The sequence below is a fragment of the Frankia sp. Mgl5 genome (assembly GCF_023242985.1).
In the GTDB taxonomy this organism is placed as follows: Bacteria; Actinomycetota; Actinomycetes; order Frankiales; family Frankiaceae; genus Parafrankia; species Parafrankia soli.
Genome location: NZ_JALKFY010000637.1, coordinates 1 through 48,398, shown reverse-complemented (window position 1 = coordinate 48,398; position 48,398 = coordinate 1). Strand labels below are relative to the sequence as shown.

Below are 48,398 nucleotides of genomic sequence, written 5' to 3'. Positions count from 1 at the left end.
CGCGCGGCTGATCCGCGGCGGCTGGCCGACGGTGCGCGATAGCGCGACGAGGGCGAGGTTCGCGCCCCCGGCGACGTCGGCGAGGTGCTCGGTGAGGGCCTGGTGCTCGGCGTCGGTGAGCGGCGGCCTGGCGGGGCCGGGCGGCGGGTTGGGCGGGTCGGTGCGGGTCATGATCCCCCTGTCGGGCGGGCCCGCCGAGCCCTGTACGCCGCCGCTGGATGCGATTGTGGGTGGCATGTCTGAGGTCACGAGTCTCCCCCTGCTAGGCGACCCTGGAGATGTCCTAGGGTCCTTCGCCGGGATGACCCTCTACGTCATCCTCTTCGCGGTGATATTTGCGGAGAGCGGGATCCTGGTCGGCTTCTGGCTTCCAGGGGACACCATCCTGTTCGCCGCCGGTCTGGTCGCCGCGGATCCGGCCGCGGACGTGTCAATCGTCGTGGTCGCGGTCGGTGTCGCGGTGGTGGCCAGCGCCGGCGCTGTGGTGGGCTATGCCACCGGCAGCCACCTGGGCCGGCCCTACCTGGAACGCCGACACGCGCGGGCACTCGGCCGAACCGAGGAGTTCTACCGTCGGTTCGGCGCGGTGACCCTGATCGCGGCCAGGTTCGTCCCCTGGGCGCGGACGTTCGCTCCGGTGCTGGCGGGCGCGGTGGCGATGCCGCGGCACCGGTTCGGCGTGGCAGTGGTCATCGGTGCCGTCGTCTGGGGGACGGGCCTGACCCTGCTGGGCTACGAGGCCGCCTCGATCCCGGGCCTGCGGGACGCGGCGCTGTGGATCGCGCTGGTGGTCATCGTCGTGTCCGTCCTGGCGGGGGCGGTCGGTGAGCTGTTCCGCCGGCGGGTAGCGCGGCCGCGGGGCCTGGGCGGCTCCAGCGGGACCAGCCCGCACTGAGCGGGTCCCGGGAGATCCCGGCGACGGGACCACCTCGGACTGACCCCTTATATGCCTGGTCGGTGGGTTCGTCCTGGCCCGGCCGGACCCCTACGGCTACAGATCGCTAGTCTCTTCGGGTGAGCGAGCGGCCGGCAAGCCGATCACACAGAGGGTCCGAATGTACTCAGAGCGTCCTGAACGTGACCGGGCTGCGCCGTCCGGTCCGGGCTTGCGTGTACGGCCGGGCTCGCATGCGCTACCGAGCTCGCGTGCGCGGCCGGCCCGGCGTGCGCGGAGTTCGCGCGCCGCGGACCCGGCCGGCCCCGCGGGCCCGGTCCAGGACGTGGTCCGTGGTCGGCGGCACCGAAGACGTCCCACGCCCAGGCGGGCGGGCGGGCTGCGCGCCGCCGCGGGGCTGGTGGCGCTGACGCTGGTCACGCTCGGGCTCGTGGCAGCCTCGGGCGAGGTCCCCTCGATGTCGAGCGCGGCGGGCCATGGCCTCTCCGGGGCCAACAGGGTTGTCGCGGGCGGGACCGGTGCGGGCACCGCGGATCACACCGCGGGCACGGATGCCGTCGGCGCACCGCCTGGCAGCGCGTCGCGGAGCGGGCGGGGCGCCCTGGCCGGGTACGGCGGGTCGCCCGCCGATCCGGTGTGGCCGGCCGACCGGGGGCCGGTGAGCGGTGTGCTGGTGCTGCGGGCCGATCCCGCACTGCTCGCGATCATGGCCGCCGACGGGCAACCGGGCTCGGCACCGGGCGAGCCCTGGGTCCTCTACCTGCTCTCGGGCCCCGTGAACGTGACCCGGTGGGCGATGGGCGAGCCGTTCGAGGCAAGCATCGACACCCGGCAGCTGCCGAACGGCGACTACACCCTGTCCGAGGTGATCTTCCGCGCGACGCACGCCCCGCTGGTCCGCACCGGCCGGGTGCCCGTCGCGAACCTCCTCCCGCCCGGGGCGGACCAGACGGCTCCGGGCGGAGCCGCGCCGCGGTCAGCGGCCGCCGCCGATCCGGGCGACGGCACGCCCCGGGGTACGCCGGCCGGCCCTGCCGGGTCGGCCTCCGCGGGAGTGTCCGGCTCCCCGACGGGCGCCGGTTCGCCGTCGGGCGCCGAGCCGGCGGCGGGCGCGAGCACCGCGGCGGGCACGGTGGCCGGGCCGGCACCGGCCCCCGTCGCCTCCGGCGCCCGGCTCGCCGGGACCCCGACCGGCGCGGGCGGCGGTGCCGGGTCGGCGGCGACGGCCGCGCTGATCGAGGAGGTCGTCACACGGACCAATGCCCAGCGCTCGGCCGCGGGCTGCCCGGCCCTCACGGTCGACGCCCGCCTGGCGGCTTCGGCCCAGGAGCACAGCGCGGACATGGCGGCCCGGAACTACTTCGACCACACCGGCCGGGACGGGCGGTCGCCCTTCGACCGGATCGCGGCGGCGGGCTACGTCTTCTCGATCGCGGCGGAGAACATCGCGGCCGGCCAGCGGACCCCGGCCGACGTCGTCGCGGACTGGATGGCGAGCCCCGGCCACCGGGCGAACATCCTGAACTGTTCGCTCAGCCAGATCGGTGTCGGGTTCGCCACCGGAGGTGACTACGGCACCTACTGGGTCCAGGATTTCGGCTCGCCGTAGCGGCACCAATCGGGCGACCCATCCCGCCGGTGGTCTTTTGCTGACCCTTTTCTGTGGCCTTCGGGTGGCGTCTCGAAACCGCTCCGGAGGGTCCCGGACGGCGGCCCGGACGGCGGCCCGCGCCGGCCCAGAACCAGGCGCCCTCATCGGGCCCGGTACTATCGCTCGCCATCATGCTCAGGCCGGCCGACTCCGCCGGCAGAGCGGACACCAAAAGATCACGTATCGTCTGGTCCGGAACGGGCCGGGTCGGGTAACCAGCCGCCGGTGTGCGTGGGTCGGCGCCGGCCGGCTGGCCGCGAAGCGGGTGAGGGAGGGCGAGCGTGGTGCGGTCGGTGGTCACCGGCGCGGCCGGATTCCTCGGCGGCGCCGTGGCGCATGAGCTCCGCCGGCGCGGTGACGAGGTCATCGGGCTCGACGTGCGGCGCGCGCCGGGCGTCACCCTGGCCGACGTCACGACGTCCGGGAGCTGGGAGAAGGCGCTCGAGGGCGCTGACCTGCTCGTGCACGCCGCCGCCGTGGGCATGGGCGGAGTCGGGGAGCTGGCGCCGGTGCGGGCCGGCCGGGCAACCCCGCCCAGCGGCGTCACCACCGCGCAGATGCGCAGGGTGCTGCTCGGCGGGACCGCGACGGTGCTCGACGCGGCCCAGCGCGCTGGTGTCCGCCGCGTGGTCCACCTGTCCTGCGTGAGCGCGCTCGGCGACGACGCACCGCACGCGGCCGACGAGTCCGCGCCGGTCGGCCTCACCGGCGAGCCGCGCGCCGACGCGATCGCCGCCGCCGAACAGACCGTCAGCGCGGCCGCCGCCCACGGGGCCCCCGTCACCGTGCTGCGGATCGCCGACGCCTACGGCCCGCGCGCCGGCCGCTGGACGCTGTGGCCCGTGCTGCTGATGCGGGCCGGCCGGTTCGTCCTCGTCGACGGCGGGCGCGGCATGCTGAGCCCCGTCCACGTCGACGACGTGGTGAGCGCGGTGATGGCCGTCGCGGCCGCCCCGGGCGAGGTGGTGACCGGCCAGGTGCTGCACGTGACCGGTCCGGGCCCGGCGACGGTGGCCGAATTCTTCGGGCGGTACGCCGCGATGGCGCAGGTGCGGGCGCCCCGGTCCGTGCCTGCGCGGCTGTGCGAGGTCGTCGACGCCGTCGACCGGCTGCCGAGCCGGCAGTCGGCGTCCGCGGGGGGCCGTCCGGGCCTGCTGCGCGGGATCGGCGCGGCCCTCATGGCCAACGTGGACCCGCGTGTCCGGGTCGACCTCGGCCCGCTGACGATCCAGGACGTCACCAGGCGCGGCACGGTCTCCGGGGACCGGATCGCCGCGCTCGTCGGCTGGCGGGGCGAGGTCGACCTCGACGAGGGCATGCGGCGGACGGGTTCCTGGCTGCGCGACCGGGGCCTGCTGGGGGTCCCGGAGCCGGCCCGCCGTGGGTGAGGGTCCAACCCTCACCACCGCGCGGCTGCGCGCACTCCCCCTCACCGTCTGGAACGCCGGGTTCGTCGCCGAGGAGCTCGCGCAGGCGATGGTCGCCGCCAACCACGGCGCGCCTGTCCGGCTGGCGGCCGGCGAGCTGTTCGGCGGCGCGGTCGACTCCGCGCCGGCCGATTCCACGCCGGCCGACTCGGTCGCCACGGACCCGACGGGTGTCCGCCGGGAGCTGCGGCGCAGGATCGGTGCCGGCCGGGGAATCCTGACCTGGGTGCTGCGTGCGGACGACGGCACGGCGCTCGGTCTGCTCGCCGCCGACATGCATGCCGCCCGGGCCGCGGTCGGCGTCCGGGTGAGCGCCGCCCACCGGCGCGACGGGTACGCCGCGGAGGCTGTCCGGGCCGTCGCAAGCTGGCTGGAGTACCGGGGGGTTCTGGTCGGGACGAGGGTCCGCGTCGGGGACACCGCCGCGAAGCGGCTCGCCCAGTCGACGGCGTTCGTGCCCACCGGCGTGCTGCTCACCGAACGCCGTCGGCTGTGGATCCGCCCGCCGCCCGGCTGACGCCGTCGGCTGCCCCGCCCCGGATGTCACGGATGGTCGGCCAGTCACCTGAATGCCGCGGATGACCTGGCAGTGGGGGACATCCGGAATGGCCGGGCCTCGGCGGGCAGCCCGGGATGGCCTGGCAGTGGTCTGACGATCGCCGCGTGACCCGGCATACATCGTTACTTAGAGTTAACATCGTCGGCGTGTCGAGTGGCCTGGGTGTCCGCGGGCGCCGCGGCGCGAGCCGGTGGCGCGGCCCCGGGCATTGACGCTCCAGGCGCCCGCTGTCCAGCGGCCGATCGCCCGAACGTGCCATCGGCCCTGGTCACCCTCTTTCCCTCACCCCCCGGGGGTGGTATTTCTGAGAGCCCCCGGAGGCTGGGGTGTCGGCTATCCGACACAGGTTTTTCATGGTTCCGTGAGACGGCGGGGCCGGGCCGGACACGCCGACACCGCGGCCCCCTGTTCAGATCGTGACGTCCTGGGGCACCATAGGAACCGATGTCGCAACCGGTAGCCGGCCCGCCCGGCCCCGGCGGGGGCATCTGCGACGGGCCGCGGGCGGCGCGTCGCAATGGGGAGGGAGCCCGCACGTCCGGCGTCACCTGCGCCCTGGGAGGTCTGCACGATGAGCGTGGATGCCCGTCGGGAAGTTCCTACCGGAACACGGTCGAGCGAGGTCACGTACGACCATCTGATCATTCCGCCGCACTGGCGGCGGCCGGCGGGGCCCGGGCCGGGGGAGCCGAACCCGCTGTTCCCCGCGGGCGAGCAGGCGACGGCACCGCCGCCCGGGCCCGCCGTGACCGGCGCGTCTCCGATCAATCCGATGACCGGCCCGATGACCGGTCCGCTGCTGGTCGGCACGACTGCCCGCGCCTTCGCCAAGCTGGACGACATGGTCCGGCTCGGTGACGACGACCGCGCGGTGATCGACGACCGACGGGCGGAGGCGGAGCGGGCACTGCGGTCGATCTTCCCGCCGCGCTGCGCGCTGCCCCTGGTGGGCGTGGCCACGATCGGGTCCGCCGGGCGCGACACGATGATCCGTCCGCTCGACGAGGTGGACATCTTCGTGGTCTTCAGCGCGGCGAACAGCGCGTGGAAGCGCTTCCGGTGGGATTCTCGCGACCTGCTCGTCTGCGTCCGCAACGCCATCGGTGGCGACCGGGTGCAGACGATCGGCACCCGCGGCCAGGCGCTGCGCATCGTCTACGACGCCGCGCCGGACGTCCACCTCGTGCCGGCCTTCGACCACCCCCGCGCCGGCTACGTCATCCCGGACAGGGTGGGCGGCTGGCTGCCGACCCGGCCGGAGCGGCACGCGAGCTGGACGATGGACCTCGGCCCGCGGGTCATCTCGGCGGTCCGGCTGCTCAAGGCGTGGAACCGGGTGTGCGGCAGCCACCTGCGCTCGTTCCACATCGAGGCGCTCGCGGGGCAGGTGCTCGCGGGCCGCGGTCTCAACACGCGCCAGGGCCTCGCCGAGGTGTTCCGGCACATGGACGAGGTCGGCCTCGTGGTCGGCGATCCGTCCGACATCCGCGGTGACCTGTCCAGCTACCTTCGCCAGGACGACCTCGAGGATCTTGGCGCCTTCGTCCGCCAGGCACGCACCTACTCGGCCAAGGCGGTCGCGGCCGAGCGCGCCGGGGACCACGAGGAGGCCGTCAGCCTGTGGGGCACCGTCTTCGGCCCGGAGTTCCCGACCTTCGGGTGACGTCGGCCCGCCGGGCCCGCTGATCACCGGCGGCGCCTGGCCGGTGGCCGGCCGGTGGCTCAGTGCACCGCGTCGGGGTCGCGTGCCCCGGACAGGGGGCGCAGCGGCGTCCAGGCCGGCGAGCCGGTCACGATCGGCACGGCGGCGACCCGGCTGAGCCGGGAGCGTTCGGCCTGCGCGGCCGCGATCGCGTGTGCCTGGCGGACGTCCAGCAGCCGGGCGTGGATCCGCACGGGGCCGCCCGCGCAGTCGAGGTGGACGTCCGCGAGGCGCAGCAGGCGATGGGCCGGGTGCTGCACGACCCGGATGCTCTGCACCTTGCCGTGCGGAATGATGTCGGTGCGCTGCCACAGCACTCCGCCGCGGACGACGAACACCCGGTCGTCCGCGCCGCAGCGCATCCGGCGCCACCGGACCGGCGCGATCAGCCGGGCCCGGCCCGGCGGGCGCGGCAGCGCCATGCCGTCGACGTCCACGGCCGGCAGCAGCCGTTCGATCACGTTCACGGCCTGCCCGCGGGGGGCGACGGGCAGCAGCATGCTCCGGGCGTCGCCGGCGACGTTGATCTGGAGCTCCACCCAGCCGAGCCAGCGCCACAGCGGCGAGCCGCGCAGGCTCACCGCCTGGACCCGGCCGTGCGGCACGGTGTGATGGGCGCGGTCGAGCAGGCCGCCGCGGATGCGCAGGCCGTCCGGCGATTCCGACACCGTGAACCGGAAGCTGGTCGCGAAGCGGTCGAAGGTCGTCCGCCACACTCCGACCAGCGCGGGCGCGACCGCGATGAACCCGGCGAAGGTGCCGGTGAGCAGGGCCGGGGTGACCAGGATGAAGGCCGCGCCGAGTGCCAGCCACGGTGCGGGGGAGAGCGTGATCGCGGCTGCCAGGCGCAGCGGCGGAACGTACGCGAGCGGGCGTTCGGGTGCCTCTCCGGCTCCGGGCGCCACGCCGGCTGCGCGGGCGAGCAGCTCCGCCCGCAGCAGCCTCGCGCGTTCGAGCGAGAGGTAGCTGAGCCTCGTGCCGGATTCCTCCGCGTCCCCGTCGTGCGTGCCGGCGAGGTCCAGCCGCAGCACGGCGAGCCCGGTCGCCCGGGCGATCAGCGGCTGGGCGACGTCCACCGACTGGATGCGGTCGAGCCGCACATGCCGGATACGCTTGATCAGCAGGCCGGTCTCCAGCCGCAGATCCTCGGCTTCCACGCGGTAACGGGTGAACCGCCAGGCGCAGTAGCCGTATGCCGAGGCCGCGGGCAGCAGCGCGGAGAGGGTGAGCGTGACACTGCGAACCGTCAGTTCCTCGGCGAAGTTCTTCAGAATACTGACGGCGACCGCCGCCACCAGCAGCCAACCGCGCAGCAGTGGCGTGAGCGGATGAAGATGGTGGTAGCCGTCGTCCGGCTCCGCACCGGCGGGCGGCGGCTGGAGCGGCGGAGCCGCGTCCTCGACAGACGGCTCCGGCTCGGCTCTCGTCATAACGCGGCCCTGGTCGCTGGCCCTGCCGTGCCCGCGAGCCCTGCCCCGCTCACCGGACGTTCCTGGTCACAGGACGGCCGCCTGGGCCTCGCCGCGCTCGGTCAGCGAATCCCGCAGCCGGGCCGCCTCGACCGGTGACAGTCCGGGGATCACGGCGTCCGTGGTGGCCGCGGCGGTGTGCAGCCGCACCTGCGCGATGCCGAACCGCTGCGCCAGCGGCCCGGCGGTGACGTCCACCAGTTGCATGCGGCCGTAGGGGACGACGACCAGCCTCCGGACGAAGGTGCCGTGGCTGATCAGGAGGTCGTCCTCGCGCTCGGCGTAGCGCCAGGCGCTCCAGGCCCGGCCGATCGAGCGCCAGCCCCACACGGTGGCCGCGGTCGGCACGGCCCCCACCGCCAGCCCGGGCAGCCCCAGGAACGCCCCGCCGATCAGGCTGACCAGCACGATCACCGGGATGGCGCCGATCAGCAGCAGCAGCCGGCGCAGGCGGCGCAGCTGCGGTGACAGGCCCCGCCAGCCACCGGGGTCGATCCGCCAGGAATGGGAGCTCCACCCCGGGCCAGGGGTATCGGCCGGAGCTGTGTGCATCTCGCAACCATAAGGTCTTGCGCGTGGCACACTGAGCCGTTTCGCGGCGCGACGGCCACGTCGGAACCACCACCGGGCCGTTGTCCGGGCCCGGTGGCCCCACCCCCTGGGGTGCCCGCGGCTTGTTTACCGGTTCGTGGCCCGCCGGCTCGCGGTGACCCCCACCTCGTCGTCCGTGGCCGGTGTGTCCTGCGCGGTCCGCCCGTTCTCACCCGTCGGGTCGCCGCCTGTCGCGGCCTCGTCGGCCCCGGCCACGCCAGCCCCGGTCATGCCAGCCGCGGGCTCCATCGCGCTCAGGGGAACACCGAGCGCTCCGAAGTCAGCGAGCGTCTCGTGGCCGGTGAGCTGGCCGGTGACTGGGCCGGGGGGCCGGGCGCGTTCCGGGTGGCTGGGCCACCACACGACGGGGCCGACGTCCAGCGCGAGCGCCGGCACGAGCACCGAGCGGACCACAAGCGTGTCGAGCAGAACGCCGAAGGCGACCAGGAAACCGACCTCGGCGAGCTGGACCAGCGGGAAGATGAGCAGCACGGCGAACGTGGCGGCGAGCACGACCCCGGCCGAGGTGATGACCCCGCCCGTCACCGCGAGGCCACGGCGGACACCGGCGGCGTGCCCGGTGCGCTCGGTCTCCTCCTTCACCCGGGTCATCAGGAAGATGTTGTAGTCGACGCCGAGCGCCACCAGAAAGATGAAACCGATCAGCGGCAGCGCCGGATCGATGCCGGGGAAGTCGAAGACGTAGCGGTAGACCAGCGCGCTCGCGCCGAGGGCGGCGAAGAACGACAGCACGACCGTGCCCATGAGCAGCAGCGGCGCGACGACGGAACGCAGCAGCAGCCCGAGGATGAGCAGCACCACGACGAGCACGACCGGAATGATCAGCTCGCGGTCCCGCACGGCCGCGTCCCGGACGTCCAGGTTGACGGCGGTGTTGCCGCCGACGAGGGCGTCGGCGCCGGGCAGCGCGTGCACGGTCGTGCGCAGCTTCTCCACCGTCCGGAACGACTCGGGACTGTCCGGCGGCGCGTCGAGCACGACCAGGAACTGGACGAGCTCGGACGTCCGCCCGCTCTCCGCCGCCGCGGCCACGCCGGGAGTCGCGCGGACCGCCTCGGCCACGGCATCGGCGCGCGCGCTGTTCGCCACCACGAACGTGGGCGCGGTGACGCCCGGCGGGAAGCTCCGCTCGGCCAGACGCTGGCCCTGGACCGACTCGACGTTGTCGCGGAAGGCCTGGTCCTGGCGCAGGACGCCGGGCAGGACGAGCATGCCGATGACGAGCGCGCCCAGCACGGCCACGGTGGTGACCCAGACCGTCCGCGGGCGGCGCCCGATCACGGCGCCGGCGCGCGCCCACGCGCCGGCCTCCACCGACCGCTCCGCCTGGCCCAGACGTGGCACGAACGGCCAGAACAGCCGTCGCCCGCCGACCACCATCGCCGCCGGCAGCAGCGTGAGCATGGTGACCAGCGCGACCGCGATCCCGATCGCGCAGACCGGGCCCAGCCCGCGGTGCGAGTTCAGCTCGCCCAGCAGCAGGCACAGCATGCCGATGATCACTGTGCCCGCCGACGCCAGGATCGCCGGGCCGGCCCGGCGCAGCGCGACCAGCATCGCGGTGGCCGGCTCGGCGTGCCGGGTCAGCTCCTCGCGGTAGCGGGAGATGAGCAGCAGCGCGTAGTCGGTGCCGGCGCCGAAGACGAGCACCCGCAGCATGCCGGCGCTCTGGCCGTTCACCGTGAGCCCGGCGTGCTCGGCGAGAAGGTAGATCAGTCCGGCCGCGGTCTGGTCGGCGATGCCGACGGACAGCAGCGGCACGACCCACAGGAACGGACTTCGGTAGACCGCGAGCAGGATCACGGCCACGATCGACGCGGTCACGAGCAGCAGCGCGCCCTCGATCTTCACGAACACGTCGTAGGTGTCGGAGACCAGGCCCGCGGGCCCGGTGACCGCGGAATCCAGGCCTGGTTCCACGGCGGCGGCCTGCTTGGCGATCGTCCGCATGCGCGCCACGTCGGCGGTGAAACGGTCGGCGTCCGTGGTCTGCGGCATCGGGACGGTGATGATCACCGCGCGATGATCCGGAGCGGGGATCACTCCCGGGATCGTCGTCGCCGCGAAACCGGCGAGATCGGTGCGCAACGTCGTCGCGACGTCCAGGTCGGCCTTGGTCAGGCCGCCGTCACGGGCCAGGACGACCACCGCCGGCACGGCGTCACCGCCGGGGAGCTGCCGCTGGGCCTCCAGCAGACGGGTCGACTCGGCGCCCTCGGGGAGAAAGGCGGCCGCGTCGTTGGTCTCGGCGTCGGTGAGCATCAACGCGAGCGGGCTGACGGCGACGCCGATCAGCAGCCACACCAGGACGACCGCCCAGCGGAACCGCCGCGTGCGGAGCGTGGCACTGGGACGCGGCAGGCCCATCAGGCGTGTCCTCCTCCCGTGTCCCGCCGGTATCCCTCCTGATGCTGCCAGCTCGGAGCTTCGGACGCCCACCCAGCTACGACGTACATCGCCTGTCGCTCGCGGCCGAGACGCTCCGCGTCTGATCGGTCGCGTGTCCGATCGGTCGCGCACCGCCTTTGACGGGGTGCGAACGGTTGATGCGGTGCGAATGGTGGAAACGCCCGGCCATGTCAAGGGGGGTACCAAGCTCCCCGACTGGCCGCCGGCTGTCCCTACGACGACAGAAATCATGGTGTCCGCAGTCGTATTTATGCGGCATCGTTGATGGGGCCGCCAATGCGCCGGGCAACCGCAATGACGCGGAATTCACGGTCCGACTAATCGACTCGGGCCGCCATTCTTGGGGGTTCAACGATGGGCGTGCGGAATTCGGGATCGTGGCCTCGTGCCAGAGCAGCGGGAGCGGCGCGGCGGGCTCGTGCCCGCGGCGACCTCCGCGCCGCCCGGCCCGTCCCAGGCATCGGTCGTCTCCCGGACCCCGGCCGAGCCCACGCTGCGAGCCGAGGACTACGTGCTCACCGAGGGCGCGATCACGGCCGGGTTCACCGACTCGCCCGCGGACCCGCAGTCGAACTCCGACGACCTGGCCATGGTCCAGGTGGCGCAGTGCCTCGGCATACCCGCCGAGCAGTTCAGCGACGAGCACCTGGACACCGCCGACGGCCCGGACTTCACCAGCGACGTCGACGAGCTCGTGACGATGCCGTCCTCAGCGCAGATCGTGACTGAGGAAAAGGTCGCCGCCGACCTGGAGATCCTGAACAATCCGCGGTTCGCCGAATGCTTCGGCCAGACAATGCAGGCGGAGTTCGACGCCGACACCGGCAGCGGGGCCACGGTCGAGATCGTCGCCGCCGAGTCTCCGGCCCCGCCCGCGGGGGCGAGCGGGCTACTGCGCATTTCCATGGGTGTGACGGCCGGCGGCGAGACCGTGGGCCTGGTTCTGGACAACGTCTTCTTCTTCGAGGGGCAGGTCGAGGTTTTGGTCAACTACGTGAACGTCGACAACACCCCGCCGCAGGTCCATCTGCAGCGTATCGCCGACCAGATTTCCGGAAAGCTCCAGATCCAGCAATCCCGTGGCTGGCCCAGGTGGTCAGCCGGCGGCCCAGGCGGTCGCGATCTCGGCCGCGACCGCCACATTGCTCCGTACTACGGCGACATTCACTTCCAGGCTCGCGCCGGCGGTCTCGGTGTGGAAGGTCTCCAGCAGGAACGGCGTGACGGCCTTCCCGCGCAGCCCACCCGCCTCGGCGCGGCGCAGCGCCTCGGCGAGCACCCGGTCATGGACGCCGGGGTCGAGCGCCTGCTCGCGCGGCACCGGGTTCGCGACCACGATCGCGGACGTCAGCCCGAGGCGGTCGCGGGCCGCCATGGTGCCGGCCACCTGCCGGGCGTCGTCCACCCGCCAGTCCAGACGGTGGCCGGAGCCCGGGAGGTAGAAACCCGGGAACTCCGAGGTGCGCCAGCCCAGCAGCGTGATCCCGAGGGTCTCCATCCGCTCGAGGGTCGCGCCGACGTCCAGGATCGACTTGACGCCGGCGCTGACGACGGTGATCGGGGTGCCGCCCAGCGTCGGCAGGTCGGCGGACTCGTCGAAGGACTCGCCCGCCCCGCGGTGCACGCCGCCGAGCCCACCCGTCGCGAACACCCGGATGCCCGCACGGGCGGCCAGCATCGACGTGGACGCGACCGTGGTTGCGCAGGTGCGCCTCAGTGCGGCGGCGGCGGGCAGGTCGCGCACGGACGCCTTGGCCACTGCCGGGTCGTCGGCGACGCGGCTGAGCGTGGCGTCGTCCAGGCCGATGGTGGGCACTCCGTCGATCACTGCGACCGTCGCGGGGGTGACGCCGCGCTCGCGCAGCATCTCCTCCAGTTCCACGGCGACCGCGCGGTTGCGCGGGCGCGGCAGGCCATGGGCGATCAGCGTCGACTCCAGGGCGACCACCGGCCGGCCGGCAGTCAGCGCCGCCGAGACCTCGGCGGAGACGGCCAGGCCCGGACCGGGTGAAATCATCCGCCAACTCTAGGCCGTGGTGCCGCGCACCACCGACCGCTCGGTGCCTGATGGTCACCGCTCGTGGTTCGCGGGGGTCGTCGCCGGTGGACGTCAACGCTGCACGATACGAAACTCTGTATACGGATAGCCATTCGTCGGCGGTCGGGGCGGGGTTTCTTGTCGTTGGATGGACAGTATTAACGGGTTATCCGTGGCGATGACCCGACGTACCATTCTTGTTGTGAGAGCGATGAAATCAACGGAAATACCGCGTGCGGGAGCCCCCGGCCGGCGGCCGTGGATTCCCGGGATGTTGATGGCTCTGCGGGCCGGCGTCGGCCTGCTGGCGCTGCTCGTCGTCGCGACCGCCTGTACCGGCGGGAGCTCCACCCGGGCCCGCGAGGCGGACCGGCGCAGCGACTCGACCGAGGCCAACGTCGGCGTCGAGGACGTCAACCGGGGCGGGACCAACGGCGCGAACGGCGCGGGCGGCCGGCGGACGCCGTCACCAGCGCCGTCGCCGCTGACGGCGGCGGACTTCGTGCTCACCGCCGGCCCGGAGACCACGGGATTCAGCCAGGACCCGCCGCAGCCGGCGAGTGGCCCCAACTCGGTCGGCAGCGCACCGTCGTCGATGTTCGACGGCGCGGTGGCGACGTGCGCCGAGGCGACCGACGCGCAGATCGGCGCCTCGTCGACCGGTGACGCCGACGGCCCCGTCTTCACCCACGACACCAGCGGGGCGGATCTCCGCTCCTTCGCGTCGGTCTACGCGGACACCGCCACCGTCGCGGGGCATCGGGAGATCGTCCGGCTCGACCGCTTCGCCGGGTGCTACGGGCGGGCCCTCGTCGACGAGCTCGACTCCGACGAGCTCGGGGCCACCCTGATCGGCACGGAGACGGTACCGCCGCCGCCCGGGGCGACCGACCGGATCACGGTCACCATCGACACCGTCACCGCGCAGCAGCAGAGCTTCCGCACCTACGTCGACCTGATCATGATCCTCACCGGTCGGGCGGAGGGGACGATCACTCTGGTCACGCCGTTCCAGCCGGCGGATCCGGCCCTGCTCGCCACGCTGACCGGCCAGGTGGAACGCAAGATCGCCGCCCAGTGACGGCCCGGCACCGGCCGGGGCCGACCGGCCCCGGCCAGCCCCGGCCGCGCGTGCTCAGATGGCCTGCGCACGGGCCGCGGAGTGGACGCTCAGCGCCGAGCGCTGCCCGTCCACGTCGACCACGACCCCGTCGCCGTCCCTGATCTGGCCGGCCAGCAGCTCGCGGGCGAGCTGGTCGCCGATCGAGGTCTGCACCAGGCGGCGCAGCGGCCGCGCCCCGTACACCGGGTCGTAGCCGGAGTCCGCGAGCCAGACCTTGGCGGCGTCGGTCACCTCGAGGGAGATCCGGCGGTCGGCCAGCCGCCTGCGCAGCCGGTCGATCTGGATGTCGACGATCTTCGTCAGATCGTCCCGGCCGAGCTGCTCGAAGACCAGCACGTCGTCGAGCCGGTTCAGGAACTCCGGCTTGAAGGCGTCGCGCACGGCGACCATCACCGAATCGTGGCGGACCTGCGGGGGCAGAGTCGGGTCGGCGATGTAGACCGACCCCAGGTTCGAGGTCAGGATCAGGATGGTGTTCCGGAAGTCGACCGTGCGGCCCTGGCCGTCGGTCAGCCGGCCGTCGTCGAGCACGGCGAGCAGCACGTCGAAGACGTCCGGGTGCGCCTTCTCGACCTCGTCGAGCAGGATCACGCTGTACGGGCGGCGCCGGATCGCCTCGGTGAGCTGGCCGCCGGACTCGAAGCCGACGTAGCCGGGAGGCGCGCCGATCAGCCGCGCCACCGAGTGCTTCTCGGCGTACTCGCTCATGTCGATGCGCACGACCGCCCGCTCGTCGTCGAACAGGAAGTCGGCGAGCGCCTTGGCCAGCTCCGTCTTGCCCACACCCGTCGGCCCGAGGAAGAGGAACGACCCGGTCGGCCGGTCCGGGTCGGCGATGCCGGCCCGCGCGCGGCGGACGGCGTCCGCCACGGTGCGCACGGCCTCGTCCTGCCCGATCACGCGACGGTGCAGCTCCGTCTCCATGCGCAGGAGCTTGCTCGTCTCGCCCTCGAGCATGCGACCGGCGGGGATGCCCGTCCACGACGCGACGACCTCGGCGACGTCGTCGGGACCGACCTCCTCGCTGAGCATCGCCCCGCCGGGCGAGTCCGATCCGGCGAGCGCGCCGGTCGCCTCGGCGAGCCGCTTCTCCAGCGTCGGGATCGTTCCGTACCGCAGCTCACCGGCCTTGGCGAGGTCGAGGTCGCGCTCGGCCATCTCGGCGGCGCGGCGGGCGTTCTCCAGCTCCTCCTTGATCTTCTGGACCTCGGAGATGGAGTTCTTCTCCCGCTGCCACCGCGCGGTCAGCGCGGAGAGCTCCTCGCGCTTCTCCGCCAGCTCGCGCTGCAGCCGGTCGCGCCGTTCCCGGGACGCGTCGTCGTTCTCCTTCGACAGCGCCATGTCCTCGATCTCGAGACGGCGCACGGCCCGCTCGAGCTCGTCGACGGCGACCGGCCGGCTGTCGATCTCCATCCGTAGCCGGGACGCCGCCTCATCCATCAGGTCGATCGCCTTGTCGGGGAGGAACCGGGCGGTGACGTACCGGTCGGACAGGGTGGCCGCGGCCACCAGCGCCGAGTCGGTGATCCGCACCCCGTGGTGAACCTCGTAACGCTCCTTGAGCCCGCGCAGGATGCCGATCGTGTCCTCCACGGACGGCTCCCCGACCATGACGGGCTGGAAGCGGCGCTCCAGCGCCGGGTCCTTCTCGATGCGGGTGCGGTACTCGTCCAGCGTGGTCGCGCCGATCATGCGCAGCTCACCGCGGGCGAGCATCGGCTTGAGCATGTTGCCGGCGTCCATCGCGCCCTCGGCCGCGCCGGCGCCGACGACGGTGTGCAGTTCGTCGATGAAGGTGATGATCTGGCCCTCGGCCTCGCGGATCTCGGTGAGCACCGAGGTCAGCCGCTCCTCGAACTCACCGCGCAGCTTGGAGCCGGCGACCATCGAGCCGAGGTCGAGCGAGACGATCCGCCGGCCGCGCAGCGACTCCGGGACGTCGCCCGCGGCCACCCGCAGCGCGAGCCCCTCGACGATCGCCGTCTTGCCGACGCCGGGGTCGCCGATCAGGACGGGGTTGTTCTTCGTGCGCCGGGAGAGCACCTGCACGACCCGGCGGATCTCGGTGTCGCGGCCGATCACCGGGTCGAGCTTGCCGTCGCGGGCACGGGCGGTGAGGTCGATGGAGTACTTCTCGAGCGCCCGGTAGGCACCCTCGGGATCCCTGCTGGTGACGCGGCGGGCGCCGCCGCGGACGCGGTCGAACGCGCCGCGCAGGGCGTCCGGGGTCGCGCCCGCCTCGGCGAGCAGGCGCGAGGCCTCCCCGCCCTCCTCCGCGAGCGCCACGACCAGGTGCTCGACCGAGGTGTACTCGTCGCCGAGCCGGGCGGCCTGGCGCTCGGCGTTGTTCAGGACGGCGACGAGCTGCCGGGACAGCTGCGGCGGCGCCACGTTGGCCCCGGCGGCGCGGGGGAGCCGGCCCACCGCGGCCTCCGCCCGGGAGCGGATGTCCGCCGCCGGGGCGCCGACGGCCTCCAGCAGGGCGGCACCGACACCGTCGGGCGCCTCGAGCAGGGCGGTCAGCAGGTGCAGCGGGTCGACGAGCGGCGATCCGTCGCCGGTGGCACGGCTGATCGCGGAGGACAGAGCCCCCTGCGAGCGGGCGGTGAGACGGTCAGCGTTCATGGCGATCCCTGTGTCTCGAGGCGATCCGATGTCGTGCGGTCTTCAGTCACTGGTCCCACGCGATCTCGCGGTTCGGTGATCGCGACATCGCGTGGAACCGCGTCCACCGGCTACAACGCTCAGCATACCTGAGTCATTCCCACTCAACTTGCTGGACATGCGTCGGTATGGCCGGCTTTCAGATGCCGGGGTGTCGTTGTTGTGGAGACGCGGACGGGTCCGAGGCCCGCGCCCGGATGAGCTGCCCGGCGACCGCGGCGCCGGTCCGGGTACCGACGCCGCGTCGCTGCCCGGCCCGGTACCGGCGCCCGGTACCGGCACTCGTGTCCGACTTGTCGTCGGCATCGGACCGGGCTTCGGACCTGGTCTTCGGACTCTGTGTCTGGTGGGGTCGGGGTCAGCGGCGATGGCCCGGTCGCCAGACGACGACCGCGCCTCGCTCGATGGGGACGAGGTCGCGCCGGTGGCTGGCATGGGCCTCGGCCACCCGGCGGTCCGCGTCGGCCCGGGCCTCGGCGAGCTCCTCCGCCAGCTGACGGACCTGCGCCTGCAACGCGACCACCTGGGCACCAAGGTGCAGAATCTGCCGGATGCCCTCGAGGTTGACGCCCTCCTCCTGGGAGAGGCGCTGGACCTCGCGCAGCAGGGCGACGTCACGGGCGGAGTAGCGCCGGCCGCGGCCCGCCGTACGGCCGGGGGTCACCAGCCCGAGCCGGTCGTACGACCGCAGTGTCTGGGGATGCATCCCGGCGAGCTGCGCCGCGATGGAGATCACGTACACCGGGGCGTCGTCGTCGTGCGCCGGGCCGGCCGCGGGGCCGGGCGGCTGGTAATAGGTGGCACCGGGGTCGTGCACCGTGCCACTCCCGTTCATGGGGCTGTTTCTGCCGGGAGACGGCGGCCCCATGCCGGCGGGGCCCCCGCCCACCGCCGGCCCGGCAGCCCTCGTTCCGGGGCCTGCCCCCGCGCCGCGCGGGGAGCGCGGCGGATCGGACGTACGGTTCGGACGCGCGTTCATGCCCGTCCCTCCATCTGGGCTATCAGGGATTCACGAGGGTCCTCGGGATGCGCCCGCGCGAACTCCTGGAGCGCGGTGCGCGCCTTCGGTGAGAGCTCGGACGGCTTGGGAACGGTCACCTCGAGCGTCACGATGAGGTCACCGTTCTCCCCGCCGGGGCGCGGGACGCCCCGGTTGCGGGCACGCAGCCGCCGTCCGCTCGAGGTGCCGGCCGGAACCTTGACCGTCAGCGGGGTGCCGTCGATCGTCGGTACCTTCACCGAGGCGCCCAGGGCCGCCTCGGTGATCGTCACCGGCAGGTTGATCGTCAGGTTGTGGCCCTCCCGCCCGAACACGGGATGGCTCTGCACGTGCACGGTGACCTCGAGGTCACCGGCAGCGCCGCCGCGCTCGCCGGGCGAGCCGCGCCCGCGTACCCGCAGGCGCTGACCGTCGCTGACCCCGGCCGGGATGCGGATGCGCTGCTCGCGCTCGCGGCGGCCGGTGCCGTGGCAGTCGGGGCAGGGGTGGTCGATCAGGCTGCCCTTGCCCAGGCAGTCGCGGCACGGCTCGGACAGCGCGAACCCGCCCTGAGACCGGGAGATCACGCCGAGGCCCCGGCAGACCGGGCACGTCCGGGGGGACGTCCCGGGGCGGGCCCCGATGCCGGCGCAGGTGGCGCAGGTGGCGGCCCCGGGCAGCCGCACCGTCGCCTCGAGGCCGGTCAGCGACTTCTCGAACGAGATGGTCACCTCCGCCGCGATGTCCGTGCCGCGGCGCGGGGCGCGCCCGGTCGGTGACCGCTGGAAGAGATTGTCGAAGATCCCGCCGAGCCCGCCGCCGCCGTTGCCGTTGAGCAGGTCGTCGAGGTTCAGGTTCCCGGCACCCGGGCTGTAACCGCCCGGCGTCCCGAACCCGCCCATGCCGCCGCCGCGCCCACCCGCACCCGGGTAGGAGCCGGAGGCGAACAGCGCCCGGGCCTCGTCGTACTCTCGCCGACGGTTCTCGTCGGAGAGGACGTCGTAGGCCTCGGACACCTCCTTGAAGCGTGCCTCCGCCTTCACGTCCCCGGGGTTCTTGTCCGGGTGCAGCTCCCGGGCGAGCTTGCGGTACGCCTTCTTGATGTCGGCCGCGGACGCGTCCTTGGGGACACCGAGAGCGGCGTAGTAGTCCTTCTCAACCATGTCGCGAACACTCACGGCGCCCCTCCTTCCGTCATGAAAGAGCCCGGCGCGCGGGCATCGGGAGCATCCGGGCGCCGAGGGCCAGCCGGCCGCCGGTCAGGTCGGAACGAGCCGTCCCGCCCGGCGCTGAGCACCGGGCGGGAGGCACGCGAACGGTCCATCGGCATGGTTCAGTAGGCCATCTCTTCAGTCGGCGCTGACGGTCGGTCCCCCGCGGTCCGGACCCGGAACACTGCCGGTGTCGTCCGGCAGGGGAGCGTTCTCCCTTCCGGGAGACGCGCCGGCGGCCGGCTGACCCTCGGCGGCGTCATGCCCGCCACCGAGGCCGACCTCGGTCACCCGGTCCGAGATGCCCTCGCCCGGCCCGTCGTCGTACGGCTGGTCACCGCCGTCGTCGGACGGTTCCGCGACCGCGACCTGCGCGGCCCGGAGCACGAAGTCCCCCCGGCGGTAACCCGCCCGGAAGATCTCCACGCAGGTCGTCTCGGCGACGTCCGACCGGTACGAGTGCATCAGGGCGTGGTGCAGGTGCGGGTCGAACACCTCGCCCGGCGCGCCGAACCGCTCCAGGCCCGTCGACTCCAGCGCGGTCTCCAGCGACTCGGCGATGGCCTTGAACGGCCCCTCGAGATCACCGTGGTCGCGGGCGCGGCCGATGTCGTCGAGCACCCCGAGCAGCCCGCCGAGCAGCTTGGAGACGGCCTGGTCACCGGCGGCGTCGCGCTCGCGCGCGGCGCGCCGGCGGTAGTTGTCGAACTCGGCCTTGAGTCGCTGCAGGTCGGCGGTCCGCTCGCCCAGCTGGCCGCGCAGCGACGCGACCAGCTCGGAGTCGGCGTCGGCCGGGCCCGCCCCGGCCGAGCCCAGGGGCTCGGTGCCGGGGGCGGCCGCACCGGCGGCGGTCCCACGGACCTGGCCGGTCTCCGGGTCGATGCGCCGCCTGTCCTTGACGATGGGCTCCTCCGGGCCGCCGTCCCCGCCGGCCCGGCTGTCGTCCAGCCGGTGCTCGCCGTGGGCAGAGGTCACTTCTTGTCCTCCTCGTCGACGATCTCGGCGTCCACCACGTCGTCGTCGGCCTGGCCCGCCCCGGCTCCGGGAGCGCCCGGGGCACCCTGCGCGCCCGCGGCCTGGGCGTACATCGACTCGCCCATGGCCTGGCTGGCCTTGGTCAGCTCGTCCGCCGCCTCGCGGATCGCGGCGATGTCCGTGCCGCCGACCGCGCCGCGCAGCGTGCTGAGCTTCTCCTCGACGTCGGACTTCACGCCGGCCTCGATCTTGTCGCCGTTCTCGGCCAGGAACCGCTCCGTCGAGTACACGAGGGACTCGGCGCGGTTGCGGGTCTCGGCCTCCTCCCGGCGCTGGCGGTCCTCCTCGGCGTACTGCTCGGCGTCCTGCACCATGCGGTTGATGTCGTCCTTCGGCAGCGCCGAGCCGCCGGTGATCGTCATCGACTGCTCCTTGCCGGTGCCCAGGTCCTTCGCGGACACGTGCACGATGCCGTTGGCGTCGATGTCGAAGGTGACCTCGATCTGCGGCATGCCGCGGGGGGCCGGGGGCAGGCCGGTCAGCTCGAACATGCCGAGCTTCTTGTTGTAGGCCGCCATCTCGCGCTCGCCCTGGAAGACCTGGATCTGCACGGAGGGCTGGCTGTCCTCGGCGGTGGTGAAGATCTCCGAGCGCTTCGTCGGGATCGTCGTGTTCCGCTCGATCAGCTTGGTCATGATGCCGCCCTTGGTCTCGATACCCAGGGACAGCGGGGTGACGTCGAGCAGCAGGACGTCCTTGACCTCACCCTTGAGGACACCGGCCTGCAGGGACGCGCCGACCGCGACGACCTCGTCCGGGTTGACGCCCTTGTTCGGCTCCTTGCCGCCGGTCAGCTCGCGGACGAGGTCCACGACGGCGGGCATCCGGGTCGAACCGCCGACGAGCACGACGTGGTCGACGTCGCTGATCTTGATGCCGGCGTCCTTGACGGCCTGCTGGAACGGGCCCTTGCAGCGGTCGATCAGGTCCTGCGTCATCCGCTGGAGCTCCGCCCGGGACAGCGAGACGTCCAGGTGCAACGGGCCCTCGGCCGACGCGGTGATGTACGGCAGGTTGATCGAGGTCTGGGTGGACTGCGACAGCTCGATCTTGGCCTTCTCCGCGGCCTCGCGCAGGCGCTGCAGCGCCATCTTGTCCTTGCCGAGGTCGACACCGTGCTGGCCGTTGAAGGTCTTGATCAGGTGGTCGGTGATGCGCTGGTCCCAGTCGTCACCACCGAGCTGGGTGTCGCCGGAGGTGGACTTGACCTCGACCACGCCGTCACCGATCTCGAGCAGGGACACGTCGAACGTGCCGCCACCGAGGTCGAAGACCAGGATGGTCTGCTCCTTCTCACCCTTGTCCAGCCCGTAGGCCAGCGCCGCAGCGGTGGGCTCGTTGACGATGCGCAGGACGTTCAGACCGGCGATGGTGCCGGCCTCCGTGGTCGCCTGCCGCTGGGCGTCGTCGAAGTAGGCCGGGACGGTGATGACGGCGTCGGACACCGACTCACCCAGGTATGCCTCGGCATCCCGCTTGAGCTTCTGCAGGATGCGGGCGCTGATCTCCTGGGGGGTGAACTCCTTGGAGTCCACCGTCATCTTCCAGTCGGTGCCCATGTGACGCTTGACCGACCGAATGGTCCGCTCGACGTTCGTCACGGCCTGCCGCTTGGCGACCTCGCCGACGAGCACCTCGCCGTTCTTCGCGAAGGCCACGACTGACGGAGTCGTCCGGGAACCCTCGGCATTGGCGATCACCGTGGGCTCTCCACCCTCGAGCACGCTCACGACGGAGTTCGTGGTGCCGAGGTCGATACCGACCGCTCGTGCCATGTCTGTATGCCTCTCGATCATGCTGGCCCGCCTGGTGGAGACCGGCGGGACGCCCTAGTTGGTGTGAGCCCCGGACTGCGTCCTGCGCCGAAGCGTCGGTCGTGTGCGCGGCTGCGTTGGTGCGGATGTTGGTGGTGCGGATGTTGGTGGTGCGACTGCGGCGGTGTGGCTGTGGCGCTGCTGTCTCTCGCTGCTACCCGGCTCCGGTCGCGCGCGCCCGCGCCCGGATCCGACTTGAGTACGGTCGACTCAGGATGGACGCTCTTAGGATAACCAGACGAACCTGAGTCCTGTCCACTCAATATTGCTCCGTCGGACGGACTTGCAGGGTCGGACACCGCAAGTATCACCTTATGTGGTCGAGACGTCACTCCTGATGCAGGACGGGTGCCGCCGCGACTTCCGCGCGGTCGCGGGGCATCCGGCGTCACGGGTATGCCGGGGCCTTGGAGTCTCGGGGCTTCGGGCATCCTGCGGCCTCGGGCTCCGGGGCTCCGGGCTCCGGGGCGCGCGGCCTGAGGGCGGGCGCCGATCGCCGCGAGGAGGCGCCGGGACAGCCCCGGAGCGCCCGGCGGAGCAAGATCCAGAAAAGTGCGGCGGTTCAGCGACAGCCTGGACTCACCCGGCCGCCATGCGTCGCCTGACAAGATCCAGAAGCCCGGGGTGGGCGCCGGCGGCCGCGGTGAGGCGCCGAGACGGCCCTCGAGGCCGACTCGGAGCAAGATCGATATAAGTGTGGCGGCTCAGTGATAGCCAGGACTCACCCAACCACCACGCTTTGCTCGGGAGGGGCGGTGGGGTGATCTTTGAGGATGGGGTCCCGGGCGTGAGCCGGGGGCGCTGATCAGGGCTGTGCGGGCGGTTGGGGGCGCGGGGCTGTCAGGTTCTTCGAGTCGCTGTGCTGCCCGAGGCGCGCCGGCAGGACGGGCCTACGATCCGGATCCGGATCCGGAGGGCGGGTGGGCGCGGTCGTCGCCGGGGGCGGGGGGCTGGTCGCCCTTTGCCGTCGTCGGGCCGTCGCCCCCGCGGGGCCGGCTCGACGTGCTGATGGACTCGCTGCCCCGTGGCTGGCGGACGGCGGCCAGGATGCGACCGCGCCGGCCCTCGCCGGGGCGGGCTCGCGGGGGTCCCTCCAGGGACTTGGCTGTGCCTGTTCCGTCCATGTCCAGCAGGCCGATCGCGTCGGTCGCCGTGTCCGTCCCGGAAGCGGGCGGTGGGCCGTCGGTCGGGCCGTCGGGCTGGTCGGCGGCCCGGGCGAGGGGCATGCCGGCGCGGTCGATGAGATCGGCCTGGCGGCCGAGGTCGGCTTCGATCTGGGCGAGGCGCTCGAGCATCTCGGAGGCGTCGCCGCCGCGCTCGCGGATCGTGCGCAGGGCGTCCATGAGGGTGAGCCACTGGTCGCGGTCGACGACGACGTGCTCGGCGAGCCGGTTGGAGGAGTACGGCGGGAAGAGCCGCTGGGCGGCGGCGACGACCTGCCCGACCTGCCCGGGGTTGAGCCGCCCGGGCTTGCTCCGGACGTACTTGACGATGTCCTTGACGCTGATGATCGTGACGCCGTCCAGCGCGCCGTCGCTCCACAGGACGCTCGCCTCGACCATCACGAGGACCGGGTAGACCGGGATCTTCGTGGTGGGCAGGGCGGCGCGGACCTGGTTGCGCACCTCGCCGCCGAGCCAGGACGTCTTGTCGATCGCGGGCTTGAGCGACTCGCCATCCACCATGGCGCCGCCCTTGGTGTAGCGGACGATGCCCTTGTTGGTGTCGCTGCCGAGGATCATGACGCCGCCGGGACCGATCAGCAGGTGCCCGATTGTGGCCTGCGAGTAGGGGACGGCCCGGTCGTGCATGATCACGTAGCCGTGTCGGCGGAGCCGGGAGATCGCGCGGGCGGTCTTGCGCTCGGCCTCGGCCGCCTCGCGCAGCGTCTCGACGTCCGGCGAGACACCGAAGGCGGCCACGGCGATGCCACCGGGCCAGATGATGAGCAGGACCACGAAGACGGCCACGCCGAGACCGGGTAGCCCGAGCCCGAACCCGATGACCAGGCCGAGGCCCATGCCGACCACCGCGGCGCGGATGGCCGCGCGCGGCACCTCGCGCGCCAGGCGGTCGCGTCGGACCATCGCCTGGTTCTCGCGCGCGCGCAGGTATTCCGTGTGCTGGGAGAACCCGGGCCGCCCGGCCCGGGGCGTCGCCGGCCTGGTGCTCGTCGCCATCGTGCCCACCATGGATCGCAGGGGTCGTCAACGTGGTTGGAGACCGTTCTCCGGAGCGCGCCGGGCGTCGTCGCGACAGCGCTGTAGCCGGCCGACTGAAACCTCTGGCCCGACCCGGTCACGGCGTGATCCCGTGACCGCCCGGACCGAGGCACCCACCCATGGTGCGGGGAGGCTCATGGTCATCACAAGAGTTGACATCAGCGCTCTGGATGATCCACGAACAACAGGCCGCCGGCCGGCGGAGTGCCACAACACGTGCCACCCGGTGATTGGACCATGTGGTCCCACCTGGGGCTCGTGGGGTGGCCAGATGAGAACGGACGGTGCGGAGAGTCGTGGTTCGGGCGGTTGTCTGCCACTCAAAGTAGCAGGCTTCCCGGCGCGCCGGGCAAGATCAGCCCAATAGGTCCCCGATCCCGCCCCACTCGGACCACGTCGTGGCAGTGTCGGAGGTGTTCGGGGCCAGGGGCGGGGGATCTAAAGGTGATGGCCACCGGGAGCCACCCCGGATGGTGTCGTTGTGGGACTTTCGGAGGGGGAGTGATGCGTGTCCGGTGATCGTGACGTGTCTCTGGTCACTCCGCTCGTCGCGGGTCGTACGGTCACGGGAAGGCTTGCGCTTCGGAGTGGGCCCGATGGCCGTCGCGCGGGTCACGGTGGCAGCGGAACGCTCCACGTTGATGGCCAAGGGTAGGGCGGCCGTCGCGCTCAGGAAGTTACCGGCGGGTACGGGTAGGCTCGCCGCGTCGCCGGGCAGCACCGGTTGTCGTCGGTCAACACCGGTCAGCACTGACCGGATAGCACAGATGGAGGACCTGTGAGAATCGCGATCGGTCTAGCGATCACGCTGATCGCTCTCGCGGTGGCCGGCCGCCGCGTCTTCTGGCTGACCAGGCTGATCAGGTCCGGTCAACCGGCGGAGGGCCGGCTCGACGACCTGCCGACCCGGATCTGGACCGAGATCAGCGAGGTCGGCGGCCAGCGCAAGCTGCTCAAGTGGTCGGTGCCCGGCCTGGCGCACGCCTTCACCTTCTGGGGCTTCACCATCCTCGGTCTGACGATCGTCGAGGCGTACGGGGCCCTGTTCGACCACGACTTCCACATCCCGCTGTTCGGGCACTGGGCGGCCATCGGGTTCCTCGAGGACTTCTTCGCGGTCGCCGTGCTCGCGGGCCTGATCACCTTCACGGTCATCAGGCTGCGCAACGCCCCGGCCCGGCTTGACCGCAAGTCCCGGTTCTACGGCTCCCACATCGGCCCGGCCTGGGTCATCCTCGGGATGATCACGCTGGTCATCGTGACCCTGCTGATCACCCGTGGGGCCCAGTTCAACGCGGGTACCCACCCGCAGGGCGACACCAAGTGGGCGTTCGCGTCCTGGCTGGTCAGCCTGCCGCTGGATGCCTTCTCGGAGCACACCAACGAACACATCGAGACGGTGTTCCTGCTCCTCAACATCGCGATCATCATGGGCTTCCTGGTGCTGGTGGTCTACTCCAAGCACCTGCACATCGGCCTGGCGCCGATCAACGTCATCCTCAAGCGGGAGCCGGTCGCGCTCGGCCCGCTGGGCACCACGCCCGACATCGAGAAGCTGATGGAGGAGGACGAGCCGATCGTCGGGGTCGGCAAGGTCGAGGACTTCTCCTGGAAGGCCATGCTCGACTTCTCCACCTGCACCGAGTGCGGGCGGTGCCAGAGTCAGTGCCCGGCCTGGAACACCGGCAAGCCGCTGTCGCCCAAGCTCCTGATCATGGACCTCCGGGACCACCTCTTCGCGAAGGCTCCCTACCTGCTCGCGCCCAAGGGCGCCGAGGACGGCGAGAGCGCCGAGGAGACCACGAAGGCGGCCACCAGCGCGTCCGAGGACGGCTCCGGCAAGCACAAGGTGCACCACCACGTGCCCGAGTCCGGCTTCGGCCGTGTCCCCGAGCCCGGTCAGCCCCAGGTGGACCGCCCGCTCGTCGGCACCGCGGAGGAGGGCGGGGTCATCGACCCCGACGTCCTGTGGTCGTGCACCAACTGCGGGGCCTGCGTCGAGCAGTGCCCGGTGGACATCGAGCACGTCGACCACATCGTCGACATGCGCCGCTACCAGGTCATGATCGAGTCGGCGTTCCCGTCCGAGGCCGGCGTGATGCTGCGCAACCTGGAGAACAACGGCAACCCGTGGGGTGTCTCGCCGCGCTCGCGCACCGAGTGGACCGACGGCCTGCCGTTCGAGGTGCGCATCCTCGACGAGGGCGAGCGGATCCCGGACGAGGTCGAGTACCTCTACTGGGTCGGCTGCGCCGGCGCCATCGAGGACCGGGCCAAGAAAGTCGCGCGCTCCTTCGCCGAGCTGCTGCACACCGCCGGGGTCGAGTTCGCCATCCTCGGCAGCCAGGAGTCCTGCACCGGTGACCCGGCGCGCCGCCTCGGCAACGAGTACCTCTACCAGGAGATGGCGAAGGCCAACATCGAGCTGTTGAACGAGACGGGCGTCAAGAAGATCGTCGCGACCTGCCCGCACTGCTTCAACAGCCTCGCCCGGGAGTACTCCTCGCTCGGCGGGACGTTCGAGGTCGTCCACCACACGCAGCTGCTCGGCAAGCTCGTCGAGGAGCGCAAGCTCGTCCCGATCACCCCGATCGACTCCTCGGTGACCTACCACGACCCGTGCTTCCTCGGCCGGCACAACAAGGTCTACACCCCGCCCCGGGAGATCCTCGAGGCCATTCCGGGCATCCGCGGCCAGGAGATGCACCGCTGCAAGGAGCGCGGCTTCTGCTGCGGCGCCGGCGGCGCGCGGATGTGGATGGAGGAGAAGATCGGCAAGCGGGTCAACGTCGACCGCATGGAGGAGGCCCTCGGCCTCGATCCCGACGTGGTCTCGACCGCCTGCCCGTTCTGCATCGTGATGCTCTCCGACGCCGTCACCGAGAAGAAGCTCGCCGGCGAGGCGAAGGAGAGCGTCGAGGTGCTCGACGTCTCGCAGCTGCTGGCCCGCTCGCTGGTCGCGCCGACGGCCACGCCGACGGCGGAGCCGCTGAGTACCTGAAGTGGCCGAGGTACCTCAGGTGCCGGACGCATCTGAGACGCCGGAAGCATCTGAGCCAGGTGGCGGCTGAGGCCGCCTGAGCAACTGAACGTCGGCCGCCCCCGGCTTCTCGGGGGTGGCCGACGCCGTTTCTGGATGCCCCGGACGTTCCGGAGGGCCCAGGCTGTGCTGGTGGCCCTGGCTGGGCTGAACCCGCCGAGCGTCATGTGCTGGGGCGCGGTTGATCAGAAGATCGCGCGCAGGAGCGCGAAACAGTCCATGCCGGCATGTGCGGCGGTGCCGATCATGACTGAGACGGCGATGATGATCGTGATGGGCGGGGTCGCGGGCATGCGGGTGATGCCGGGCGCGTCCTCAAGGAGAGCGGCGATCCGTTCGGTAACCGTGCCGTGGCGGAATCCGCAGGCGGTGGCTGGTGGCGGAGACGGCTCGGCCGGTCCCCCGCGACGGGACCGCAAGGTCGTCAGAGCCGCCTTGCTCAGAGCCCGGGCGAGTACGCGGCGCCGCTCGGTCGCGCGTGCGGCGTGCTCGTCGGCCCACCGTTCACAGGCCGCCTCGAGCAGGGCCGGGAAGCGCCTCAGGGGCGGGCTGACCGCCGCGCAGCAGGCCACGGTTATGCGGAGCCAGTGATGCCCGCCGGCCAGATGCGCTCGTTCATGGGCAAGTACAGCGTCCTGTTCGGCGGGGTCGAGGCAGTCGAGCATGCCGGTCGTGATGACGATCCGGCCACCGGTGATGCCACCGACCGCGCAGGCGTCCGGCATCCACCCCGGAACAACCATCACCTGGCCGGGAGGCGCCTGACGCACCAGACGTTCCGCCCGGGCCAGGTCCCGGCCCGTACGCACGGCGGCGACCAGCAGCATCCCGGTCGCGGCGGTGACGAGGACCGCAGCCGCCGCGCCTACCGCGGGAGGTGGGGATTCGGCCAGAACATGGGAGGCGGGAGCCCCCCTGACTCTGCCGGCCACCTCGGGAAGACGGGCCAGGAAGCTGCTCGCGACCAACGTGAGGCACCAGAGCCAGCAGCCCGCCGCGACGACCGCGACCGCGGTCAGCACCGCGGGTTTCACCCGGTAGGACAGCCGGCGTGTGACCGTCGGCGAGCTGACCGCCACGACGACGTTGGCGATGAGGGGAAGCCACACCATGTATCTCATGGGCATCGCTGTCGCGGCGGGCCCACCGCCGCCGGCCCTGGCCACACCTGACGATCGAGGAGACCCACCGTCCGCCGCTGTCGCGGAGCAGGAGGGCAGCGCCACCTGGCCGGCGCCCGGTGTCCCGACCCGCCGCGGATCACGATCCGCTGTCCTCGGATGACTCTGTGGCGGCCAACAGGGCAAGCAGTGTCGCCTCCTCGTCGGCCGACAGACCGGCGACGAAGTGGCTCAGGACCTCCACTCGGCCGCGGCCGTCCCCCAGCAGCCCCCGCATCCGGTCCGCGACCTGCTTGGCCGCCGCCGCGGTTGGCGTGTAGCTGTGAGCCCGGCCGGCCGCGGCCCGTTCGACCAGGCCCTTGCCGTGCAGGCGCACCAGAGTGGTCGCGACACTCGTATAAGCGAGGTCATAACCCGCGCCGGCCAGTGCTTCCTGGGTCTGGCTGGGGGTGAGTGGGCCTGTCGCCGCCCACAACACGCCGAGTACCGCGGTCTCCAGCCCACCGGCTTCCCGGCGTCCCGTCCCGCCTCTACGCATAGGGCGAGCCTACCAGTGGTTACTACCCCTGTAGTATTACTACTGCTGTAGCAGCATGGTGGAGCCCTGCTCCAGACGCCGCGCCCAGTGGAGCCGGCGCGCGACCACGATCGGAGTAGTGGTGGGACCAACGGAGATCAACGGCCTGCCCGCGCACGCATTGCTCGTGCATGTGGTCATCGTTTTGGTACCGGTAGCGGCGGTACTGGTGGGACTGTCGTCGGCGTGGCCGGCGGCCCGCCGCCGGCTCGGTGCCGTGACCCCCCTGGTCGCCCTGGCCGCACTGGTCAGTGTTCCCCTCACCACCCACGCCGGGGAGTGGCTCGAGGAACGGGTACCCGCTGATCCCCTGGTCCAGCGACACGCCGAACTCGGCGACAGCCTGCTGCCCTGGGTGGGGGGACTGTTCGTCCTGGCCGCGGTGTCCTGGGCGCTGTCGCGGCGTTCGGCCTCCTCCGACTCCTCCGAGCCGACATCAAGCCCGTCACCGGACCCCGCGCACGTCGCCTCATCCCCCGCCCAGCGGGGCATCGTCGTGCTCGTCGCCGCGCTCAGCATCGTCGCCGCCGTGGGCTCGGTCGTGCAGACCTACCGGATCGGTGACAGCGGAGCCAAAGCTGTGTGGCATGACAGCTTCAGCCAGACCGCCGACGGCGACGGCGACGGCGACTGAAACCGGCTGTCCATTCCAGAAAGGGTCGGGGTCAGGCGGTGGGCGAGCCGTCCGGAATCTCCGGAACCGCCGCCCGGGTGAAGTCGCGGTGGGCGCGGGACGGCGTGGGCCCGCGCTGCCCCTGGTACCGGGACCCGTAGATCGCCGAGCCGTAGGGATGCTCGGCCGGCGTCGACAGCCGGAACAGGCAGAGCTGGCCGATCTTCATCCCGGGCCACAGCTTGATCGGCAAGGTCGCGACGTTCGACAGTTCCAGCGTCACGTGGCCGGAGAAGCCCGGGTCGATGAACCCGGCGGTCGAATGGGTGAGCAGCCCGAGCCGGCCCAGGCTCGACTTGCCCTCGAGCCGGCCGGCGAGATCCTCCGGCAGCGTCACGATCTCCAGCGTCGACCCCAGCACGAACTCGCCCGGGTGCAGGACGAACGGCTCGTCGCCCTCGGGCGCCACGAGCTCGGTGAGATCCTCCTGCTCCACGGCCGGGTCGATGTGGCTGTAACGATGGTTCTGGAACACCCGGAACGCGCGGTCGAGCCGCAGGTCCACGCTGGACGGCTGGATCAGCCCCTCGTCGTAGGGGTCGAGCCGGACGCGACCGGCGGTGATCTCGGCCCGGATATCCCGGTCGGACAGCAGCACGTTCGAGAACGCTACCGCAGCCGCCTGGATGTCCCGCCGGCACGAGCCCGGTGGATCATCGTGGCCGTCTGATGGCGGGATGTGCGGACTGCGGCGATTTCGCCGCTGTCGCGGTGTGGGAGCCGCGGTGTCTCGGGTAGGAGCATCCCGGACGCGTGCGAGGTTGCCGTCACGGGACATCGCCTTCGGTGACACTCTGACTGCGGAGGGAACTGCCGCGGGGAGAGGGAACCGGTCCGCGCGAGGGAGCTGGCGACGCAGCCGGACGACGATCCAGGATGGGGACCGATGCTGGGGCTACCGGATCACATCGAGGCATGCCTGTTCGACCTGGACGGGGTACTGACCCGTACCGCCGCCGTCCACGCCGCGGCGTGGAAGGAGATGTTCGACGACTTCCTCGAGAACTGGGCGAGGCGGTCCGGTGACCCGTTCGTCCCCTTCGACATCGCCACCGACTACGCCGACCACGTGGACGGCCGCCCGCGCGCCGACGGCGTGCGCGCGTTCCTGGACTCCCGGGGCATCCACCTCCCGCCCGGCGTGCCCGACGACCCGCCGTCCGGGATGACGATCCAGGCCCTCGCCACCAGGAAGAACATCCTGCTCCTGGAGAAGCTGAAGGAGATGGGCGTGGAGGTGTTCCCGGGCTCCGTGCGCTACCTCGAGGAGCTCGAGCGCGCCGGCGTGCCGCGGGCGGTCGTGTCGTCCAGCGCGAACTGCGCCGAGGTGGTGCGGGCCGCGGGGATCGAGCACCTGCTGCTGGCACGGGTCGACGGCCTCGTCGCCGAGGAGCGTGGCCTCGCCGGCAAGCCGGCCCCCGACACCTTCCTCGCCGGTGCCGAGGCACTCGGGGTCGCCCCTGGTGCCACCGCGGTCTTCGAGGACGCCACCGCCGGCGTGCAGGCGGGCCGGGCCGGCGGCTTCGGCTACGTGGTGGGCGTCGACCGGGTCGGCCACGCCGAGGCGCTGCGCGGCAACGGCGCCGACACGGTCGTCGAGGACCTCGCCGACCTGCTCGATGGACGTCCGACCGGCCCGGCGTCGGCCGGTCCCGCTCCCGCCGGGGGCGCCGCGTGATCGGCAGGCCCTCCTATCCCATCGAGTCGTGGTCGCTGACCGAGCACGGGCTCGACATCGACGACCTGGCTCGCTCCGAGTCGCTGTTCTCGCTGTCCAACGGGCACGTGGGCATGCGCGGGAACCTCGACGAGGGCGATCCGCACGGGCTGCCCGGTACCTACCTGAACTCCGTCCACGAACTGCGTCCGCTTCCGTACGCCGAGGCGGGATACGGGTACCCCGAGTCCGGGCAGACGGTCATCAACGTCACGAACGGCAAGATCGTCCGCCTGCTGGTCGACGACGAGCCGTTCGACGTCCGCTACGGGGACCTTCTCGCGCACACCCGCACGATCGACTTCCGCGAGGGGGTGCTGCGCCGGGAGGCCGACTGGGTCTCCCCGGCCGGGCAGCGGGTCAGGATCCGCACCCAGCGTCTCATCTCCTTCTCCCAGCGCTCCGCCGCCGCGATCCACTACGAGATCGAACCGGTGGGCGACACCGCGCGGGTCGTCATCCAGTCCGAGCTGGTCGCCAACGAGCAGCTTCCGGGGCGCAGGGGCGACCCGCGTGCCGCCGCCGTCCTGGAGTCGCCGCTCATCTCCGAACGGCACCGCGCCCGCGAGACCATGGTCGAGCTCGTCCACCGCACCCGGCACAGCGACATCCGGGTCGCCGCGGCGATGGACCACATCTTCGACGGCCCGCGTTCGCTCGGTGTCACCTCGGAGAGCGAGCCCAACACCGGCTGGGTCACCGCGACGGCCGTCCTCAAACCGGGCGAGACCCTGCGGATGGTCAAGTTCCTCGCCTACGGCTGGTCCGAGCAGCGCTCCCTGCCGGCGCTGCGCGACCAGGCCACCGCCGCCCTCGTCGCCGCCCGCCAGACCGGCTGGGACGGCCTCGTCGCCGAGCAACGCCAGTACCTGGAGGACTTCTGGCACCGGTCCGACGTCGAGGTCGACGGGGACGCCGAGGTACAGCAGGCCGTCCGGTTCGCGCTCTTCCACGTCCTGCAGGCCGGCGCGCGGGCCGAGCGCCGGGCCATCCCCGCGAAGGGGCTCACCGGCCCCGGGTACGACGGTCACGCCTTCTGGGACACAGAGAGCTACGTCCTGCCCGTCCTCACCTACACCGTGCCGGCCGCCGCCGCCGACGCGCTGCGCTGGCGGCACTCGATCCTTCCGCTGGCCCGCGAGCGCGCCCAACTACTCAACCTCGACGGCGCGGCCTACCCCTGGCGCACCATCCACGGCGAGGAATGCTCCGGCTACTGGCCCGCCGGGACGGCGGCCTACCACGTCAACGCCGACATCGCCGACGCCGTCCTGCGCTACCTGTGGGCCACCGAGGATGAGCAGTTCGAGCTCGAGGTGGGTCTGGAGATCCTCATCGAGACGGCGCGGCTGTGGCGTTCCCTCGGCCACCACGACCTCTCCGGCCGTTTCCGCATAGACGGTGTGACCGGCCCGGACGAGTACTCCGCGCTCGCCGACAACAACGTCTACACCAACCTGATGGCCCAGCGGAACCTCATCGGGGCGGCCGACGCCGTCCAGCGCCATCCCGAACGCGCCCGGGCCTTCGGGGTCGACGCGGAGACCGCCGCGAGCTGGCGCGACGCCGCCGAGGACATGTTCATCCCGTTCGACGAACGCCTCGGTGTCCACCCCCAGTCCGAGGGCTTCACCGAGCACCAGGTGTGGGACTTCGAACTGACCAGGCCGGAGCAGTATCCGCTGCTGCTCCACTTCACCTACTTCGACCTCTACCGCAAGCAGGTCGTGAAACAGGCCGACCTGGTACTGGCGATGCAGCGCCGCGGCGACGCGTTCACCGCCGAGCAGAAGGCGCGCAACTTCGCCTACTACGAGGCGCTCACAGTCCGCGACTCCTCGCTGTCCGCCTGCTGCCAGGCCGTCATGGCAGCCGAATGCGGTCACATGTCCCTCGCGCACGACTACCTGCGCGAAGCCGCCTTCATGGACCTGAAGGACATCGAGCACAACACCGGCGACGGCCTGCACATGGCCTCGCTGGCCGGCAGCTGGATCGCGCTCGTCGAGGGCTTCGGCGGGCTGCGTGACACCGGTGAGCTGCTCTCCTTCAGCCCCCGCCTGCCCGAGGGCCTCAGCCGGCTCGCCTTCGGCCTGCGCGTGCGCTCCCGCCAGCTCCACGTCGAGGTGGTCGACTCGTCCGCCACCTACACGGTGCTCGAGGGCGAGGCGATCACGATTCTGCACCACGGCGAGAAGGTCCGCGTCTCACCCGACCAACCCTGCAAACTGGACGTCCCACCGGTGCCGGCGCAGGAACGCCCGAGGCAGCCCGCCGGCCGGGAGCCGCTGCGGTTCCTGCACCACGGCAACAGCGCCGAGGCCACCCGGGCGGCCGACCTCCACCCCATCGACGGGTGACGGGCCGTGGCCCGACCAGGGTGACAGGCCGGGGTTCGGGGGCGGACCAGCCTGAGCGCGAAGTCCGGGGGTGGCGGTGGAACACGTGCCGCCCGAGTCCAGTAGGATGCGGTAGCACCATGCGGGCGTAGTTCAGAGGCAGAACACGAGCTTCCCAAGCTTGCAACGCGGGTTCGATTCCCGTCGCCCGCTCGAGCCGGTTCGCTGTGGTTGCCGCCCCTGGGGGCGGCTTCCCCGGGGGGCCGTTATTTTTTTCGGGGGCGACCCCCGAAGCCCCCGAGCGGCGGGCCTGGTGGGCTGGTGGGGGTGGTTCTCCCTTCTTGGGGTGGGTCCTGCCTCGGTGCGCTGCAGTCGTCCGATCCTCGCGGCACGTTCAACAGGATCGTTCGTGTCGAGCTACCTTCGGCTGAGCCGTTCAGGCACGTTCACTCACCGGGAAGCCCCTGGTCGACGGCGGCGTCGAGGTCAGCGAAGAACCTGCCGGCGTCGAGCGGCGCCTTGTGCGCGAACATCGCGAGGACCCGTGTCGCCCAGCTCGTAGCCGGGCAGCGCCGCCACCACCACCCGTGCTCGGTCGAGCATCATGATCGGGCGTCCGGTCCCCGGCGGTCACTATCGGAGACCATCGCGAAACCGCCCATTTCCCTCGGCGCGGTGGGTGATCCTACGGCTGCGCTCGTGTCACCCGGACGGCAGGGCCTCGCCGTCCCAACGCTCCGACCGACCGACCGGCACCGATGGCGCCGAGGCGCTCGCTGACATACTTCCGGGGCACCCCCGGCTCCTGCCCGCGGGGGAGCGGCGGTCCGCGGTGGCAGTTTGCCCGGTTCCAGCCGGGGGAGCCTGCCGGCGCAGGCACACGTCCCACCATCGAGGAAAGGCTGATCGCATGGGCGTTTCGATTGAAACCCTCTCGCAGGGAGACGGCAAGACTTTCCCCAAGAAGGGGGACCGGGTGACGATTCACTATGTCGGCACCCTGCGTAACGGCAAGCAGTTCGACTCGTCCCGTGACCGGGGCGCGCCGTTCGTCACCGAGATCGGTGTCGGCCGGGTCATCCGGGGATGGGACGAGGGGGTTCCCCAGCTTTCCCTCGGCGAGAAGGCGGTGCTCACCATCACGCCCGACTACGGGTACGGCCCCGGCGGTTTCCCGCCCGTCATCCCGCCGAACTCCGACCTCCTCTTCGAGGTGGAGCTTCTCGCCATCAACTGACCTGGTGACAGAGCTGGGAGCGCGCGGACCGGCGGCAGCCCGCTCGGGCCGCCGCCGGCCGCGTTCCACCTGGCGGCCGAGAGTCGCGTCAGGGAGATGGACAGGTCACGGTGATGGGCAGGTGGCGCCGGCCCATCCCATGACCATGCAGTAGGTGCCGCGGCTGACCTTCCACTTGCCATCGACGATCAGGGCGTTACCGTTCTGCTCCCCGAAGTCGATTCCGCCCTGGTAGGCGATGCGGAAACGAAGCGCCGCGTGCCGCGGGTCGGTGAAGACGATGTCGCTCGTGGTCACAGCGGCGGTGTGTGTCGCCTCGGGGAAGTTCTGTATCGCCTGCGCGAGGGTGTCAGCCAGGTCCGGGCCGTCCTCCACCGCGGCGAGGCTGTGCGCCGGGTCCTGGCCGCCGGTGAACGCCTGCGCGTAGGCTGCCTTGACGGCGGCCTCCGCCCGGGCCCGGACGAACGGCTGGGGTCCGTTTTCCCCGGCCAGGGCCGCCTGCGCGGGGATCATGGCCGAGACCGCGGCGACCAGGAGCGTCAGTGCGGCCAGGTGCCGCCTCCGGCGCGTGCGGGTGGTTCCGTTGCCGGCCGGGCGTCGGCCCGGTCGATCGGACATCGTCATCGAGTCCTCCTCTGCGGCGTGGTTGCCGCATTCGGATAGATGCCGGCATGTCCGATCGGGTTGACGCGAAACGGGCGGAATCTCCTGGGGGCAGGGACGATCGCCTGGATGTGCACCGCGAACAGCGATTCGCCTGCCGGCGGACAGTGCGCGGTGCTGTGCGGAGTGGCGAGTGGTGTCAGCGGTTGACGTACGTGCCGTCGCAGCTGTAGATCCGCGTCCTGCCGTCGTCGTTGTCGTCGACGTAGCTGAGCTTGAGGCTTCCGTCGTAGATCCAGCCGTCGGTGGTGGAGCCGTCCAGGCGGGCCCACCACCACAGGTTGTTGTGGCCGTTGACGACGCTGCAGTGCAGCCAGACCTTCTTGCCCTTGGCCAGGCTCGCGACCGCGCCGCACGCCGCGTACGGCCCGCTGCGCAGCGAGGTGGCCTCGGTCAGCACGCCGTACCCGTCGCCGTTGTAGCCGTGGCTCGGGCTGCCGGGGCATCCGCTCACGGCCGTGCTGGGCGGCGCCGGTTTCGGGGTGGGGGCCGGTGCCTGGGGCGCGGTCGCTCCCGGTGTGGTCGCGGCCGGCGGTGGGGTGAGGGGAGTCGCGGGGCCGCCCGCGCCCGTGGGCGGTGAACCGGGCGCGCCGGCTCCCAGCCCACCCGGTGGGGTGCCGGGAACGGGCAGGCCCGGCCCGGGCGCCACCGGACCGGGGAGGCCCGCCTTCGGATCGAAGGGCGGCCTGGCGGGGTTCGCCGTGGGCCCGTTCACGGCCGAGGCGACCATGGGCGCGGAGGGCGACGGCTCGTCGGAGCGGGTGAGCAGCACGGCGGCGAGCGCGCAGACCACGACGAACGCGACCGCGCCGATCGCGCCGACCAGCCAGGGACGGCGGCCGCGGCCGGACCGGCGCGGTGCCCCACCCGCCGCGACGCCGCCGGCTCCGGCGGGGGCGGCGGTAGGCGGTTCGGTGAAGGCCGGGGACGGAGCTGGAGCCGGGGACGGAGCCGGGGGTGGGGTGGGCAGCGGGGCGAGGTGGTAGCGGGTCACCTCGGCGGCGACGGTGGGGGGCAGCCACCCCGCGCCGGTGGTCAGCTGTTCGTCCGAGGTCAGCTGGCCGATCGGGGTGATCAGTCGGCAGAGCTCGATCAGTTCGGTGGGGGTCGGCCGGCGCGCGGGGTCCTTCTCCAGGCAGCGGGCCAGAACGTCGCGCACCTGCGGCGGGCAGTCGTCCCAGTCGGGCTGCTGGTGCTCGATGCGGTGGAAGACGGCGGCGTCGACGCCGAACGGCGGCCGGCCGGTCATGGCGTAGTAGGCGGTGGCCCCGAGGGCGAAAATGTCACCGGATCGGTCGAGCTGCGCCCCGCGAACCTGTTCGGGAGCCATGAAGGCGGGTGTTCCGAGGCGCGCTCCGGTCTGTGTCATCGCGGCCGTCGCGGCGTCGAGGGCGCGCGCGACACCGAAGTCGATGACGCGCGGGCCGTCCGCCGCGAGGATGACGTTTCCTGGTTTCAGGTCGCGGTGGATCACCCCGACCCGGTGAATGGACTGCAGGGCCTCCGCGACACCCGCGATCAGCATCAGGACGGTCGTGGCGGGCAGCGCACCCGTCCGTGCTACGGCTATCGCGAGCGACGGGGCGGGGACGTAGGCCGTGGCGATCCACGGGCGCACCGCGTCGGGATCGGCGTCGATGACCGGAACCGTGTAGGGGCCCTGCACCCGCTGTGCGATCGCGACCTCTTTCGCGAACCGGGCGCGGAAGTCGGGGTCGGCGGCGAACTCCGGACGGACCACCTTGACCGCGAGCGGTCGTCCGCCGGGGGTGTGCGAGAGGTACACGGCGCCCATGCCGCCCTCGCCGATCCGGGCCCGCAGCGGGTAGCCGCTGATCTCGTCCGGGTCGTGCGCGGTGAGCGGGGTGAAGACGGCGTCCCAGGCACGGGTGAACGTTCCGCCCGCCGCCGACGTCCCGCGTGTCGGCGTCTCGGGTGGGAGGGACGCGGGTTGCGGTGCGTGGCCACCGGATGGCGGCGGGTGCGGGTCGCTTCCCGCCGTCCTCGGTGGCGTGCTGCGCATCGTGCCCTCCGGATGCCGGCCCGCTTCGGTTCCGGCATACCGGCTGAGACCGCCGGAACCGGATGAAGATCGTCAAAACCAGTCGAGACCGCGGAAACCGGTTGAGATCATCAGAAAATGCCGATCTTCATCATATTGGCCGGTCAGCGGGCGGCCGGCGGAGGGTGGAGCCCCGGGACGCGCTACCGGGGCGCGTGCGGCTCCTGACCGGCCGCCGGCGCCGGGGCCTCCGCCGGACGTTCCAGGCGCGGCCAGATGTCCGGTTGTGACCCGTCGACGTCGGTGAAGCCGTACTCGGCCGCGAGCTGGCCGGAGGTCACCGAGCGCTGGTTCCAGCGGGCCCGTCCCGGATCGGCGGCCAGCGCGGCGACGGCCACGCGCCCGCGAAGGGCGCTCCTGTCGGGAGCCCAGGGCGTGCGGACCGCCGCGGCCGGCGTGCGGGCCGCCGCGGGTGGTGTCGCCTGCGCGGACATGGGCCCGAATATGCCAGCGGGCGGGTCAGTGGCGGAACCGGACCGGATCGACGGCGAGCCGGTTCGTGGCCGCCCAGTCCCGGCCCCACTCCCACATCGCCTGCAGCACCGGGCCGAGGGACCGGCCCTGCGCCGTCAGCGCGTACTCGACGTGCGGCGGTGCCGTGCTGACGGGTATCCGGTCGACGATTTGGATCGCCTCGAGCTCCCGCAGCCGCTGCGCCAGCATCTTCTCGGTGATGTCGGGGATGAGCCGGCGCAGCTGTGCGAACCGTAGCCGGTCGTGTTCCTTCAGATGAGCGAGGACGACCGGCGTCCACTTCCCGCCGATGACGTCGACCGTGACCTCGACGTGGCAGTGATAGCTGCGGCCGGGCCGCGCCGTGCCCGGGGGCTGGGGCGTGTCCGGAGACATCGTTACCACTCCTCACCTCCTCGCGGGACGCCGTGCCCGCATGGTACGCACTTTTTTGTGCGTACCATGCGGATCGCCGATGCCAGGTTTCCCGCTGATAGTTTCGGGTTCTCCCCAGTCGTCGGAGGTGAGAAGGTGATCCGGCTGTGATCGTCGAGTACATCCGATACCGGATACCGGAACACAGCACTGACGAGTTCGAGAAGGCGTATTCGCGAGCCGCGGCGGTGCTCGAGCGGTCGCGGAACTGCCTTTCGTTCGAGCTCACCCGCTGCGTCGAGACGAACGTCCAGTACATTCTGCGCATTCAGTGGGATTCGGTCGCCGGCCATCTGGACGGCTTCCGGCGGAGCGCGGAGTTCCGTGAGTTCCTGGCACAGATCGGGCCGTACGTCGAACACATCGAGGAGATGCGGCACTATTCTCCCACGGCGGTCGCCGGGCGGGGCGGGGGGGCACCCGAGTCGCCCACCCTTTACGAATGGGCCGGCGGCGCCGAGGCCTTCGAGCGGCTTCTTACCCGTTTCTACGAGACCGTCGTCGAGGACGACCTTCTCGCGCCGCTGTTCGCGGGCATGAATCCGGCGCACGCCCACCACGTGGCGATGTGGCTCGGCGAGGTTTTCGGTGGCCCGGCCGAGTACACCGAGAAACGCGGCGGGTACGAGAACATGCTCGCCCACCACGTCGGCAGGGCCATCACCGAGCCGCAGCGCCGACGGTGGGTGAGCCTGCTCGTCGACGCGGCGGACGAGGTCGGGCTGCCGGGCGATCCCGAGTTCCGGGCGGCGTTCATGGGCTATGTCGAATGGGGCACCCGCCTCGCCGTCGAGAACTCCACGCCCGGCGCCACACCCATGCCGCACGCGCCGGTTCCGCGTTGGGGCTGGGGCGTCGCACCGCCCTGGCAGCCATCCTGAGCCGCTTTCAGCCGGTGGGTGGTGGCGGCGGTGCCGCTCGCGCGAGCCGGCCGGCAAGCTCGCGGACGCGGTCGACGAGCTCGGGCGGTTCGAGCACGTCGAAGTCCGCGTCGACGAGGCTGAGGTAGATCGCGAGCGCGTCCAGCGAGTTGGAACCCGTCCGGACCAGGCAGCTCTCGTCGTCGAGCGCCTCGATAACGGCGGAGGTCGGGCTGAGCGAGGCGGCGATCACCCCGGCGGGTGCGTGGTAGCGCACGCGGGCCTGGTACCGGTACCCGGCGGTGGAGACCGACCAGGACGTGTACGCCTGGATGTCGTCCGCGGGTGGGTCCCGGGGGGTGAACCTCGGGCCGGTCGGGGTCTTCGGCGCGATGCGGTCGAGGCGGAAGTTGCGCCAGGCGCCACGGCCGACGTCCCAGGCGATGAGGTACCAGCGCCACCCGGTGTGGACGAGTGTGTGCGGTTCGGTGATCCGCGCGGTCGGTGTCCCGTTGTGGTCGCGGTAGTCGAACCGCAGTTGCTGGTTCTCGCGGCAGGCGGTCGCCACGGCCATCAGGACGTCCGGGTCGACGGCCGCGGGATTCGTGCCACGCAGGGACACGGTGACCGAGTGCAGCGCCAACACCCGGTGCCGAAGCCGGGTCGGCAGGACCTGCTCGAGCTTCGTCAGCGCACGGATGGCGGACTCGGCGATGCCCTCGACCGAGCCGCCGGCGGCGGTGCGCAGGCTCACGGCGACGGCGACGGCCTCGTCGTCGTCGAGCAGCAGGGGCGGCAGCTGGGCGCCCGCGCCGAGGCGGTAGCCGCCGGCCGTGCCGGGTGCGGCGTGCACGGGGTAGCCGAGGCTGCGCAGCTTGTCGACGTCCCGCCGGACGGTGCGGGCGGTGACCCCGAGCCGGTCGGCCAGGTCCGCCCCGGACCAGTCTCGGTGGGTCTGCAGCAGCGAGAGCAGCCGGAGCAGGCGGGCCGAGGTCTCGAGCATGTCCCGAGTCTGCCGTCGCCAGCGGACAGATTCGGTCCGCGATCGGCCGGACTCTCGTCGGACGCTTTACGGCTGATCCGGTTGATTGTCCGAAAAGTGGTAGTGCCACATGAGGCCACAAGTGGACACATCTCACGTTCCCGGGCCCGGCGTGATCCCGTGGACCGGGGGGATGGCCCAGAAGACGCCACGAACCCTGACCGGTCAGCTACCTTCCCCTACATGCACGGTCTGGGGCGTGGTGGATCATCACTTTCCGAGATGGGACCGTCGCGGTGCGAGGAGGTCTGATATGTGTCATCTGTTCGCGATGAGCAGCGGCAGCGAGCGGATCCAGGCGACCTTCTGGCTGCTGGACGCGCCGGACAGCCCGCGGGCCCAGACCCGCCGTCCCCCGGACGGCGCGGGCTTCGGCTTCTTTGACGGCGAAGGCCGGCCCGAGGTGGTCAGGCAGGCGATTCGCTCCCGCGCCGACACGGCGTTCGCCCGCGAGGCGCAGCAGGTCACGTCGTCGACGTTCGTCGCGCATGTGCGGCACGCCTCGACCGGGCGGGTCGATGACCGCAACACACACCCATTCGTCCAGGATGGTCGGATCTTCGCCCACAACGGGGTCATCGAGGGGCTGGGTAAACTCGACGCGGAGCTTGGCACGACAGGCTCCGGCGTGCTCGGCGACACCGACTCGGAGCGCTACTTCGCCCTGATCACCCGCGAGATCGCGGCGCGGGACGGTGACGTCGCGGCGGGCATCACGGCCGCGGCGAACTGGATCGCCGAGAACCTGCCGCTCTACTCGATCAACATGATCCTGGCCAGCGGGGACGATCTGTGGGCGCTGCGGTATCCCGACACGAATGGTCTGCATGTGCTCCAGCGGGCCCCGGGCGGGCGTAACAACCGTCACCTGGATCACGCCAGCCCGTTCAGCGAGATCCGGGTCCGCTCGGTCGACCTGACGACCCGCCCCGCGGTGGTCGTCGAGAGCGAGCGGATGGACGAGGACCCACGGTGGCGGCTGATGGCCAGCGGGGAACTGCTGCACGTCGGCCCGGACCTCAAGGTGACGTCCAGCATCGTCGTGGCCGGCCCGCCGGCGCATCCGCTGACCCTCGACGACCTTCGTCCCGAGGCGGCCGCGTCGCAGACGACCGCCGTCCCCGACCTCCCGGTCTCGGCCTGAGCACGGTCTCGGTCTGAGTGCGGGCACGGTCTGAGCTCGGAGCGGTCTGAGCGGGCACAGCCGGGGCGGGCGGCCGGGGCGGGGAGCGTGCCGGCCATGACTTCACCACAGCCTGTGGATAACTTGTGGAAAGTGTGTGGAGAGCTGTGGACAGCTGCGACCCCCGCTCGCGCCACCCGGCTGCCCCGCCAGACCGGCATCCCTGGTGGGGCAGGCTTTTCAAGCTGGCTCCGGCGCGCGCCGCCCGCCCTGTCCGGCGGTGGACGGCCTGTTGACGGCGGACGGCATCGGGCGGGCACCGTGGCACTGCTCGGAGACGGCGGCCTACGGCCCGATCGGGCCAGCGTGAGCACCACCTCCGGGCGGGCCCGTCGACACCGGGCGGGAGCGGCGCGACCTGGATGACTCGCTTCCGTTTCGGTCGGACGACGTCCCGCTGGGGGTCGCACGGTCCCCGTCGGCCGTGACGATTGTCCCCTCGCGTGGTTATGGTCGGCTCAGGGCCCTCCCCGCTCGAACCGCCGCCGTGGTGGCATCCCGGTCATCTCGGGGCGGCTCTGCCGAAACGTCGAGTACGTAAAGCCGGTCAGATACGCAATACCGGTCAAGTGTGCGATACCAGTCAAATACGTAAAGTCCGGTCGAGTACGCAACGCCGAGTTCAGGCCTTGGCTGTCCCGAAAGCCGCCGATCGCCTGGATGAATCATCGCACCGAATGGCCGGATGGTGGGGTCGCTTGAGTTCCGGGATTCCGGCTTCCAGTCGGAACACCCGTCACCGGACACCGCGGATCCGCGGCCGTGGGTGTCACCGGCGGCCGTTGACCGACATGAAAGACATCGACGACCTGCGACGACACCAGCGACCGCGGTGGACAGAGCGGACGGCCCGGACTGGCAGCTCGGACAGACAAGGGACGGACGTCCCGAATCGCCGGGGTGACATACCCATCAGGACCACGTCGAGACGTGAGGAGGAGCGCGGCATCGGGTAGGAGGACCCGATCGGATCGCGACGTCGATGACGACGATGTGACCAGCGAGAAGGGATCACGAGTGACCATGAATGTCGCCAGGACCGGGCTCTGGATGCCCGCCGGGCAGTGGCCACGTGGCATGGCCGAACGTCGCGACACCGCCCAGGAGCTCGAGGAGCTCGGCTACGAGATGGTCTGGCTGGGTGGCGCGACGGCGGACCTGGAGCTACCGGCGGCGCTGCTGGAGTCCACCGAGAACCTGTGTGTAGGCACCGGGATCCTGAACATCTGGACCGAACCGGTCGACCTGCTGGCCGACACCTACGGCATGTTGGAGAAGGCCCATCCCAGCCGCCTGCTGCTCGGGGTGGGAACCGGGCACGCGAAGCGGGTCGAGGCGACGACGGGTCGCCGCTACCACCACCCCTACGGCGCTGTCCTGTCCTACCTCGACGCGCTCGACGCGGTGGGCATCCCCGTCTCGGCGCGGGTGCTGGCGGCGCTCGGGCCGCGCATGCTCGGCCTGGCCGCGCAGCGGGCAGCCGGGGCGCACCCCTTCCTCGTCACACCGGAACACACCCGGATGGCACGGGAGATCCTCGGTGACGGCGCACTGCTCGCGCCCGAGCAGAAGATCATCCTGGAGACGGACGCCGACCGGGCCCGCGCGATCGGACGGGCCGCGCTGGCGGTCTACCTGGACCTGCCGAACTACACGAACAACCTGCGGCGGCTCGGCTTCACCGACGCCGACCTGGCCGGCGGCGGCAGCGACCGCCTGGTCGACGCCCTCGTTGCGTGGGGCGACATGGACACCATCCGGGCACGGCTGGACGAGCACCGCGCGGCCGGCGCGGATCACGTCTGCGCGCAGATCCTCACCGGCAGCCGGGAGCTGCCGCGGGAGCAGTGGCGTGACCTGGCCGCGGGGCTCGACCTGAGGCCGCGGGCGGGCGCCGGAGCGGCTCACGGAACCGGCCCCTGACCACTGTGGAAAGGCGGCCGCCGGGTTCGCGGTGGCCTCGGGGCCCGAGGCCACCAAAAAGATCCACTGGCGGTCTTGTCGGCGAAGGTAGTACCTTCGCAGAACCGAGTTCGCGCTGCCCTGTGTCTGCGGCCCTGTCACGGAGTGTGACGTATGCCCGCAGATCGTTTTTCCCTTGACGAAGCGACCCGCACGGGAGCAATCCGCACACCGGCGGCGCCAACCCCGGGTGGGCCGGCCGATGCCTCGGCGCGTCCCACGCCTTCTGCCCCCGCCGAGGTTCCGGCGACTCCCGCCCCGGCCGGTAAACCCGATGGATCCGAGGGCGCACCTCGTCCCCGAGCCGCCGCGGACGCCTCCTGCGAGGTGTCCGCGGCGGGGCCTGAGAGTGGGCCCGCGAGCTTTCTGAGCGAGAGTGGCGGCCTGCTGGACAGCCTGATGACCGGCATGGACGTCGGCGAGCGCTCCCGGATGCTCGGGATGATCAGCTCGAGCGTGGAGGCCGAGCGGGAGGCCGCGCTCGACGGCCGGATACGTCGCCAGGTCGACGTGGGACCTCGCCACCGGCGGCGGCGTGAGTCAGGTCAGGAGCCCGATCCGGCGTCGGCCGGCGCGGGCCCGGATGACGTCTCCGACCCCGCCGAGCGGTCCAGGCGCGCCGACCGGTGATCCCCGAGGGCTTCCTGGTTGCTCTCGATGATCCCATGGTGCTGAAGATCACGGTACGGCTGAACCCGTGGGGTGCCACGGCGGCGCTCGACGGCGACCTGGACATGGCGACCGAGGCGCCGGCCAGGGCCGCCCTCGACGCCGTGCTGACCGCGGTCGCCGCCCGGCGCACGCACTCTCCCGGGCCTGCGGGACCTGTGGGGCTGGTGCTCGACGTGTCCCGGGTGTTCGCCGACGTCCGCGGACTCACTGTGCTGCACCGGTTGTGGCGCGCCGGGGAGCGCCGCGCGGTCGCCGTCGCGCTCAGCGGAGCGGGGCCGCTGCTGCGCCGTATGGTGGAGCTGCTCACGTCGCCTGGAGTTCCGCTCTACCCTGACGTCGCCGAAGCCTGGAACGCCGTGCTGACCACGTCCGAGCGAGTGGAGCAGGTGTAGTCGGCGGTCGTGCCGACGGTGCCCCCTCCGCGCCCTCCGGCCAGTCGCGGGAGAACACATGGAGATCGAAAAGGCGCGCCTGGACGCCAGCCTGACCCGGCTGCACCACCTCGTCCCCGAGCGGGTAGAGCTCGGTGAGCTGCTGTCCGAGGCCGTGCGCGCGATCACCGACGTCTTCGGGCTCGACGGCGCCGGCATCCTCGTCGTCGACGCCGACCGGGCCCTGCGCAGCGTCGCCGCGAGCAACAGCAGCGGGCGCCTGCTGGAACAGGTGCAGGAGGAGCTTGGCGAGGGCCCGTGCGTCGAGTCCTTCGTCCTGGACGAGCTGGTGGTGAGCCCGGATCTCGCGGGTGAGCCCCGCTGGCCGCAGGCCAGGCCCAGGCTGCTCGCCGGCGGGGTGCGGGCGGTCCTCGGCGTGCCGATCCGGATGGGCGGCGGCCCGATCGGGACGTTGAACGTCGCCGACGACTCGCCCCGGGAGTGGACCTCCGCCGAGCGCGAGGCCCTCGAGCGGTTCGGGCAGGTGCTGGAGAGCATCCTGCTCGCCGGTATGGTCGCCGACCGCAGCACCAAGCTGGCCCGCCAGCTGCAGTTCGCCCTCGACTACCGCGTCCCCATTGACCGGGCCGTCGGCTACCTGATGGCCGTCTGGGACACGGACGCCGTCACCGCCTTCGAACGGCTGCGCCGCGCGGCGCGTAGCAGCCGCCGACGGGTGTCCGAGCTGGCCGAGGAGATTCTCGCCGGGCGGGTCCGGCTCTGAGACCCGCGGGTCCGGCTCTGGGGTCCGCGGGTCCGCGGGTCCGGCTCCGAGGCCCGCGAGGCCGTCGCCGCCCGAGGCCCCCGGTTCCTCGAAGCCTGCGGCTGTCTCGACCCCGCTTCCGGGGGTTAGCCCGATGGCTGCCGCGCCTCGTGTTCTTGTTCACTGTCCGCGGGGAAGCTTCGGGTTGTCACCAGACCGACAGGCCACATGTCTACCGCTTGCTCGCCTGGTCGGGAAGTGTCGGCCCCTGATGCCACCATCCGGTGAGTGATGGCCGTGGATTTCCCCACGGCAGAGGCGAATTAGCTAGAGGAATAACGAATGATCCAGAAAGGAGGGTGATGATCGAGGCACGAGGGCTGACCAAGCGTTACGGCCGTACCGTTGCCGTCAACGACCTGACCTTCACGGTGCAGCCCGGCAAGGTGACCGGCTTCCTGGGCCCCAACGGCGCGGGTAAGTCGACCACGATGCGCATGATTCTCGGGCTCGACCACCCGTCGGCCGGCAAGGTCCTGATCGGCGGGCGCAGGTACCGGGAGCTCAAGGAGCCGCTGCGCGAGGTCGGCGCGCTGCTCGAGGCGAAGTGGGTCCACCCCAACCGCTCGGCGCGCGCGCACCTGCGCTGGATGGCCGCTTCCAACCGGCTGCCCGCCAAGCGGGTGGACGAGGTCCTGGAGATCGTCGGTCTCACCGCGGTGGCCGGGCGCCGGGCCGGGGGCTACTCCCTCGGCATGGCCCAGCGCCTCGGGATCGCGGTCGCGCTGCTCGGTGACCCCGGGGTGCTGCTGTTCGACGAGCCGGTGAACGGCCTGGACCCGGAGGGAATCCTCTGGATTCGCCAGTTCATGCATCGGCTCGCCGATGAGGGCCGCACGGTGTTCGTGTCCAGCCATCTTCTCTCCGAGATGGCGCTGACCGCCCAGGAACTCATCGTCATCGGCCGCGGGCGACTCATCGCGCAGACGAGCACCAAGGAGTTCATCAACTCGGCGTCCGACTCCTCGGTGCGGGTACGCGGCCCCGAGATGGAGCGGCTGCACAGCGTCCTCACCGGCCAGGGCCTGGCGGTCCAGGAGACACCCGCCACCACCGACATCCCGGCCGCCCTGGTGGTTCGCGGCAGCTCCACCGAGCAGGTGGGCGAGCTGGCCGGCGCCGTCGGGCTGGTCCTGCACGAGCTCTCCGAGTCGCGTGGCTCGCTGGAGCAGGCGTTCATCCAGATGACCGGCGGCGACGTCGAGTATCACGCGGGCGGTGTCGGCCCCACCGGGCCGCTCGTCGGCACCGGGCCGGCCGGCGCACCCGGTGTTCCCGGGTTTGCCGGCCCGCCGCCCGGCGCTGTGCCCGCTCCCACCCTTCCGGGCGCGGCACCCGCCGGACCATCGGGCCCCGGCGGCCCGTCGGTACCGGCGCCTACCAGCCCCGGTACCGATGCCTGGACGGGGGTCAGCAAGCCATGACGCTGCTCACCGTCGAGCGGATCAAGCTCTTCTCCACCCGCTCGCCCTGGTGGTGCATGATCCTCGCGGTCGCGCTCACCGTCGGCCTCACCGCGGTCTTCAGCGCCGCGACCAAGCCGAGTGACCTCGCCGATCTGACACCGAGCGTGACGCAGTTCGCGTACAACTTCGGGCTCGTCGTGATGATGGTGATGGCTGCGCTGGCCGTCACCACTGAGTACCGCTTCGGGACGATCAGGTCGACGTTCCTCGCCGTCCCCAGCCGGACGCCGGCGCTGCTGGCGAAGACGGTCGTCGTCGCCGGGCTCGCCGGGATCGTCGGCGAGATCACCGCGGTGGCCTCCTGGGGCGTCGCGCGCCTGATCCAGCCGGACGCCCCGCTGGTCCTGAACACCAGCCAGGAGTACCGCAACGTCTTCGGGATCGGGCTGATCTACCTTCTCGCGGCAATCTTCGCGATCGGTCTCGGCCTGCTGATCCGGCACACCGCGGGCGCGATCGTGGTCATGCTCGTCTACCTGTTCCTGGCGGAGAGCCTGCTGCCGGTCATCCCGCGCATCGGTGACCACATCCAGGACTGGCTGCCCTTCATCGTCGGGAACAACTTCATCGTCGCGGGGCAGCCGGAGACGAGCGACGGGCCGCCGGTGGTCGAGGGCCTGCCCTTCGGGCCCTGGGGATCGTTGATCTACTTCGCCGCTGTCTGCCTCGGCCTCCTGGTGATCGGCCTCGCCGCCGCCAAGCGGCGGGACGCCTGACCCACCGCGGGAAGCCTGGCCCCCAGCGGGTCGCCTGACCCGCTGGGGAAGTCGACTGATCGGGGCTGCGGGGCCCGGCCGGACGTCGTTCCGGTCGGGCTCTGTTTGTGGTCTGAAGCAGGGCCGGTGCGCATCCCACGCCGCTACTGTGGGTAGCGGATACTCTGATGCGACAGCTGTGGTGGCGGGGAGCGGGTCGTCTGCGGCTGTTCGGAGCATTCGACGGCGACCCCGGGCATTTCTGCCTCACCTCGGCGGCTCGCGTCGCGATCGTCGCCCCCGCCCTGCTCGCCCTCGTCACCACGCTTGTCGGCGATGTGCGGATGAGCCTGTTCGCCTGGTTCGGCGCCTACGCGCTCCTCGAGTTCGTCGACTTCGACGGGCCCCGACCGGCCCGGCTCACCGCCTACCTCACGCTCGCCGCCACCGGCGCCGGGATGGTCGTCCTCGGCACGCTCGGCTCGCGCTCGCCCTGGCTGGCGGCGCCGATGACCGCGGTCGTGACCTTCGTTGTGATGTTCTCCGGCGTGCTGAACGCCAAGGTCGCCGTCGCCGGCCGATCCGCGTTGCTCGCCTTCGTGCTGCCTGTGATGACACCCGGCCCGATCTCGGCGATACCGGAACGGCTGGTCGGCTGGGGGCTGGCCTCGGTCGCCTCGATCACCGCGGCGATGCTGCTCTGGCCGCGCCGCCCGCCGGACCGCCTGCGTGCGGAGACGGCGGATGTCTGCCACGCGCTCGCGACGGCCGTGAGCTGGCGGCCCCAGGTGCCGGACCCGCCGGCGGCGGTGTCGCGCGGTCCGGCGGCCGACGTGTCGCGGCGTCCGGCGCCCGATCTCTGGCCGGCGCTGCGGCGGTTGCGGCGGCAGTTCGTCGCGACGGCCCACCGCCCGACCGGGGTCGGTGGCCGTGCGGCGGCGCTCGGCCACCTGGTGATGGACGTCAACTGGCTGGTGCCGTTCGCTCTTCCGTGGCCGGAGCGGGACCGGACCGCCTGCGCCTGCTTTCCCGCGGAGGCCGCCGAGCTGCACGCCGCCGTCACGGCGACGCTGCGCGCGGCGGCCACCCGCATCGAACCGATCGAACCGTCCGACCACGGTCGGTCCAGGTCCAGGCCCAGGTCCAGGCCCAGGCCTGGGCCTGGGCCTGGGCCCGGGGCCGGGGCCGGGGCCGCCG

The 48,398-nt window shown here is 72.0% G+C and carries 38 protein-coding genes, 1 tRNA gene and 2 pseudogenes; 21 read left to right on the top strand and 20 right to left on the bottom strand.

Annotated features, from left to right (window positions below):
* The first annotated feature begins 235 nt into the window (after window positions 1-235).
* The 5 genes from MXD62_RS19250 to MXD62_RS19230 all read left to right on the top strand — a co-directional run bounded on the left by MXD62_RS19250 (window position 236) and on the right by MXD62_RS19230 (window position 6,195).
* Entirely contained in the window at window positions 236-895 is a 660-nt protein-coding gene (locus tag MXD62_RS19250; protein ID WP_248830900.1) for a VTT domain-containing protein, read from the top strand.
* A gap of 325 nt (window positions 896-1,220) precedes the next feature.
* The gene (locus MXD62_RS19245; RefSeq protein ID WP_248830899.1) at window positions 1,221-2,504 is read left to right on the top strand and encodes a CAP domain-containing protein; all 1,284 of its coding nucleotides are present in this window, start codon (window positions 1,221-1,223) and stop codon (window positions 2,502-2,504) included.
* 323 nt (window positions 2,505-2,827) lie between these two features.
* A complete protein-coding gene (locus MXD62_RS19240) occupies window positions 2,828-3,934 on the top strand; it encodes an NAD(P)-dependent oxidoreductase (protein WP_248830898.1) in 1,107 nt (368 codons plus the stop codon).
* Entirely contained in the window at window positions 3,927-4,490 is a 564-nt protein-coding gene (locus tag MXD62_RS19235; protein WP_071060837.1) for a GNAT family N-acetyltransferase, read from the top strand. Before MXD62_RS19240 ends, MXD62_RS19235 begins: the two co-directional genes overlap by 8 nt.
* 613 nt (window positions 4,491-5,103) lie before the next feature.
* Window positions 5,104-6,195, top strand: a complete 1,092-nt coding sequence (locus MXD62_RS19230) for a nucleotidyltransferase (RefSeq protein ID WP_012157666.1) — start codon at window positions 5,104-5,106, stop codon at window positions 6,193-6,195.
* 59 nt (window positions 6,196-6,254) lie between these two features.
* Here the strand turns inward: MXD62_RS19230 and MXD62_RS19225 are convergent, their stop codons facing one another.
* The 6 genes from MXD62_RS19225 to MXD62_RS19200 all read right to left on the bottom strand — a co-directional run bounded on the left by MXD62_RS19225 (window position 6,255) and on the right by MXD62_RS19200 (window position 12,741).
* Window positions 6,255-7,664 (bottom strand): PH domain-containing protein, encoded by a 1,410-nt coding sequence (locus MXD62_RS19225; protein WP_248830897.1) that lies wholly within the window; start codon window positions 7,662-7,664, stop codon window positions 6,255-6,257.
* 66 nt (window positions 7,665-7,730) lie between these two features.
* Window positions 7,731-8,255, bottom strand: a complete 525-nt coding sequence (locus tag MXD62_RS19220) for a PH domain-containing protein (RefSeq protein ID WP_012157668.1) — start codon at window positions 8,253-8,255, stop codon at window positions 7,731-7,733.
* Window positions 8,256-8,381: 126 nt separating this feature from the next.
* The gene (locus MXD62_RS19215) at window positions 8,382-10,682 is read right to left on the bottom strand and encodes an MMPL family transporter (RefSeq protein ID WP_248830896.1); all 2,301 of its coding nucleotides are present in this window, start codon (window positions 10,680-10,682) and stop codon (window positions 8,382-8,384) included.
* Window positions 10,683-11,231: 549 nt separating this feature from the next.
* Window positions 11,232-11,630 (bottom strand): hypothetical protein, encoded by a 399-nt coding sequence (locus MXD62_RS19210; protein WP_248830895.1) that lies wholly within the window; start codon window positions 11,628-11,630, stop codon window positions 11,232-11,234.
* Window positions 11,614-11,799: a hypothetical protein gene (locus tag MXD62_RS19205; RefSeq protein WP_248830894.1), complete on the bottom strand. Its 186-nt coding sequence runs from the start codon at window positions 11,797-11,799 to the stop codon at window positions 11,614-11,616. Before MXD62_RS19205 ends, MXD62_RS19210 begins: the two co-directional genes overlap by 17 nt.
* Window positions 11,800-11,820: 21 nt before the next feature.
* Entirely contained in the window at window positions 11,821-12,741 is a 921-nt protein-coding gene (locus MXD62_RS19200; protein WP_248830893.1) for a pseudouridine-5'-phosphate glycosidase, read from the bottom strand.
* 292 nt (window positions 12,742-13,033) lie between these two features.
* Here MXD62_RS19200 and MXD62_RS19195 point away from each other — a divergent pair, with 292 nt between their 5' ends.
* Window positions 13,034-13,843 carry a hypothetical protein gene (locus MXD62_RS19195; protein WP_248830892.1) on the top strand — a complete coding sequence of 270 codons (810 nt, stop codon included), beginning with the start codon at window positions 13,034-13,036 and terminating at the stop codon, window positions 13,841-13,843.
* Window positions 13,844-13,897: 54 nt separating this feature from the next.
* Here MXD62_RS19195 and clpB read toward each other — a convergent pair whose 3' ends face one another.
* The 6 genes from clpB to MXD62_RS19165 all read right to left on the bottom strand — a co-directional run bounded on the left by clpB (window position 13,898) and on the right by MXD62_RS19165 (window position 23,768).
* Window positions 13,898-16,510 (bottom strand): ATP-dependent chaperone ClpB, encoded by a 2,613-nt coding sequence (gene clpB, locus MXD62_RS19190; RefSeq protein ID WP_248830891.1) that lies wholly within the window; start codon window positions 16,508-16,510, stop codon window positions 13,898-13,900.
* 397 nt (window positions 16,511-16,907) lie between these two features.
* A complete protein-coding gene (locus MXD62_RS19185) occupies window positions 16,908-17,528 on the bottom strand; it encodes a heat shock protein transcriptional repressor HspR (RefSeq protein ID WP_285224121.1) in 621 nt (206 codons plus the stop codon).
* Window positions 17,525-18,706, bottom strand: a complete 1,182-nt coding sequence (dnaJ, locus tag MXD62_RS19180; protein WP_248830890.1) for a molecular chaperone DnaJ — start codon at window positions 18,704-18,706, stop codon at window positions 17,525-17,527. The genes MXD62_RS19185 and dnaJ overlap by 4 nt, the downstream gene beginning before the upstream one ends.
* A gap of 171 nt (window positions 18,707-18,877) precedes the next feature.
* Complete coding sequence (gene grpE, locus MXD62_RS19175) at window positions 18,878-19,714, bottom strand: nucleotide exchange factor GrpE (protein WP_248830889.1); 837 nt, start codon at window positions 19,712-19,714, stop codon at window positions 18,878-18,880.
* Window positions 19,711-21,549, bottom strand: a complete 1,839-nt coding sequence (dnaK, locus tag MXD62_RS19170; RefSeq protein ID WP_012157677.1) for a molecular chaperone DnaK — start codon at window positions 21,547-21,549, stop codon at window positions 19,711-19,713. Before dnaK ends, grpE begins: the two co-directional genes overlap by 4 nt.
* Window positions 21,550-22,478: 929 nt before the next feature.
* Window positions 22,479-23,768 carry a nuclease-related domain-containing protein gene (locus MXD62_RS19165; RefSeq protein ID WP_248830888.1) on the bottom strand — a complete coding sequence of 430 codons (1,290 nt, stop codon included), beginning with the start codon at window positions 23,766-23,768 and terminating at the stop codon, window positions 22,479-22,481.
* Window positions 23,769-24,588: 820 nt separating this feature from the next.
* Here MXD62_RS19165 and MXD62_RS19160 point away from each other — a divergent pair.
* Window positions 24,589-26,811 (top strand): (Fe-S)-binding protein, encoded by a 2,223-nt coding sequence (locus MXD62_RS19160; RefSeq protein ID WP_248830887.1) that lies wholly within the window; start codon window positions 24,589-24,591, stop codon window positions 26,809-26,811.
* Window positions 26,812-27,035: 224 nt separating this feature from the next.
* On the opposite strand, the gene MXD62_RS19155 is transcribed toward MXD62_RS19160, so the two are convergent.
* Window positions 27,036-27,971: a M56 family metallopeptidase gene (locus MXD62_RS19155; protein WP_248830886.1), complete on the bottom strand. Its 936-nt coding sequence runs from the start codon at window positions 27,969-27,971 to the stop codon at window positions 27,036-27,038.
* A 139-nt stretch (window positions 27,972-28,110) separates the two neighbouring features.
* Window positions 28,111-28,509, bottom strand: coding sequence for a BlaI/MecI/CopY family transcriptional regulator (locus tag MXD62_RS19150; protein WP_248830885.1), 399 nt, complete (start codon window positions 28,507-28,509; stop codon window positions 28,111-28,113).
* A gap of 121 nt (window positions 28,510-28,630) precedes the next feature.
* On the opposite strand from MXD62_RS19150, the gene MXD62_RS19145 reads away from it, so the two are divergent.
* Window positions 28,631-29,182 carry a DUF2231 domain-containing protein gene (locus MXD62_RS19145; protein WP_368862419.1) on the top strand — a complete coding sequence of 184 codons (552 nt, stop codon included), beginning with the start codon at window positions 28,631-28,633 and terminating at the stop codon, window positions 29,180-29,182.
* A 31-nt stretch (window positions 29,183-29,213) separates the two neighbouring features.
* On the opposite strand, the gene dcd is transcribed toward MXD62_RS19145, so the two are convergent.
* Window positions 29,214-29,819, bottom strand: a complete 606-nt coding sequence (gene dcd, locus MXD62_RS19140) for a dCTP deaminase (protein ID WP_248830883.1) — start codon at window positions 29,817-29,819, stop codon at window positions 29,214-29,216.
* 288 nt (window positions 29,820-30,107) lie between these two features.
* Here dcd and MXD62_RS19135 point away from each other — a divergent pair, with 288 nt between their 5' ends.
* From MXD62_RS19135 to MXD62_RS19120, 4 genes are all read left to right on the top strand, one after another.
* Complete coding sequence (locus MXD62_RS19135; RefSeq protein WP_248830882.1) at window positions 30,108-30,899, top strand: HAD family phosphatase; 792 nt, start codon at window positions 30,108-30,110, stop codon at window positions 30,897-30,899.
* Complete coding sequence (locus tag MXD62_RS19130) at window positions 30,896-33,298, top strand: glycoside hydrolase family 65 protein (protein WP_248830881.1); 2,403 nt, start codon at window positions 30,896-30,898, stop codon at window positions 33,296-33,298. Before MXD62_RS19135 ends, MXD62_RS19130 begins: the two co-directional genes overlap by 4 nt.
* A 121-nt stretch (window positions 33,299-33,419) precedes the next feature.
* Window positions 33,420-33,490: transfer RNA gene (locus tag MXD62_RS19125), tRNA-Gly, on the top strand.
* Window positions 33,491-34,187: 697 nt separating this feature from the next.
* Window positions 34,188-34,514 carry an FKBP-type peptidyl-prolyl cis-trans isomerase gene (locus MXD62_RS19120; protein WP_251081969.1) on the top strand — a complete coding sequence of 109 codons (327 nt, stop codon included), beginning with the start codon at window positions 34,188-34,190 and terminating at the stop codon, window positions 34,512-34,514.
* 105 nt (window positions 34,515-34,619) lie between these two features.
* Here the strand turns inward: MXD62_RS19120 and MXD62_RS19115 are convergent, their stop codons facing one another.
* The 4 genes and pseudogenes from MXD62_RS19115 to MXD62_RS19100 form a co-directional block, all read right to left on the bottom strand.
* On the bottom strand, window positions 34,620-35,138 hold the full coding sequence (locus MXD62_RS19115; RefSeq protein ID WP_248830879.1) for a hypothetical protein: 519 nt from the start codon (window positions 35,136-35,138) through the stop codon (window positions 34,620-34,622).
* 178 nt (window positions 35,139-35,316) lie between these two features.
* Window positions 35,317-37,200: a serine/threonine-protein kinase gene (locus MXD62_RS19110; protein WP_248830878.1), complete on the bottom strand. Its 1,884-nt coding sequence runs from the start codon at window positions 37,198-37,200 to the stop codon at window positions 35,317-35,319.
* 182 nt (window positions 37,201-37,382) lie between these two features.
* A pseudogene (locus MXD62_RS19105) lies at window positions 37,383-37,583 on the bottom strand (short-chain dehydrogenase); the annotation flags it as partial.
* A gap of 115 nt (window positions 37,584-37,698) precedes the next feature.
* On the bottom strand, window positions 37,699-38,088 hold the full coding sequence (locus MXD62_RS19100) for a helix-turn-helix domain-containing protein (protein WP_248830876.1): 390 nt from the start codon (window positions 38,086-38,088) through the stop codon (window positions 37,699-37,701).
* Window positions 38,089-38,234: 146 nt separating this feature from the next.
* Here MXD62_RS19100 and MXD62_RS19095 point away from each other — a divergent pair, with 146 nt between their 5' ends.
* On the top strand, window positions 38,235-39,008 hold the full coding sequence (locus MXD62_RS19095) for an antibiotic biosynthesis monooxygenase (protein ID WP_248830875.1): 774 nt from the start codon (window positions 38,235-38,237) through the stop codon (window positions 39,006-39,008).
* Between the two features lie 7 nt (window positions 39,009-39,015).
* Here MXD62_RS19095 and MXD62_RS19090 read toward each other — a convergent pair whose 3' ends face one another.
* Window positions 39,016-39,990: a YafY family protein gene (locus MXD62_RS19090; RefSeq protein ID WP_248830874.1), complete on the bottom strand. Its 975-nt coding sequence runs from the start codon at window positions 39,988-39,990 to the stop codon at window positions 39,016-39,018.
* 292 nt (window positions 39,991-40,282) lie between these two features.
* Here MXD62_RS19090 and MXD62_RS19085 point away from each other — a divergent pair, with 292 nt between their 5' ends.
* The 8 genes and pseudogenes from MXD62_RS19085 to MXD62_RS19050 all read left to right on the top strand — a co-directional run.
* Entirely contained in the window at window positions 40,283-41,173 is an 891-nt protein-coding gene (locus MXD62_RS19085; protein WP_248830873.1) for a class II glutamine amidotransferase, read from the top strand.
* Between the two features lie 1,062 nt (window positions 41,174-42,235).
* Window positions 42,236-43,135, top strand: a complete 900-nt coding sequence (locus MXD62_RS19080; protein WP_248830901.1) for an LLM class F420-dependent oxidoreductase — start codon at window positions 42,236-42,238, stop codon at window positions 43,133-43,135.
* 438 nt (window positions 43,136-43,573) lie between these two features.
* Entirely contained in the window at window positions 43,574-43,804 is a 231-nt protein-coding gene (locus MXD62_RS19075; protein ID WP_248830872.1) for a hypothetical protein, read from the top strand.
* A gap of 35 nt (window positions 43,805-43,839) precedes the next feature.
* Window positions 43,840-44,238, top strand: coding sequence for an anti-sigma-factor (locus MXD62_RS19070; protein WP_248830871.1), 399 nt, complete (start codon window positions 43,840-43,842; stop codon window positions 44,236-44,238).
* Between the two features lie 58 nt (window positions 44,239-44,296).
* Window positions 44,297-45,001: a GAF domain-containing protein gene (locus MXD62_RS19065; RefSeq protein ID WP_248830870.1), complete on the top strand. Its 705-nt coding sequence runs from the start codon at window positions 44,297-44,299 to the stop codon at window positions 44,999-45,001.
* A 341-nt stretch (window positions 45,002-45,342) separates the two neighbouring features.
* Window positions 45,343-46,464, top strand: a complete 1,122-nt coding sequence (locus MXD62_RS19060; RefSeq protein WP_248830869.1) for an ABC transporter ATP-binding protein — start codon at window positions 45,343-45,345, stop codon at window positions 46,462-46,464.
* Window positions 46,461-47,222, top strand: a complete 762-nt coding sequence (locus tag MXD62_RS19055) for an ABC transporter permease (protein WP_248830868.1) — start codon at window positions 46,461-46,463, stop codon at window positions 47,220-47,222. The genes MXD62_RS19060 and MXD62_RS19055 overlap by 4 nt, the downstream gene beginning before the upstream one ends.
* Window positions 47,223-47,389: 167 nt before the next feature.
* Window positions 47,390-48,398 (top strand): annotated as a pseudogene (locus MXD62_RS19050) (FUSC family protein); the annotation flags it as partial.

Coding starts and splice junctions, on each gene's coding strand:
- MXD62_RS19075 (WP_248830872.1), top strand. CDS start 43,574: ATGACCGGCATGGACGTCGGCGAGCGCTCCCGGATGCTCGGGATGATC.
- MXD62_RS19200 (WP_248830893.1), bottom strand. CDS start 12,741: ATGATTTCACCCGGTCCGGGCCTGGCCGTCTCCGCCGAGGTCTCGGCG.
- MXD62_RS19135 (WP_248830882.1), top strand. CDS start 30,108: ATGCTGGGGCTACCGGATCACATCGAGGCATGCCTGTTCGACCTGGAC.
- MXD62_RS19100 (WP_248830876.1), bottom strand. CDS start 38,088: ATGTCTCCGGACACGCCCCAGCCCCCGGGCACGGCGCGGCCCGGCCGC.
- MXD62_RS19155 (WP_248830886.1), bottom strand. CDS start 27,971: ATGAGATACATGGTGTGGCTTCCCCTCATCGCCAACGTCGTCGTGGCG.
- MXD62_RS19065 (WP_248830870.1), top strand. CDS start 44,297: ATGGAGATCGAAAAGGCGCGCCTGGACGCCAGCCTGACCCGGCTGCAC.
- MXD62_RS19215 (WP_248830896.1), bottom strand. CDS start 10,682: ATGGGCCTGCCGCGTCCCAGTGCCACGCTCCGCACGCGGCGGTTCCGC.
- MXD62_RS19225 (WP_248830897.1), bottom strand. CDS start 7,664: ATGACGAGAGCCGAGCCGGAGCCGTCTGTCGAGGACGCGGCTCCGCCG.
- MXD62_RS19150 (WP_248830885.1), bottom strand. CDS start 28,509: ATGCGTAGAGGCGGGACGGGACGCCGGGAAGCCGGTGGGCTGGAGACC.
- MXD62_RS19055 (WP_248830868.1), top strand. CDS start 46,461: ATGACGCTGCTCACCGTCGAGCGGATCAAGCTCTTCTCCACCCGCTCG.
- clpB (WP_248830891.1), bottom strand. CDS start 16,510: ATGAACGCTGACCGTCTCACCGCCCGCTCGCAGGGGGCTCTGTCCTCC.
- MXD62_RS19185 (WP_285224121.1), bottom strand. CDS start 17,528: ATGAACGCGCGTCCGAACCGTACGTCCGATCCGCCGCGCTCCCCGCGC.
- MXD62_RS19210 (WP_248830895.1), bottom strand. CDS start 11,630: ATGGAAATGCGCAGTAGCCCGCTCGCCCCCGCGGGCGGGGCCGGAGAC.
- MXD62_RS19250 (WP_248830900.1), top strand. CDS start 236: ATGTCTGAGGTCACGAGTCTCCCCCTGCTAGGCGACCCTGGAGATGTC.
- MXD62_RS19085 (WP_248830873.1), top strand. CDS start 40,283: ATGTGTCATCTGTTCGCGATGAGCAGCGGCAGCGAGCGGATCCAGGCG.
- MXD62_RS19090 (WP_248830874.1), bottom strand. CDS start 39,990: ATGCTCGAGACCTCGGCCCGCCTGCTCCGGCTGCTCTCGCTGCTGCAG.
- MXD62_RS19070 (WP_248830871.1), top strand. CDS start 43,840: ATGGTGCTGAAGATCACGGTACGGCTGAACCCGTGGGGTGCCACGGCG.
- MXD62_RS19165 (WP_248830888.1), bottom strand. CDS start 23,768: ATGGCGACGAGCACCAGGCCGGCGACGCCCCGGGCCGGGCGGCCCGGG.
- MXD62_RS19230 (WP_012157666.1), top strand. CDS start 5,104: ATGAGCGTGGATGCCCGTCGGGAAGTTCCTACCGGAACACGGTCGAGC.
- MXD62_RS19220 (WP_012157668.1), bottom strand. CDS start 8,255: ATGCACACAGCTCCGGCCGATACCCCTGGCCCGGGGTGGAGCTCCCAT.
- MXD62_RS19080 (WP_248830901.1), top strand. CDS start 42,236: ATGAATGTCGCCAGGACCGGGCTCTGGATGCCCGCCGGGCAGTGGCCA.
- MXD62_RS19060 (WP_248830869.1), top strand. CDS start 45,343: ATGATCGAGGCACGAGGGCTGACCAAGCGTTACGGCCGTACCGTTGCC.
- MXD62_RS19120 (WP_251081969.1), top strand. CDS start 34,188: ATGGGCGTTTCGATTGAAACCCTCTCGCAGGGAGACGGCAAGACTTTC.
- dnaK (WP_012157677.1), bottom strand. CDS start 21,549: ATGGCACGAGCGGTCGGTATCGACCTCGGCACCACGAACTCCGTCGTG.
- MXD62_RS19115 (WP_248830879.1), bottom strand. CDS start 35,138: ATGACGATGTCCGATCGACCGGGCCGACGCCCGGCCGGCAACGGAACC.
- MXD62_RS19110 (WP_248830878.1), bottom strand. CDS start 37,200: ATGCGCAGCACGCCACCGAGGACGGCGGGAAGCGACCCGCACCCGCCG.
- MXD62_RS19195 (WP_248830892.1), top strand. CDS start 13,034: ATGTTGATGGCTCTGCGGGCCGGCGTCGGCCTGCTGGCGCTGCTCGTC.